Raw genomic sequence first — 57,671 nt, 5'->3', positions numbered from 1 at the left:
TCGTGTATCGCTGGCTTGTGCTTCCAGACTATTTTCCAATTTTTCCCGCACAGCCCGAACCAGATCGCCCTTTTTAACTGCCATAACTCACGTTATTTAGTAATCTTGCGTTCTTTCACATTGTATGTGCTGATTAGCCAATCTTAGCGCTGACACTTGGGGCAAAAATGCGCCGATCGCCCCGCTAGCTTCAACCGCTCGATTGGAGTATCACAAGTGCGGCAGGGTTCTCCCTTACGGTCATACACCCAAGCAACACCGCCATAGTTACCGTTAACGCCTTCCACATCTCGAAAATTGCTAAAGCTTGTTCCTCTCGCGTCAATGCTGTCCTGAAGAACGCGCACAATGGCCGCATAGAGGGCTGTCACTTGACGCGACTTGAGCGCAGAACAAAGAGTTTTAGGTTTGATCTTGCTCAGAAAGAGGGCCTCATCGGCGTAAATGTTGCCAATTCCAGCGACTAACATCTGATCGAGCAGCGCATTCTTGATGGGGCGGTGGCGATCGCGCAATCGTGTCGCCAAATACTCAGCCGAAAAGTCTGCCGATAGGGGTTCTGGACCCAATCGTTGCAGCCCTGTCATCACCACTTCAGGCTGGGTACCGGACGGCACCCACCACATTTGCCCAAAGGTTCGCTGATCTACAAACCGCAGTTCTTGCTGCCCAGCCAAAAACAGACGGACTCGACAGTGCTTTTGCAATGGCTCCTCCTGATGGAGCCACAACAGTTGTCCCGTCATCCGCAGATGCACCCCCAACCATCCCGCAGATTGAGCTTGCCCTGGGGGGGAGGAAATTTGATATAGCTCTGCCAGCAAATATTTGCCGCGCCGATGCCACTGAGCGATCGCCGTTCCCTGCAAGCCTGCTAAAAAGGCGATCGGTAGAGGGGGATGGGCGATCGTGCGTGACAACAGCACATCTCCACCCACAATTTCTTGGTTTAAAGTTCGCTGATTTAAACCTCGTCGAACCGTTTCAACTTCAGGTAATTCGGGCACAATTCAACCCAGCCTGCAACACACTCCAGTAAATTCATTCTATTAAAATCGAATGCTTTCGAGTGCATAAAAGCTTACACCTTGAAAACTTGAATGCCTTCAGACGAGTGCATAGTCCTACACTCTCGCCTGAAGGCATTCGAGGTTAATTCATTTCGCAATTTTTAACGAGATTCTGTACCCTGGTTGGGAGCACCTTCCTTGTCAGGCTGATCCGTTCCAGGAGCCTCTGCTGCTGCTCCTTTGGTGGACTGTCCTGCCCCTTGTCCTGTTCTCCGAGTTCTAGTATCAATAGTGGTTTGCTTACCACCAGAAGCTGCATCAGCAGATGGAGTCTTAGAAACCTTCTGCTTAGCTGCACCCTGTACTTCAACAACTTCATCCATGCTGAAGTTGTTGGTGTTGACCCCAGCATAATTAACTTTATTAAAGCGAACAATGACGGGATACTTAATGCCGCTCTGATCGATAGAGGCAACCGTACCCACATCTTTGTACCAGTAGGATTCTTTGCGAAGGATTCGGACTGTAGAACCACGTTGTACCATGAGCTTTTCCTTTCGGGTGATTATTTAACTCATACAGTAATTGTCTTTCAGAGTACTACTCTGGCAGGACTTTCAGGCTGTTTCAGTCTTTAAGTTTTATTGCTGTGCCTATAGTCCTACAAAGTTAGAGCAAGAAATGAATCAAAGCTTTTCATTACTTGTCCCTGCCCGATCAGTTTGAGTTCAACGGTTGCTCAACCCATCGCACCTGCACAAAGTGAACTGGACGACCCTGGCGATCGCCCAACGAGTTAACAGTCTCAATCGCCAGATTGAACGGAATCGCAGTCGTAACATATCGTTGAGCCAGATTACCAATCTCAGGAGCAAGCTGCGTGGCAGCTGTTGCGGCCAACCCCATTCCTAAAAATTGCTCCAGTGGATTGCGTGGCAGCACCAAGGGCACGCCAAGCACTAACCCAGCAGCCATCACCATCCCTACCGACAAATTCGTGCCACAGCGGGGATGTACGGCTAAATCCCACTCACCATTGACGAGGCGCAGCAATGCTGAGTGGGCAGCTCGCCGTAGCTGCATTGAGGTAACCGTACCGTAGACATAAAAACCCTGATCAGTAGACATACCACCCAAAGAGCTGTTGCTCCCTGCAATCAGAGTTGGGGGAGCAACAGTATCATCTGGTAAATTGCCGCTTAAAAGCCAGATGGTGGCGTGTTCCAAAGCGTGAACCTGACGCACCATCAAAATCTCTTTTAACCCTGGAATGAAACCTAGCTGATGAAGCAGGGCACTATCTTGAGTCGCCTCTGGCGAGAAATCAAAGGGTGAACGGCTAGCATTGGGGGAACTAGCGATCGCCATAACGAGCCTCCAGCGGCAGATTCAAATAGATTTCTCTTCACTCTAGCGAAGCCTCAACCTTACACTCAGTTTGTCACAATTATTCAACCCCTACAGCCACCACTTGAGGAGAAGCGATCGCTGATGCGGTCGGTTGCGCGGGTGCCCCACCTTCTCCTACCGCTCTAACCACCTCAATGCCGTTCTGTTCCAGTACAACAATGGGTTCAGATCCTGCGTTCACCTCGATCCGCTTAACTAAAATCTGACCGTTAGAAAGCCGTTGCCCAACCCGGACGTAGCGGCTACTTGGCTCATTAGGGGCACTGATGATCGCGTGAGTTGTATTGCCAATTTGCACAACGCCTGTCACCTTAACCAATCTGGCAAGGTCAGCTTGAGGGCGGGGTGGAGGAGCAGGACGCTGCGGTACTAAGCTTGGAATGGGGGCAAGACTGCCGGGACGGGATGATTGTCCACCTCCACCTCCACCTCCACCAGATGGGACGTTGGGCAACCGAGTGCCCGTTTGTCCTGGGGATGTAGTTGGAGCTTGAGCAACAACCGGAGGAGTTTGAATTACAGGACTGGTAGGCAGCAAAGCAAACGGGTCTGGACGATTCCTTTGAATTCCTTGAACCCGCTGGTCTGAGTCCGTAGAACCAATTAAATCTGGTGGAAGCGTACCTGTGGGTGAGGTCTGCCCATCAACTACGGGTGGCTCAGAAAAAGGCTGAGTCGCAGTAGCACCAGGCGCAGGCTCAACCGTTTCAACCGTAGTGCCAGGAGATGGCTCCACAGCCGTGTCGCTGCCACCTGAAAAGAGGGCACATCCTCCCAGCGAGAGGGCTAGCATCCCTATAGACGCGATAAACGAAATTTGACGCATTCCCAGTTCCCCCAGAAGATAGACAATCCAGTGCCGTTTCAGATGTCCTCTAGCAATCTCAGAAGACTAATCTCGAAAAACCATTGTGTTTACATAACATAGCTTATACGCATTTACAACGCACTTATAGTCGTATATCGAATTAGCTTTTGAACAGGAATAGGAAAAAACCGCATTGGTACAGCGTTTCCTAACCTCCAACCAAAACATTTTTGTGTGAAAGCTCTCATACACCAGGAGCTTTCACACAAAAGGCACGTCTTCAAATATACAGGTGAGGACACAAAAGCTTAGAAAGCTCAGGAAATACACAGATGCCAGTTGCTCAAAGATTCCAATACCTCTGCCCCACTGCTGCCTACTGCTATCTATTGAGGTAAGGAGAACGGATGGGTAGCAATTGGATTTTGGTCATCTACTGTGCCTGTAATGGTTTCAGTATTTCCTTGAACCAACAATGTCAAAGTATAGGAAATCGGACCTGAAGTCGTACCACAGCGAGTGTACAGGTTAACCTCAATCGTGTAGTCTCCCTCAGGAGCCTGTGAAGGAGGCCAAAAAATATTTTCAATTGGCGATGAAACCGTTTCCCCACAGCCAGCATTAGCATCCACGTCGAGTTGCCCTCCAGAAGCCACGCTAGGATTAAAGTAGGTGACTGTCTGTCCCGCTGGGTCAGTCACTGCCATATCCAAGTCATCGGTGGATGTCCATCTCAGAGTTACTTGAATATCGCCGGTACCTAGGGTTTGCTGTTCGGCAATTTGAACAGGGGCAGCAGAAGGACAGATGTCAGATAGGTCAACTAACCGTCCAACGTCGTTGACCATAAAACAGCCTTGACGCTCTTGAGCAAGAGTTGGGGTATGGCTATCGCCTAGCAATGGAAGCAACACAGCAGACAAGATGAGAGCAGGACGCAAAAATTTAAGCATAATGCAGGTAAGTTAGCGGGTTGAGGTGTCAATAGAGACAAATTGCCAGAAACGTACGTCAGAAATGCGCTGTCAGCAGCCTAGCAATCGTGTCTCTTGAGGATGTTCTACTAAGAATGCCCATCCTTCAGAATGCCCTAGCTCTTTAAGAAATTAACTGGAAATCAGTGATTTTACGCAGAATTCTAGATAATTTGATTTTTTTGAGTCAGAACTTCACATCACGCTCTCTTTCAGCAGAAGCTTCGAAAGAAATGCACATCGCGTTGATGCCAATTCAGTATCATTGGAAAATGCTCTGAAAACCCTACTTGGTTTTCGAAGGGGTTGCGGTTAGGGGACGCAAGTCAGGTTTAGGTCCCAAAACCGTAGCTCAATAGTATTGCTATATTTGAATGCCGCTAAATTTTGAATGCCGTTAAGTACTGTGTCTGATTCTGTTACTGATTCCTCCAATGGTCCCGAATTAAGCGAGAGGGGAGATATCCCCTTCGCTCATATTCCTGTTTTGAGTCAAGAGTTAATTGAGGGAGTGTTAACACAGACAGCAGGCGTTTACCTAGATGCAACGGTTGGCGGGGGTGGACATAGCAAACTAATTTTGGAAGCGGCTCCAGAAAGTTGTCTGGTAGCAATTGACCAGGATACGCAGGCACTAGCAGCAGCTCAAGCTCAGCTAGCTGACTTTAAAGAACGAGTGCAGTTTTGGCACGGCAACTTTGCTGACTACAGTCCAGGAGACGTACAGTTTGATGGCATCATTGCAGACTTAGGAGTTAGCTCGGCTCAGTTTGACATTCCAGAGCGAGGCTTTAGTTTTCGGCATGAAGCACTGCTAGATATGCGAATGAATCAGCAGCAATCGCTAACTGCGGCTGAAGTGATTAATCACTGGGATGAAGCAAAGTTAGCAGATATCTTTTACGTTTACGGCGAAGAACGCCTTTCTCGACGAATTGCCAGACGCATCGTTGAGCGGCGACCACTGAAAACTACAACTGAGCTAGCCGAAACGATTTTTTACTGTGTACCCAAGTCGTATCGATATGCCAGAATTCATCCAGCAACTCGTGTATTTCAGGCACTGCGAATTGCTGTAAATCAGGAATTGGCTGTTTTGGAAAAATTCTTGAAAATATCCCCTCTTTGGCTAAAACCCGGTGGTCGAATCGGCATCATCAGCTTTCACAGCCTGGAGGATCGCATCGTCAAACACTCCTTTAAGGAATCAGAGCTATTGCGAGTCCTAACTAAAAAGCCGATGGTGCCGCAGGAAGAAGAGATGAAGCGAAATGTGCGATCGCGTTCAGCCAAGTTGAGGCTAGCAGAGCGACTAGCAGAAGTATAAAGAAAGATGGAGGACAGGTTTTCCCGTCCTCCATCTTTCTCTTAACGTTTCACAACTACAGCCAAACTAAACCATTAACGGGTTCTTCTCTGGCGGAGCAATGCTAGACCAGCCATTACTAGACCTCCAACAGTACCCGGTTCAGGTACAGACTGAGGAGTTGAATCTGAAGCGGGCTCTACAGCAACCGGAGGAACAGGAGTAGGCTCGACCATAACTGGAGGTACAGGAAGCGCTGGAGTAGGCTCGACCACAACTGGAAGTACAGGAAGCGCTGGAGTAGGCTCGACCACAACTGGAGGTACTGGAGTAGGTGCTACTGCAACCGGGGGTGCTGGAGTAGGCTCGACCACAACTGGAGGCGCTGGAGTAGGCTCAACCACAATTGGAGGCGCTGGAGTAGGTGCTACTGCAACCGGAGGTACTGGAGTAGGTGCTACTACAACCGGGGGTGTGGGAGTGGGTGCTACTACAATCGGAGACGCTGGAGTGGGTGTTGGCGCTACTACTACCGGAGGGGGAGAAGATCCGTGACCTGTTCCACTGTCATCGTTAAAGCCATTGCCGTTGATACTTTGATAGCGGACACCAAAGTTGCTCAACGTGAAGGTATTGACGTTACCTGAAAAAGCAAGGATAGGCAGGAAACTATCGGATGAACCTGTGTACACACCGCCATTCTGACCACCCTGGCAAGTATTACCGTTGGTGAAACACACATCAAGATCACCAAATTGATTAGGAAATGCTCCTTCTCCATCGTTACTAAAAAGCCCAGAAACCCTTGTGCTACCAGCATTGTCAGAGTGACCAACTCCAAGTAAGGTCTGATTCACATCAAAGCCTAAAGCAGAACTTCTGGAGGAAATACCATTGCTGGAGGTATTACTAAGCAGAATTTTGAAAGCTGCTTCAGTGTTTTTTCCAACTGAAGAGAAACCTAAAAAAGTAAAGGTTGCTTTGGAAGAAAGCCCAGAAACAGATTTTTCGTTAATGCTTCCATCAAAGAAGATGTCAAACGAGCGATTTGCATCGTCGGCACTCACTGTAACGTTACCACCGTTAAGTACGAAAGCTGAAGCCGGAGAAGCAGCTAAGAGCGAGTACAGTCCTAAAGTTGATAAAACAGATAACCCAAGGACTTGCCGCGAAGAAGGTTTAGACATCGAAGTTTAGGCGTATCTAAAGTTACATCTTCATCATGCCCTCGGCAAAACTTTCACATCCTATTTTTGAGGACTTTCACACGATCTTCAACTAGTTTTTCAGCTCTGTAAACCCACATAAGCTGGGATTTTTCAGTAGTTTTACAGGTCTTCTCTTTCAACACAAAATAGGTTATTCCCAATTGCGATCTAAAATTTTAATCAGTACAAACAGCTAGGTTATCCACTCCCGAAAGGCGGATAAAGCTACAGTATTCCAGGATTTAGCTGCTCTGTAGCTAAATCCTGTGGTGACATGCTGCCTTGTTCACAACTCTCCTAAATAAATTCTTTGCTGATTCACTCAGTAGAATCCGCTCTTAAATTTGCTAGTGCTTAAGGGGCGATCGCCAAGACTCTGCTCACCCTGGTACGTACTATCACTTGATCTTTTGATAATGTTGAGTTTCTAAATATTGCTCGCGAAGGGTTGGGTTTGTGAGGTGATGACTAAGCATCCTGACAGAGCAGCCAGGTTAACGTCGAACCCAACCATTAATAGTGAAGCGGCTATCAGCAAATGCTTGAGAAGGGCAATGGACGGATAATACTTCGTGCAAACAGCGGCTCAAGAAAAAGACGATGCTATTGTTGCGGGGGTCTACAGTCTTAAAAGTTTCTGCTCCTACAAAAAAACTATTCTCAATCTTGCTGTCGTAGATTCGTAACTCGCCACCTCTAAAAGGTTTTGGCGTTTGATAGAAGTAGTAAACGTAGGTTAACTCTCGTGTTGCTGTATCTGTGCTGCCGTTGTCATTGTGAATTTTGTAGTAGTTACCGTCGTTGTGTGCAGTGAGCTGAGCCTCTATCTGAGAAACCGCAAAGAGGGGTAAACCTAGCTTGTGTAGCACATCTGGAATCACTTTCTGAATACGTTCTACTATTAGTTCGGAAAATTCTGGGAAATCATAAAGCGCCATAGATCGCCGGTAGTTGATGTCGTTTGTTGAAGTGCTAGTAGGAACGAAGGCTTTTTCCTTGTTCAAAACAAAATTTAGCAGTCGGCTAGTTTCTTCTGTACCTAAGAAGTTATCAATTTGAACGTATTCTGAAGGGATAATTCTGGGAGAGGTCGGCTTTTGAACTAGATTTGCCCAAGATTGCACAGGTGGTTCTGTCTGAGGTTGAGCAGTTTGGTTTTGCTGGACGAAAACAGGCGGTTCTGTCACCAACCCGACTAGCTGTTCACTGACAAAGCAAAGCGCTGAACGGCCTTGCTCAATCGGAATTTGAAAGAGTCCTGTGGAACTCTTTTCTTGTCCGTGAGCACGAGACACAAGGGCTGCGATGAGGCTGTGTAGCAAGGGGGCATCGGGTGAAAGGGCTACTGTGTATTCATGTCCTCCAGCCAGTAAGATTTTAACCCGGATCTCTTTCGGCAAGGGTGATTGTGATGTGGATTCCATGACTGTCTTCTGAATTGACCGATTCAGCTAAGGTCGTGACTTGATGAAAGCCAAGAATGTTTTGGATGAAAACACGGTTTTAGCGCTTTTCCATTTGAGTCTCTGGGTTATAACCTAAGAGGCTGAGGTTGCATAGTGAACAAGTTGGGCAAGATGCTGGCGCAAGGTTTCTAAACCGAGGCGATCGCCCGCCGAGATAAACACTGCCTGAGGAAATTCTTCCTGAGCCAGAGTGAGCGTGTCCCCATCTACTTGATCAATCTTGTTAAACGCCAACAGGATTGGACCGGGCGTTACAGGCATGTCAGATAAAATTGTCATAACTGAGCGAATTTGGCTCTGCCATGCTGGATGGGAAAGATCTACTACATGCAGCAAGGCATCCGCTTCGGTGACTTCCTCTAAAGTGGCGCGAAAAGCATCCATGAGTGAAGGGGGCAGTTCATGGATGAAACCAACGGTATCTGTCAGGACAATGGAGAGCGTTTCGTGAGTGATGGGGTCAGCAATCGCCAATCGCCGTGTCGTGGGGTCAAGCGTTGCAAAGAGCTGATCTGCTGTATAAACCTCAGCATTGGTCAGCACATTTAATAGAGTAGATTTTCCAGCATTGGTGTAGCCAACAATCGCAACCGAGGGCACTTCCTGGTGCTGACGCTGACCGCGCAAGCGAGAGCGATGTGCCTGTAGCTGGTTCACTTCTTGCTGTAAGCGGGTAATGCGCCGCTGAATAGCCCGTCGTTCTGTCTCTAATTTCGTTTCGCCTGGACCTCGGGTGCCAATGCCACCGCCAAGTCGAGACATTGCTCGTCCGCGTCCTGTTAGTCGCGGCATCATGTACTCTAGCTGCGCCAACTCGACCTGAAGTTTGCCTGCGCCAGACTGGGCGCGCTGGGCAAAGATATCTAGAATTACTTCGGTGCGATCGACAACCCGCACCCCGATCCGCACTTCCAGGTTTCTAACCTGGGCAGGAGACAGGTCACGGTCAAACACAATCAGGTTTGCGCCTACGGTTTGGGCAGTCAGGGCAATTTCTTGGACTTTACCTTCACCTACAACGGTTTGGGGATGAGGACGCGATCGCCGCTGTTGCACAATCTGCAAAACTTCACCACCAGCCGTTTCAACCAGCCTTGATATCTCTGCCAAGCCATCCTGAAAGCGCTGCGGAGTGAGCTCACTGGTCAGCACACCAACCAGCAACACTCGGTCTTGGTCAGGACTAACCTGCTGGGCAACATATTCTCGCCGAAACTCTTCTTCTAAACTTTCGGTTAATTCTAAAAAATCTTGCTGAGACAGCACCTCCAGGCTTAAAGGCGGAGAAACAGTCCAACTTACTTCGGGATGGGGCACCAAATGAGCTAAATATATTTCTTGAACGTACCCTGTTGCACCACCACCTCTTCGCTCAAAGCCACTACCAGAAAGTGTTAGAACAACCAGTGCATCTAGGCGTTGAAGCGCCATTGCAGTCAGAGTTGCATCACTAGGAACCTCAGACTTTAGCTGAGTAGCGATGCAACGAATTCCAGAAAGCCGCTCAGCTCCATAACGTGGCAGTTCCATCGGTGGAATTTGAGTTTTGCCGACCGTCCCTACCCCAACTCGAGTCACCTGACCTCTGCGGTTGACGTAGGTACAAATCGGCTGCTTGATATCATTGCTGATTGCAGCGAGACGTTGAGCAAACTCAGGCGTAGTGAAGCGATCGCCCGGTAGCCGCTGATGATAGAGCCGCTGAAGCTGCTTAAGCTGACTCGGCTTGAGACCTTGAAGATTACCGTAAATAGTTTCGATAGGCGTAACCGACCACTGATTGCTGAACCCAACGCATCTATTCTATCGACCTGAGTAAAGCTTGACGCATCATCAGGACAGAAACTAGGGGCAAAGTTTTCTTAAGGCTTGAGTTATTCTTTGCCAGAGCGATCGCCGCTCAACTCCAAGCGCCTTGGCGTAACAGGCATAGGCTTCCTGATAGCGTTCGAGACGGTGCAGCGCTGCCCCTCGAAAGATCCAGGCTTCTGAATGGGTAGGTTGAACTTCTAGCGCTCTATCACAGCTCGACAGAGCCTCCTGGTAGCGATCCAGATGAATCAGCACAACTCCGCGAAATACTAAAGCCGCACAGTCGTTTGGGTCAATTTTTAGGGCTTCATCAAAACTGTCAAGCGCTTCTGTATAGCGACCTAAACGAGCCAATGCATCACCTCGAGCAACCCAAACCGCACTGCTATCTGTTTGAGCTGCTAAGACTTTGTCGAAATTAGGAAGAGGGTAATCCATACCGATCCCAACGCTGTGGGCTTTGAAAAACCGAGCCTATGTCAATCTATAGCTGTCTATAACTCAGTATTGACCTTCTATCTTCACTTAAAATCAGTGATCTTACTCACCTCTTTACTTAAATCAATAAACTTTTTTATAGATAATTAGTAACTGATACAGGTATTTCTTTAGTCCAGAAAGCAGATTACAACAAAAGATTAAAAGTTTGTTTTCAGAGATTTAATAAAAACCAATTTAGTAGAATCGTCTTTACTAAAATTTCATCAACGCGTGAGCAATTATTTGCCAGCAAGGGTTCTCACCCCCTTTTACAAGAATTAATCTGTTCGCTATCGTCTCTTCTAGACAGTCATCATAGTGATGCAAAATTCTTTTTTGAGATGATTTAAATCACTAGAAAATCTAACTATTTGACCATCGCTCAGATAAGCTTTACTGTCCACTTTCAGACGTGCGGGTTCATTCAAATTAACAATCTGGTTCAGAAACCTCAAACGGCTCAACTTAGAAGTCTTCGACAAAGCTCCTTGGTTCTGCTTGGCTGTGATGCAGCAGGTAAGGCACCGGAAAGACCTTCAGAAGAAATGGCAGAGTACCGAATTCGCGATTATTCTCTGCTGAACGGGCATTCTTGCCTGTAAGGATCAGGTCTAGCAAAAGTTGCCCCTTGGCCATCCAGGGCATTCCAAAAGCTATTGAAAAATTACGCTGCTTTATAAGGAACTAGATTAATGTCACGGGATGCACTTGTTGTCGGAGTTAATACCTATCAGTATTTGTCTGGCTTACAAGCTCCAGCCCGGGATGCTGAGGCGATCGCCCAACAATTGCACACTCAAGGCGAGTTTCGTATTCATCGGCTGCCAGAAATCATTAGTTCAGGGCAGCCCCAAGTCGGGTTAAAAACTCCAGTCACCCTACGTGATCTAGAGACTGCCCTAGTCAATCTGTTTAAGCCAAAGGGTAGCAACGTCCCTCATACAGCACTATTTTACTTTTCTGGACACGGCATTCAGCGAGAAGCCGGGATTCAAGAGGGTTATCTGGCACCCAGCGATTCCAATCCTGATGTCGGGTTTTACGGCTTATCTTTGTTTTGGCTGCGACGACTGCTGCAAGAGAGTCCAGTACGCCAGCGAATCATTTTGCTAGATTGCTGCCACAGCGGCGAATTTCTCAACTTTTTGGAAGCCGATCCAGGAGCGCGTCCCGGTACAGACCGACTCTTCATGGCAGCATCCAGGGAATACGAATCTGCCTACGAGTCATTAGACAGTCCTTATAGTGTCTTTACCCAAGCCCTGTTGACAGGACTAGACCCTCAACGCAGCGAGACAGGGATTATCACGAATCATTCCCTGACCACCTGGGTAAACGATGCCCTCAAGGGAGAATTGCAGCAACCGCTGTTTGAGAATTCAGGCAGCGAAATTATTTTGACGCGGGGTGAGAGTTCAGCAACGGCAAAGAAGCCGCTGCAATCAACCGACATCTGCCCTTATCGAGGACTGGAATTTTTTGATGAAGCCCACGCTGAGTACTTTTTTGGGCGAGAGGATCTAACCGATCAGCTGCTTGATGAGTTGAGAAGAGGACGCTTTGTTGCTGTAGTCGGTGCGTCGGGCAGCGGTAAGTCTTCTCTAGTCAGGGCGGGACTGCTTTGGGAGTTGCGGCAAGGAAAAAAGTTTTCGGGGAGCGATCGCTGGCGAATTAAGCTGCTCACGCCAACTCACCGTCCGCTCAAGAGCTTGGCATCTGCTTTTGTAGATTTGAATGTCTCTGACTTGGAGCGAGCAGAGCAGCTTCGACGAGCAGAGGTCTTTTTGCAGGATGGCGGAGCCGGACTGGCACAGCTAGTGCAGGCAAGCTTGTTAACCGAGCAGGGGAATGGGGGCGATCGCCCCTCCTCCTTTGGGGCTGAAAAACGTCCACATCTGTTGCTTGTGATTGACCAGTTTGAGGAAGTCTTCACCCTGAGTCATGGAACCCAGGCAGAGCAGGAGCGCCACCAGTTTTTTCAATGCCTCACCCAAGCCCTACAAGTGGCGGGCGACTGCCTCAGCATCGTGATTGTGCTGCGGGCAGATTTTTTTGGCAAATGTTCTCTTTACGAGAAGTTGGCTCAGCAAATTGAGCAAAACATGGTGATTGTGACACCGCTGAGCTATGAGCAAATCAAGGCAACCATCATGCAGCCTGCTCAAAAAGTAGGGCTGACCTGTGAGCCAAATCTGGTCTACACCATGCTGCTAGATGTGATTGGTGCGCCCGGAGAACTGCCGCTGCTGCAATATACCTTACTGGAGCTATGGCAGCGACGGCAGATTGACGCGGACAGGGGCGCTGCCTACCTTACCCTGGATGCTTATACAGAATTAGGCGGTGTAAGAGGAACCCTGCAAAAACGCGCAACCGAAATTTTTTATGGACTATCGCTAGAAGAGCAGGGTGTTGCCAAGCGTATTTTTTTGGCGCTAACGCAACTGGGAGAAGGAACGGAGGACACCCGACGGCGCGTATTTAAAGCGGAATTGGTAAATTCCGCCTTTTCACGGGAATTGGTCGAGCAGACTCTAGAAAAGTTAGTTGCTGCAAAGCTCGTGGTGACAAACCAGAGTGAGAGCTGGCAGTCAGCTGAAGGGGACGACGCTGCGAATGATCCTGCTAATGAAAAAGCTCTGGCAACGGTCAGCTTTGCCCAAGCCTGGCTCTGTCAGGAAACGATTGATGTCGCCCATGAAGCCCTGATTCGGAACTGGACACTGCTGCGGAGTTGGCTGGACGAAAATCGGGAGGTGTTACGACGACAGCGACGGATTGAGCAGGTTGCCCAGGAGTGGAACAATGCAGGACAGCCCAAAGGAGTGGAATATTTGCTGCGCGGTGGCCGATTAATTGATGCTGAAGATTTTCTCAGCCACTACTCGGATGATTTGTCGTCTTTGGCACAGCGCTACATCATCGTTAGCCAAGAGGAGAGCTACCGAGCCAGAAAGGAACTGAGATCGCTGCAAATTGCGGTACCGTCAGTCTTGCTGGTTGCCTTATTGGTAACGTTTAACCAATACCGCACAGCGGTGCAGACGCAGGCAGAAAAGGATTATCAGCTTCAGGTTTCAACATCGCGAGAACGGGCGGCGATCGCCCAGTCAATTTTGCAAGAACCGGATAGCGACCCAATGACCGCTTTGCTGATTAGTCGCTTAGCTGCAGAACAGGGTGGACAAACCTACGAAGCTCAATCTAGTTTGCGGGCTGCCCTACAAGATTTGCGACTGCAACTAGAATTACATGGGCATCAGGCTGCGGTTCACCAGGTTGTTTTCAGTTCTGACCAAAACCATTTGGCGACCGCTAGTGCTGATGGCACGATTCGCCTCTGGCCAGTCCATTCTCACACCATTCAAACTGATAGCATCCAGCCGTTCAAGATTTTGTCTTGGTCTGACTCTTCTTCGCCAGATGCCGCTGCAACTCCAGCAACACCAAACTTGACCACTGTTGCGTTCAGCCCTGACAACAAACAGGTGGTGGCGATCGCCCAAAATTCACCCCAAATCAAAATTTGGTCAGTTGAATCTGGCGATTTGATCCAACAAATCGAAGCAACTCAAGCCGTCACTCAAGTAAGCTTTAGCCCTGATGGAAAGTGGATTGCCACAGCCAGCACTGATCGAAGTATCTCCATTTGGCAAGCCGAAACAGGTCAGCTTCAGGTTCGTCTCACTCAGTCAGGAGCAGTCAACAGCCTGGAATTTAGCTCCGATGGGCAACGTCTACTTTCGGCTGGGGCTGATGGCTTTGCTTATCTATGGCAACTGGCGGCTGCATCCCCAACCGCTCCCTTAACCGCAAGACTCATCAAATCCTTGCAGCATCCAGATGCAGTAAACAGCGCCAGCTTTAGCCCCAAGGGACGCTGGATCGCGACGGCCTGCGATGATGGCAAAGTCAGACTTTGGGAAATTGCTACTGGACAACTGCGCCACACTCTGACTCAAAACACCTCGGTTGATCGACCACCCAGCACCACTCAGTCAGCATCAACCCAACCCACACCAGGCATCAACCCGATTGCCCCCGTTGTAAAAGTGTTGTTTAGTCCGGATGAACAACTCCTGGCAACAACAAGCACCAGTCACCAGACCTGGCTTTGGGAAGTCGGCTCTGGACGGCTTCGGTCCAGACTCACCGGCCAAGGGGTAGCCCAAACGGATCAAGATGAAGGGATAGGGGCGATCGCATTTAGCCCTGACAGTCGCCAAATCATCACCACAAATCGAGCGCAGGTTAACCAAGAAGTTTCCTACAGTATCTACCTGTGGGACACTCAAACGGGGAGCCAAACAGGTACACTACGCGGGAATCATGCTGCCATTACTACAGCGCAATTTAGCCCGGACGGTGCTTATCTCGTTACAGCTAGTCAAGAGGGCACGGTGCGCTTGTGGTCAGCAGAGTTGGGTGGTGAGTTGCCGACGCTCCATATTCCTCATGCGCTAGTCCAGTGGGCAGCCTTTGTTCAACCAGGGGAACCTTTGAGCGCACGTGCATCCACGGCAGATAGCGTCCCCAGCATCAACCTGAATCCATCCTCCATGTTGATAGGAGGCAATTCTGACTCTAAGATTCAGCCAAATACCGCTTCAGCAGTCCCGACAGGCATTATGACAGTTACAGCGGATGGGGCACTGCGACGCTGGGAGGTCATTCCAAACTCGGTTGCTAATCCTACTCTGGCGGTAGATCTAGATCAGGGGCTACCTTCTGCTAGCACGGCTCAAATCGATACCTCTATTCAGCCACAAAACTTTTGGCAGCGGTTGACAGCTTCTGGATGGCGATCGCTGTTGGGTTCTCAGACTCATTCGCCAAAGGCAGAAGCGCCTGCTTCTGAAACGCCTGTTGCGGCAGTTGGGGCAAGAATGGGACAGCTACAACCCGCAGGTGCTGCAACGACAACTGGAAAAATTGTGCTCACCAGCGTTGCTTTTAGCCAAAATGGTCAAATGATTGCAACTGCAACCAGTGATGGATGGGTTGAAATTCGTCGAAACCAGTCGAGCCAAATCGCAGAACCATTACAACGGATTCAGAGCGTACAGGTTGCAGAAGTTCGTAATAACGCTACCTCTAGCCTGCGGCACTCGGACATTCCTGCAGTTTTTCATCAGTTAGTTTTTAGTGCGGACGGTCGACTGCTGTTGGGCTTGGGAGATGATTTTGCTGCCCGCCTCTGGGATGTGCAGTCAGGGCAGTTGTTGCAGACTTTGCATGGACATGAAGCAATGATTCAGCAGGCGCAGTTTAGTCCTGATGGACAGCAGATTATTACTGCCAGCCTGGATCGAACGGCACGAATCTGGCAGGTGGCTTCTGGGCAAACAGTCAAGGTGCTGTCTCATCAAGATGCAGTTAGCAGTGCCGCTTTTAGCCCGGATGGACAACAAGTGGTAACGACTAGTTGGGATAGCACGGCTAGAGTGACGGATGTAGAAACGGGAGCGCTCAAGGTAATTTTGTCAGGGCACCGAGGGTTGGTTTTAGATGCCCAGTTTAGTCCTGATGGGCGATCGCTCGTTACCGCCGGGGCAGATGGCACTGCCCGCATCTGGGATGCAGAAACGGGTGTAGAAAAGGCACAGCTTCACCCAACCTACACGGGAGCTGAGCCAAAGCTGATTCGTCGGGCTTTCTTTAGCCCAGATGGTCAGTACGTTGCCACATTAACCGAGCAAGGGCAGGTGAATTTATGGGCTGCGACCTGGGAGATGCTGCTGGAGCTTGCCCGCGATCGCAGTTTCCGTCAGCTAACCGATGAGGAATGCATTCGTTATTTACGCTTGGCTCCTGATAATTGCCCAACGCTTGAGATTAATCAGGACTAATGGTTATGTCGTTTTGATAAAAACGGGCGACAGATGAAAGGGCACCCCGCTAAGCGGGGTGCCCTTTCATCTGTCGCCGATTCTAAACGTTAGCGCCGTCTGCCACCGGGAGTGCGTCCATTTTCGTCATTGCTGCCGCCATGCGGACGAGAGTTGCCAGGGTCACATCCTTCGGAACCGTTGCCAATGCCCTGGTTGCAGTTGCGACGACGAGAGCGACCGCCGTCATCGTCATCGTCGTCATCATATTCGTAGTCGTCATCGTCGTCATCATCACCGTCGTTGTCGTCATCATCGTCGTCATCGTCGTACTCGTAGTCGTCGTAGTCATCGATGTCGATGATTGTTCCTTCCGTAAAGCCAACTTCTTGATAGACCAGGATTAATTGGCTGACTTCGTAGGTGGAGATGCTGCTAGTGCTGATGTTACTAATTTCAACGATTTCTCCAGGAGTGGCGAGTAAGGCAGGAGCCAGCCCAGAGATGAAGCAAGGAATGGTGCGACCAACCAGAGAGAAAATACCGCTTTCAAAGGAACTGCTGTAAACAGAGCTACTAGAAGTGGAAATGCTCTGGGTTTGGAACAGGCTGGTGTTAATGTTTCGGGTACTGCTGAGGAAAGTGACGCGGCTATCGCGATAGCTTGAACCACTCACCTGGGTGTAGTAGCTATAGGTATTGCGGTTCGCGTCAATGACACCGTTTTCATCACTATCAACACCGTAAACGGTGCGAACGGTGCCGTAGGAACTGCTTTGGCTAGGCAAAATCAGGTTTACAGCAGCGTTGTCATCCAGTAGCTCAAACTCGCTGTAGCCAATCAGGACGTTTTGTGGGGTAAAGAGGCGGACGACGACGCGATCGCCTGGATTGAGTCCACGAATAAATCTTGCCCGCTGGTTGATGCGATAGCGAAAATCGCCGACAAACCGCTCTTGCAAGAATGCATTAGGACGCTGAGCCTTAAGCGAAACGCGGACAATAACATTATCAAAAGTGGGCTGAGATTGAAGAACCGCCAGACTAAAGTGTCCTCGCAGCGGGTTCAGAGTATTATTGGGTTGTCCTGTGCCAGTTACCGTGACAGGAACAGAGGTTTGAGTGCTAGTTTGAGTCGTCTGGCTGCTCGTCACCTGAGTAGTGCTGGTCTGGCTACTGGCGATCTGGGTTGTAGTGGTTTGAGCGATCGCCCGATAACGTTGCACTTGCTCCCAGGTCACTTCTTGGTTTCGCTGCCCGCCACGCACGTCATAGCGCAGTTGAGCGACTGCCCGTAGCTCTACGTCATCTAGGTCATCATCGTCCAGTGCATCTTGCAAGTCGTCCAGCGAAATCACCTCTGGCTCTAGCGTTACTCGTCCTCCGTTGTTGTTAATTAGACGAGCACCTGTGCTGCTGTAGATCAGTCTCCAGCGACCATCTTGACGAGCAAAAATTTGGTAAACGGCGTTTGCGTAGCTGGTTTCAGGTTTTTCTAAAACATCCAGTTGCATCACCAGAGAGGTAACCTGCTGACGCGCATTGACCAGTCTTCCAAGCCTTAAGACGCTGTCCCATTCTTGCTGACGCTGACTGATTTGCAGCGGCGCAGGGTCTGCCAAAACTTGGGAATAGCTGCCCAAGATTAACGTTGAAGCCATTAAAGCGATCGCACCCTTTTTCCAGAAGGAAGCAGATTTCCTGCTGGTCATATTTTGTTTGTTCGTGTTCATGAAAGTTGAGGTGATTACGGTGAATGGACAAGAACTGATGACCGACGATCGGCTCAACAGCCCCGCCCCAATCAGTTCCCAGTTTTGCTAAGTTGACCTGTCAGGTAGCGCACAGGTTCCCTTTAGTATGGGTTTTTACAATTTGAACACGCAGTTTTTATCAAATCTACATAGGTAGGGTGTTGGGGCAGTTAGGGATTGGAGCAATCACCCAACACCCATGTCCGAAAACGGCTAGATTTTCCTGTGGGGCAGATCTATGCTGTGCCCATGAAACTCGATCATGAAACCTGCTACCGAGCTGTACAAGCCCGCGATCGCCGTTTTGATGGGCGGTTCTTTACCGCAGTTTTGACGACTAAAATCTATTGCCGACCGATCTGTCCGGCTCCAACACCGAAACGAGAAAACTGTATCTTCTTGCCTTGTGCTGCGGCTGCCCATGAGAAGGGGTTTCGTCCCTGTTTGCGCTGTCGCCCAGAAATTTCCCCTGGATTGTTTGCTCAGTTTGAAGGGGCTGCGGTTGTTTCACGGGCGCTGAACCTGATTGCAGAAGGCACTTTAGATGATGGTAAGGTAGCAGACTTGGCGGAACAGGTGGGAATGGGCGATCGCCATCTCAGGCGATTATTCACAGAACACTTAGGCGCACCCCCTCTGGCTGTGGCGCAAACCCGCCGGATTTTGTTTGCCAAGCAGTTGATTGACGAAACTTCCCTGTCCATGACCGATGTGGCAATGGCGGCAGGGTTTATGAGTATTCGACGGTTTAACGAAGTGATGCAAAAAACTTACCAGCGATCGCCCCGTGAGCTACGACGAATTCATGTCCCTGAAAATCCAGAGAATAGCCCTACCCCTGCCGAAATTACGCTGAAGCTACCTTTCAACCCGCCTTATCACTGGTCGGCGCTGGTGCGTTTCCTTATACCCAGAGTGATTCCTGGAGTTGAGGCAGTCGGTTCTAATTTTTATTGCCGCACGATTTGTCTAGATGGATTGCACGGAATTGTTGAAGTGCGTCCGGTTGAAGGACAAAATCATTTGCTGGCTAAGATCCGGTTTCCCAAACTGGTGGCGATCGCCCCAATTGTTGAACAGTTGCGCCGTGTCTTTGACCTGAACGCTAACGCCACCGAAATTGCAGCTCATCTAGAACGTGATCCACTGCTTCGAGATCGAGTTTTGGCATTGCCAGGACTGCGCGTTCCGGGTGCGTGGGATAGCTTTGAACTGGCGGTGCGGGCAATTCTGGGACAGCAAATTAGCGTTGCTGCTGCCACGAAACTGGCAGGGCGACTAGTGGAAACCCACGGTGAACCGTTGAACCTGGAAACTCCGACCGAAACGCCATTGCAACGGGTATTTCCTCGCCCAGAGGTGTTGGCGATCGCCGACCTGACTCAATTGGGGTTAACTCGTGCCCGTGCCAAAGCCATTTCATCTCTAGCAACAGCGGTTGTGGAAGGGCAAGTTTTAAGCAGTTTTTCCAGCCTGGAAAGCGCCGTTCAAACGCTCTGTGAGTTGCCGGGAATTGGAGAATGGACGGCTCACTATATTGCAATGCGGGCATTACGGGAACCAGATGCTTTCCCGGCAACGGATTTAGGGTTGCGGCGATCGCTCTCCCCAAACAATCCCCTTACAAAAACACAACTGCTAGAAATGGCGCAGTCTTGGCGACCCTGGCGGGCTTATGCTGCCATGTATCTGTGGTTGTCAGAAGGGTTAGAGGAGTAGAAACGGATGCATCTCACTTCAGGAGAAAACAGCATGGAACTCTTTATCGACAAGATCAATTCCCCATTGGGAACCATTTTGCTGGTTTCGGATGGAGAGAATTTGTGTGCATTAGATTTTGTGGATTACGAACACCGCATGACCCAACTGCTTCAGGTGCGGTACGGACACTTTCACCTGAAGGAAATGGCGAATCCAGCCGAAATCAGCAGCAAAATTCAGGCTTATTTAGAAGGAGACTACAGCAGTCTCAATCACATTCCAGTTAGCGCAGGCGGAACGGCCTTTCAGCAGCAGGTCTGGGCAGCACTGCGAACCATTCCGCTGGGAACAACTGTCACATATGGGGAACTCGCCGCAAAATTAGGCAAACCGACGGCTTACCGAGCTGTTGGCATGGCAAATTCGCTCAACCCAGTGGCGATCGTGGTGCCCTGCCATCGGGTGATTGGGGCAAAAGCAAACCTGACGGGCTACGCGGGTGGGCTTGAGCGCAAACGCTGGCTACTGAAGCATGAGGGCGTTGCTCTGGAATCGCGAAACTAAATTAAGGCGCTAAGCGAGCTTTTTTGAGGCGATTGCTTTCATACCAGTCGGCGATCGCCGGGGTCCAGTCCCGAAACGGCACCCAGATCAATTCACACAGTTTTTGCGCCTCAAGCTGAGCATCGGCTTTCCAGCGCAGATCTAATAGATGCAGGAGCGATCGCACATTTGCCGACAGCACCCAGTGCTGTCGCACATCAAAGGGAATTAGCCCCCGCGCATGTTCTTCTGAAAATCCCTGGTTGATTCGTTCTTGGTAGCGCTTGCAGGCTGCCAAACACCAGTCCAAATCTTGCTGTCGCTGTTCTGGGGTGTATTCGTAGCGCTTGCCCTGGCGATCGCTATAAGCCCCGATTGGACGCAGGTAAAACACATCCTCTACCTCTTGCTTCCCCTCAACCACATCCACGATTCGCTGTCCGGTATATCTCATGGATTGAACATCAAAGCTGATTCCAACGCGATGAGTCCGAATTTGCTGCATGGTGCTGTGGGGAAACCAGCCGCAGTTGAGCACGATTTGCGGATGCTCTAACGGGCCGTAGTGTCCTCGGTTGCCTGCTAGAAGCTGTTTGACGATGATTTCTCCGGCTTTTTCTTCGCTGGGCCAGCGATCGCGCTCATCACAGACAAACCCCTCCGCGTAGTCCTGGTGCATTGCAGCATAAATGACCTGCTGGGGGTTGGGAGTTTGCGAGATTACGGCAACGGTAAAGCGATCCATAGGACTTGGGAGAATTTAGAGATGAGCAGCAGAGAGTATCAAGCTCTCTAGAATAATCCTAGATTGTCTCAATTCGGGCATCCTTAAGTTTTTTATTCTCAAACGGAGGTAACTTTGCACGATTTCAGCCGCACGTGTGCGGCTGAAATCGTGCCATTAAACTCACCTTGATGCAAGATCCAAGTGGAAGCAACGGTATATTGCGATGGCGCTTGACTTAGCCCGATTTTTTAGAGCCTGTAACCCCAGCCGCACGCTGGTGGTTGGCAACCCTGAAGACCAGCTTTATTACATTGATTTTGCAGGTGTGCGGGGCGGCAAAATTATTGAAGCACTGGAGCGCACGATCGCCCTGCTTTCTCCCAACGACCCAACCTGCCAGCTTTTTACCGGGCACATTGGCTGCGGCAAGTCTACCGAACTGTTTCGGCTGAAGGCAGAACTGGAAGAGCAACGGTTTTATGTTGTTTATTTTGAGGCAGACCAGGACTTAGACGTAGCCGATGTGGATGTGACCGACATTTTGCTGGCGATCGCCCGCCAAGTCAGCCACAGCCTAGAAAATATGGGCATACGGCTCAAACCGGGTTACTTCTCTCGGCTTTTTTCTGAGATTGGAACGATGCTGCAAACGCCGATTGAGTTTTCTGAAGCAGAGTTTTCCGTCGGCATTGGCAAAGTGGTTGCCCGCACCAAAAACAGTCCACAGTTTCGCAGTCAGCTTCGGCAGTTTTTGGAAACCCGCACCAGCAGCATTCTGGAATCGATCAACCAAGAACTGCTGCAACGGGCCACCGTCGAGCTACAGCGGCGCGGCTATCGTGGACTGGTAGTGATCGTCGATAACCTGGATCGGGTTGAAAATCGGCTGGCAGCATCAGGGCGATCGCAGCCCGAATACCTCTTCATCGATCGGGGCAAGCAGCTTCAAGCTCTTGACTGCCATGTGGTTTATACGATTCCCCTGTCGCTGATCTTCTCCAGTGAAGGAGAAGCGTTGAAAAATCGACTGGGAGGTGGCGTTGCGCCGATGGTTTTGCCGATGGTGCCTGTTAATTATCGAGACGGGCACGAAAACCTGGAAGGCATGGCACTGTTGCGACAGTTGGTTTTAGCCAGAGCCTTTCCTGAAATGAATCCGGTGCAGCGGCTCAAACTGATTTCAGAGATTTTTGATCAGCCCGAAACGCTCGATCGGCTGTGTCGAATCAGCGGCGGTCATGTGCGAAACCTGTTAGGGCTGCTCTATAGCTGTCTGCAGCAGCAAGACCCGCCGTTTCCACGTAGCACTTTGGAAAGCGTAATTAGAACTTATCAAGATGACCTGGTGCTGCGGATGAATGCGTCTCAGCAAGAGTTGCTGCGGCAGGTTGCTCAACAAAAGACGATTGGCAACGCGCCGGAATATCAGGCTTTGCTGCGGAGCTTGTTTGTGTTTGAGTATCGTGGACCACAGGGGCGCTGGTTTGACTTGAATCCAGCTCTGTCCGAGCTAGAGGAATTATCCTGAAGGAAAGTAGCCGTAGGTTGGGTGTAGCACAGCGCAACCCAGCGCAACCTTCAACACTATTGGGTTTCGGGATTTCAACTCAATCTACTACCCCTGTTGGGTTACGCTTTGCTTCACCCAACCTACAAATTCTGTGGAGGCAGTTTTATAGATGGCTGAGGTGGTTCCATCGGACGAGGCGCTGATACTGAATGAGCGATCGCTCCAGGCGTTAATGCGATCGCTCACCCTCTCTCAGGGGCAGTTCTCTTTGATCTTGGTGCGCTGCAACTACAGTCGACTGCGTGACCAAATCCTCCAGCACATCAAAACTTCCTCGGCGCTAAACATCCAAACGCTTGAACTGCCAGAATTTACGCCGACCCTGTTCACTTGCATTCAGACGCATCTGCAAGCGTTAAATGATAACCCTCCCAGTGAGTTGCCTGTTGCCCTGATGGTAGTAGGGCTGGAGAAGGTACAGCAGCTTAATGCGGTGTTTGGCTCTGCCAACCTGATTCGAGACGAATTTCGTAAGAAATTGCCCTTCCCGCTGGTGCTGTGGGGCAACGATCATGTGCTGCGGCAATTGGCTCAATCTGCGCCTGACTTTAGAAGCTGGGCGGCTGCCCCGATTCGGTTTCAGTTTCCGATTGAGGAACTGGTGACGTCCCTGCGTCACCATGCCCACCAGATTTTTATCACGCTGCTGAGTACCGGGGCCGAAGGATTCTTGCCCAATGCAGCGCTAAATCTGCAAAGCGGATCACCCCTGCGAACCGAACTGGAATTTGCGATCGCCGACATTCTCAACAGCGGTCGCACCCTAGATCCTGAACTGCAAGCCAGTCTTGACTTCCTCGGCGGACGCGATGCCCACGCCAGAGCCGAGATGGAAACCGCCCGCACCTATTACGAAAACAGTCTCACCTTTTGGCGGGAAGGCAGCGCCACAATCACCGATATTGAAAGCGACGGAAACGGTGAGCAGTTGGGAACGGTGCCGCTGCGATCGCTGATTCCCCACACTCCGACTTCCTACATTCTCAAAGAAGCAATTCTGCTGTTTCACCTGGGGCTGTGGTGGCGCAGCTATGCGGTTTTGCAGCGGGCGACCTATGAAGCGTCGTGCCGTCGCGCTAAGGAATATTTCAGCCAGTGCCTAGACCTATTTCGGCAGGAAGGACGGCTAGAACTGGTAGCTAAGTTCATCACTGCCTTGCAGGAAACGCTGCAAAAGCTGCGCCATTGGGAGGAACTGGAAACCCTCACCAGCGAAGCAATGGAGCTACACGAAACCTATAGCGATCCGGTGCGTTTAGCGCGAGATCACGGGTTTTGGGCGGAATTGATGTTAGCCCGTTCAGATTGGGCTGAAGCCCATGAGTGTGCCGAAGCAGCGTTAGAAATTTTGGATGAAGCAACCCCAGAGGAGACGGAAGTTGCACCTACTCTCCTGCCTGCAACATCCTCAGCGGTAACTGAGACACAGTCACAACCAGCAAACACACCACCAGTGATAGAAGACAGCCTTGCCCTGGCAGAACGCTATCAACGGAGCTGGTATTTGCTGCTGTTGGGGCGATCGCAATCTCACCTGGGTGACATTAATGGGGCGATCGCCTCGCTCAAATCAGCCCAGACTGCCAGCGATCCGCAGCATGATCCCGTTCTTTATATTCATATTTTGCAGGAATTGCGAGATCTTTATTTTGTCAAAGGAAATTACCTGGAAGCCTTTCGGATCAAGCAAGCACAGCGGCGTGTAGAGCAACAATATGGCTTTCGTGCCTTCGCTGGAGCGGGTCAGCTAGAGCCTCAGCGATCGCCCATTCCCCTTGAAGTTGCCCCTTCCTCTCCAGAGGCGATCGTGGCTCAGGAGATTGCTGCCTCCAGTCGTCAACAAGATGTTGACCGTCTGGTTGCCCGCATCAGCACCCCAAAAGACAAACTCACCGTGATTCACGGACCTTCCGGTGTAGGCAAAAGCTCCATCGTCACTGCCGGACTGTTTCCCACCCTGCAACGTCGTACCATCGAAGCCCGTCGCGTCCTTCCTCTGCTGCTATCGGTCTACACAGGTTGGGAAGAAACTTTAGAACGATACCTGAGAGAGGGGTTGGAGGCGATCGGTTATAGCCGGGAAGCGCTCAGCAACGATTCAGAAGTGGTCGGCAACGGTTCAGAGGCGGTCGGCAACGATTCGGACAAGATCGGAAATGATTCGGAAGCAGTCGGGAACGATTCAGAAGTGGTTGGCAATGATTCAGCGGGGGTCAGGAACGATTCAGCAGCAGTCGGGAACGATTCGGACACAGGCGGAAATGATTCGGAAGCGGTCGGCAACGATTCGGACACGGTCAGCAACGAGCAAGATAGTCTCCTCTGGCTCCTGACTCAACTCCGCCAAAATCAGAATCGCAACCTTTTCACCGTGCTGATCTTTGATCAGTTCGAGGAATTCTTCTTTGTTCGCCCTGACCCGCTCCAGCGCAAATCTTTCTACCTGTTTTTGCGTGACTGCCTCAACATTCCCTATGTCAAGGTCATCCTGTCGCTGCGAGAAGACTACCTGCACTACCTGTTAGAAATCGATCGCGTCGCAGACCTGGAAGTGATTAACCATGACATTCTCAGTCGCGAGATCCGCTATCCTCTGGGCGACTTTTCACCTGCCGATGCCAGAGCCGTAATCGAGAATTTAACCGCGCGATCGCAATTCTACCTAGACCCAGACCTGGTGGATGCTCTGGTCAAAGACCTGACGGGTGCATTGGGCGGCATTCGCCCAATCGAGCTACAAATCGTTGGCGCACAGCTTCAAGAAGACCGAATAGATACGCTGGTTGAATATCAGCAGCTAGGCGAACATCCCAAGCAAACGCTGGTACAGCGCTACCTACAGGAAATCATTCGTGACTGTGGCAAGCCCAATGAAGCGATCGCCCAACTCGTCCTCTTTCTCCTCACCGACGAAAACGGCACTCGTCCCTTCAAAACTCGCCTGGAACTCTTAGAAGAACTGGAACTCACGGGTATCACTATTCCCCCTAAACAACTTGATCTAGTACTGGAAATCATGGTCGGCTCCGGGCTGGTGCTAAACGTGCCTGAGTTACCCGGCGATCGCTACCAGCTTGTCCACGATTACCTCGTCAGCTACATTCGTCAGCAGCAGGAACACGGACTCCTAGCCGAACTCGAAGCCGAACGAGAAAAACGCCGTCTCAGCGAAGAACAACTCAGGGAAGCCCTGCGCGACAAGGAACAGGCACTTTTGAAGGAGCAGCAAGAACGTCAGCGTGCCGAAATTGCCGAAATTGAGGCACTAGGAGCCGCTTCTCAAGCGCTGTTGCTCTCCTATGATGATTTGGCAGCTTTACTCGCTAGCGTTAAAGCTTGTCTCAAACTTCAGGAGATAGCAGCACCCATCGAGCTACAAACTAGAATGATGAGTCGGCTTTGGCAAACTGTTTATGGAGTGCGATCGCGCAATCAATTCAAACATGATGACTGGATCTGGAGCGTGAGTTTCAGTCCCGATGGCAAAACCCTTGCCTCTGCCAGTGCTGACCATACCGTCAAACTTTGGACGGTCACGGGTAAGGAACTGCAAACCTTGCACGGACATCAAGACATCGTCTTAAGTGTGAGTTTCAGTCCCGATGGCAAGACCATTGCCTCTGCCAGTGCTGACCACACCATCAAACTGTGGACAGTCACAGGTAAAGAACTGCAAACCCTGCACGGACATCAAGACATCGTTTTAAGTGTAAGTTTCAGTCCTGATGGCAAGACCCTTGCCTCTGCCAGTGCTGACCACACCGTCAAACTGTGGAACCTGGACGGAGCAGAATTACAAACCTTTCAGGGACACGAAAAGATGGTCGCAAGTGTCAGCTTTAGTCCCGACGGCAAAGTGATTGCCTCTGGCAGCGCTGACCATACGGTCAAACTGTGGAACCTGGATGGAGAACTGAAAACCCTTCAAGGACATCGCGGTAGAGTTTGGAGTGTGAGTTTTAGCCCTGATGGTAAGACCATTGCCTCTGCCAGTGCTGACCATACGGTCAAACTGTGGAGCCTTAACGGAGAAGAATTACAAACTATTCAGGGGCATCAACTGTGGGTCAGAAGTGTAAGTTTCAGCCCTGACGGACAGACTATCGCCACTGGCAGTGATGATCATACCGTCAAGTTATGGAGCCTGAATGGAGAGGAATTGCAAACCTTTGAAGGACACACCGACAGAGTTAGAAGTGTAAGTTTCAGCCCTGACGGTAAGGCGATCGCTTCTGGTAGTGCTGACTACACCGTAAAACTTTGGAGTCTGGAGCAAGAAAAACTACAGACTTTGAAGGGGCATCATGACAAAGTCAGAAGTGTTTGTTTCAGTCCTGATGGCACAAGGATTGCTTCTAGCAGCGTTGACCACACCATCAGGCTTTGGAACCGTGACGGCAGCCCACTGCAAACCTTGCAAGGACACGATGATTGGGTTTGGAGTGTATGTTTTAGCCCTGACGGTCAGACCATTGCCTCTGGTGGTGCCGACTACGCTGTGAAACTTTGGAGCCTTGATGGAACAGAGTTAAAAACTTTCCAGGGACATCTTGGCATGATCTTAAGTGTTTGTTTTAGCCCCGATGGTAAGACCATTGCTTCTGGTAGTGCTGACCACACCATAAAACTTTGGAGCCTTGATGGAGAGGTATTACATACTTTTCAAGGACATCAAGATAGAGTCAGAAGCGTTTGTTTTAGCCCCGATGGTAAGACCATTGCTTCTGGTAGTGCTGACCACACCATAAAACTTTGGAGCCTTGATGGAGAGGTATTACATACTTTTCAAGGACACCAGGACTGGGTTAGGAGCGTGAGTTTCAGCCCTGATGGTAAGACCATTGCTTCCGGTAGCGCTGACCGCACCGTGAAGCTTTGGAGCCTTGACGGTAAAGTGTTGCAAACTCTTCGAGGACATCAACTGTGGGTGAGAAGCGTCAGTTTCAGTCCTGATGGGAAAACGATCGCCTCTGGCAGTGCAGATTACACGGTGAAGCTTTGGAATCTTGAAGGCAAAGAGCTACAAACTTTTCAAGCACATCGCGGCGGAGTCAACAGTGTCAGCTTTAGCCCCGATGGCAAAACCATTATTTCTGGCAGCGATGACCACACCATCATTCTGTGGAACTGGAACTTACACGAATTGCTAAAGCAGGGATGTGCATGGCTTCAAGACTACTTAGCTCACAGTCCTGAAGTGAGTGAGGAAGATCGACATGGTTGCGATCGCTCACTTTAACTTTAGAGTTGAGTGAACTTTAATTGGGCGATCGCAACACAGTTGCGCGTCCAGCTATTTTAGTTCTATGTTATTTAGGTTTCTATGATGAGTACACAGCTAGCTGATACTTTGGGAAGACTGCAAGCCAGAATCTATTGGCTACATGATGCAGAAGAGTTTGATGAGTTAACTAATACGGCGAGTAAGATCTATCAGCTTTTAGGCTATTCTGAATCCTTGAGTAATCAAGTTGGTCGCTTTATCTCTGAGGCTTATCGAATCTCTGATGATGCTCAGATTGCAAGATTTGCTGGTGATCCAGAAAAGGAATTAAAGTACTACTCTGAGGTTCAACTTCAATTAGCCGAAGCAGTAAAACTACTAAATTTGCCCATTGAAACAGCAGAGTATCAAGTTCAATGGTGGATGCTTTCTAGACATAAAAAGATTATTGCAGCATTGAGCTATATCCTGAAGCAACATAAATATAGTAAGTTGTCGGTCTTAGGTGAAGCCAAACTAGCTTATTACTCATTTCAAATAGGTCTAGGTCACCACCAGAGAAACTTAGCCAGATGTGAGAAGTATGCGATCCATTATTGGAGCTTGCTTCTACAGTCAGAAGAACCTATTTATCCCTACATTGGTTGATAGCTGACCCCGGCTCGGATCCAAGAAGCACCTCTTCGAGGAACTCTCGAAACTGCTAGATGTGGGTAACACGCACGATGAAGTCAGGCTGAGTTTCGGTTATGGTTCGGTGCGTGCCGTCCCTTCTCGATCGCGCTCATATTGGCGTGCGACGTCGAACGGGGGCAGCCAATTCTCCCGACGACAAATCCAGAGCTCATAGGTGGGTGTCACCTGGTTCGGCGTATCCAAAGTACCGGCAGGGATTTCGATTTCGTCGCCCGAGCAACTGAAGACCGAGGAGCCGCAAACTGGGCAGAAATAGCGTCCGCGATAGTCGGCCGTCGTGCCAGTGATGCTGACCGCATCGGCAGGAAACACCGCAAAAGTATGGAATATTGCCCCGTGGTGCTTACGGCAGTCTAGACAATGGCAAATGCCCACCCGAAACGGTTCGGCAGCAACTTCCAGACGGACCGCTCCACAGAGACATCCTCCGTGATACTGCACGTTCCTCATCCGTCCTCCATCGCGCGTTGCCTTCTAACATTTTATCAGCGACTGACCTCGACGAGAGCCAATCTTCAGTGCCGAATAATCTGGAACTAAGCACAAGCGACTTTCAACCGTCCACTGCTGTGAAGTGTTAGCTTGCAGTGTATGCCCATATTTCAAATCGTGCTTGAGATGATAACTCCGCATCCAATGAACCATAATGATCATGGCAAAATACTTCGAACTCTTTTAGTGCAAGATGAAAGGCTTCATCTGGAACAAGCCAGCACAACCCATATGCCCGTAGCCTGTAGAAGCTGAGTAATTCCTGAACCTGGTTGCTTACCGTCCATTCCTTAGCTATCAAATAATTACACTGATATCCTTGATTACGTAAATACTCCTCTATGTTAATTTCGTTAATTACTTTGCGTGACTGTTGTGAGGGTTGTGGCTCTTGATACTTGGATAAGATAGTTCTGAAATGCTGCTCAAACTCCAGCCGCGCAGGTGGAGTAATCCATTGAGCATTAAGATAGAAACCTTTTGGGTTTAGAACACGATCGATCTCATCTAAAAACATTCTCAAATTGGCAACAGAGTGAAGCATGTGAACAGTTAGCACAACGTCAAAGCAGCTGTCGGAGAAAGGTAGTTGTGAAGCATCTCCATGAATCAGTTTCAGATTCCGGGGAATTTTAGGCAGCTTGTGACGGAATTGGTTAAGCATTTCCTGAGAGACATCAATGCCAGTCACAGAATAGCCGCGTTTTACTAACGGAAGAACGTTTAGCCCAGTTCCTATACCAGGTTCTAAGAAAGTGGTTTCAGGAGTTGCCCTGACTAGGGTAAGAATAAAATCTGCAACTTCCTCAGCGATTGGCTCTGTCAGCCAGCGAGTTCGATCATAAATATCGGCAATTTTACTGTAGTAAACATTTTTTCTCACTTTTCTGGACCTTATGCTTCTCAACCTAATACCCGAAGTTTTGGTGAGAGAGCGATCGCCCCTTCCTCAAGCGATCGCCCCTCTCTCTTACCTTCTCCGATCGCGAGTCAAGATACTCATCACTTCACCAGAACTCGGTGCAGGTAACAAGGGACTCCAGGCACTCACTTCGGCAAAGCCACGGTGATAGAGGTCGTGAATCGTTTCTATCACACCATCACGAGAACCGATAATGAGGATTCGTAGGCGATCGCGCTCAGGATTTTGAAGTGCAGAAATTTCTCTCTCAGCGTTGGGTACGTTGGGAGATTCCAGGAAACATTGAGACATAAGTTGTAACTCCTTAGGGTTTTTGAGGAAACCCCAAAAACCTAGCCACCCCGCACTAATTCACACGTTGCAATGAGTGAGAGGACAAAAAGTGAGTTTACTTTCACTTTCATGTCCTGATGGATCAGCAACGTTTTGACATGACAAGTCGGGGTGGCTAAGGGAGTGTTAAAATTCACCGTTAGCCGCCAGACTGGTACACACAGCTTGGGGGTCAGTCGCTCAAGGCTGTTCGCAGCAACCTTGGGCGGCGCTAGATTTTTGGGCGTAGTAGGGCTGCTTTTGAGTAAAAATGACAACCTTAACGTGAGAGCATATCTGGGATAGTGACTCTCCGTCAAGGTGGCAAACTACGGATTTTTTGAGACGGATTTTTTGAGAAGCGCTTGAGGCGATGATTAAAGATTATTTACCAAACTTTACTTTTCATTAACAATCTTGATCATAAGAGTAATGAGCATTTATACTCAGGTATAGCTGTTTACAGAAATTTCTGCTCTGACTCAGGCGTTTCTAAGCCTTTTGAGGAGCACAGGAGTTATTTTGCTTCTTGAAAATTTGTGTCTTACTAGGCAAAATTTCTCAGGAACCAAACCTCAAAGACCCACGCAGAGCGCTATAGGATCAGGAGATTGGACATTAGCGAGACGGCATTCTCTGTAGTTCTCCGTCCATTGAGATCTATCCTGTGTGTAATGCGGCGTCGCGATCGCCATCAGTTCTACTCTAATAATTCTCCTGTTCGCCAAAAACCGTCTGTGATGATGGTTTTGTCTCTAGAAGTGTTCGCCTTAAATAACTGCCCACTTAAAGAAAATCAGCCATGACTATTGCTAAAGCCAGAACCAGCTTCCCGATTGATTTGGATGCCTACCAACCCATCGCCCTTGACCCGACTAATCCAACCCTGACCAGCGAACAGCGGGATGCATTGAGAGCAAATATTGAGCTTTGCCGGGATGCGATCGTATTCTTCACCGCAACTGGAGCAGCAAGAGGCGTAGGCGGACACACAGGCGGACCTTACGACACGGTGCCGGAAGTGGTGATTTTGGATGCATTCTTCCGGGGAGCGCCAGACAAGTTTGTGCCAGTTTTCTTTGATGAGGCAGGACACCGCGTCGCCACTCAATATTTGATGGCAGTCATTCATGGGGAACTGGACGTGGAGCGGCTAACTCAATATCGTGCCGCTCATTCAGAACTTCCTGGACACCCAGAGCTGGGGTTGACTCCCGGTGTCAAATTTAGCGGTGGACGGCTAGGACATGTTTGGCCCTATGTGAATGGGGTGGCGATCGCCAATCCTGGTAAAATCGTTTTCTGCCTTGGCTCTGACGGTTCCCAGCAGGAAGGCAACGACGCAGAAGCCGCCCGTCTCGCAGTCGCCCAAGGTCTGAACGTGAAGCTGCTGATTGACGATAACGATGTCACCATTGCCGGACATCCTTCTGAATATTTGAAGGGCTTTAGCGTTGGCAGAGTGCTAGAAGCTCATGGCTTAGACGTAAATGAAGGCGACCCCGAAGACATTGACGACCTGTATCGCCGCATGTGTGCTGCTGTCACCACCGATGGCCCGGTTGCCCTGATCAACAAGCGCAAAATGTGCGTCGGCATTGAAGGGCTGGAAGGTTCCACCCATGGACATGATGTGATTCCGGTGAAGTTGGCGATCGCCTACCTGGAGTCTCGCGGACAAACCGAAGCCGCCGAGTACCTCAAGAACATTGAGAAGCCCAAAAATCCTTACACTTACCTGGGGTCTGGCGACAAGCAAGGCTCAAACCGCAACGTCTTTGGCGAAGCGGTCGTCTCCGTCCTCAGCCGCATGAGCGAAGCAGAGCGTAAAGAAAAAGTGCTGTGCATCGACAGTGACCTGGAAGGCTCCTGCGGACTCAAAGCAATCCACGACGCATATCCCGAAATCTTCATCAGTTCCGGCATCATGGAGCGAGGCAACTTCGCTGCTGCGGCTGGCTTTGGCATGGAGCAAGGCAAACAGGGCATCTTCGCCACCTTCAGCGCCTTCCTGGAAATGTGCATCTCCGAAATCACAATGGCGCGGCTCAACTACGCCAACGTGCTCTGTCACTTCTCACACTCCGGTGTAGACGATATGGCAGACAACACCTGTCACTTTGGCATCAATAACTTGTTTGCCGACAACGGGTTAGATGACGGTCACGAAACACGCCTCTACTTCCCTGCCGATGCCGCTCAGATGACCGCTTGCGTGGAAGCCGTGTTTAACGATCCGGGTCTGCGGTTTATCTTTTCCACCCGCTCCAAAACACCAAACATTTTGGATGCAAATGGCAATGACCTTTATGGTGAAGGTTACACCTTTGTCCCCGGCAAAGATGAAGTCGTGCGCGAAGGCACAGCAGGCTACATCGTCACCTTTGGTGAGTCGCTCTATCGCGCCCTAGATGCAGTCGAGAAACTGAAGCAAGAAGGAATTGACGTAGGTTTGATCAACAAACCCACATTAAACGTGGTTGACGAAGAGATGATCGTCAAAGTTGGCGCATCCCCATTTGTATTAGTGACTGAAGCCTTTAACCGTCGCACCGGACTGGGCAGCCGCTTTGGTTCCTGGTTGCTAGAGCGTGGACTGACTCCCAAGTTTGCTCACGTGGGTACTCACAAGGAAGGCTGTGGTGGTCTGTGGGAACAGTTCCCCCACCAAGGCATTGACCCCGATGGACTTATCAGCAAGGTGAAGGAATTGGTTGGTTAATTGACATTGGTGAAGTGAGTTGAAAAGAGGGTGGGCATTGCTCACTCTCTTTTTTGCTTTTCATAAGCGGGAGCTTATCCATGATCTCAACTCAATCTACAAAGCTTTATTTTTGGCATTGTCTAAATTCCTAGCCAATCACCTCTATTTCCAATCCTTGCTAGCAGAAGTGAAAAGAAGGTTTTTTGAGGTAGATATTGATAAAGCAAATTTAAGTTATGCTATCTGTCAGATTTCTATTTTTGAGTAATATCTAAATGTCTTTTTCTTTCCAGGCAGCTTTTGAAGCTCGAAGCGATTTGAAGAAGTATCAAGAAGACGCTCTTGCTCTCTTTGCACTTCAACTTCGATTTCAAATTGAGGATATTGATATAGTAGCGACAAGTTCTCTCACAGGAAAACTTACTGGAGGAGATGATAAAAAGTGTGATTTAATTTACGTCGATAAGGATAGAGGCTATATCATCGTTATACAGACATATGTTTCCCTAAAAGATAAACTAGCTGCAAAATCTAACAAAGCTTCGGACCTTAATACAGCAGCAGCATGGTTGCTCAATTCACCTATCAATGATTTACCGGAAGGACTTCAGCCTTCTGCTGAAGAAGTTCGCTCCACTTTAGGGAGTGGAAACGTAAAATTTCTACAATTTTGGTATGTGCATAATTTACCAGAGTCAGCTAATGTCAAAGCTGAACTTCACATGGTAGAGCAAACAATAAATAACTCGTTAAGAACTAGATTTCCAAATATAGAAGTTGAAAATGTAAGTGCTATTGAAGTTGGACAGGAAACAATCGATGAATGGTACCGTGCTTTAGAAGCCCCAATTTTGATCACCGAAAAATTTAGAATTCCCATATCAGGAGGCTACACCATATCAAACAGCGATTGGGAGTCTTTTGTCACAGCGGTTCCTATCGCCTGGTTTCGCAACATTGTCAGGAACTACCGGGAAAATCTTTTTTCTGCTAATGTACGCGGATACTTGGGTAGCAAGGCAAGTAGCAATAACATTAATAATGGTATCAAAGAGACTGCCAAGAATGATCCCAGCCACTTCTGGGTTTACAACAATGGTATAACAGCACTAGTATCTAATTTCCAGGAGAGGGAAGTTGAAAATTCTGAATACGGAGAAATTAACAAAGCAAAAGAATTAGAAATCACAGGAATTTCTATTGTAAATGGGGCGCAAACAACGGGGGCAGTAGGAAGTTTAGTTGAACTGATCGACGACATCGCAATGGTTCAAGTCAGATTTGTCAAATGCAGTAATATCAAAACTATAAGAAAGATCATTGAGTATAACAATAGACAAAATACCGTTGAGGTTTCTGATTTCCGAAGTAATGATCCTATTCAGCGCCGACTCCGTCAGGAATTTGAAGAGATCCCTGATTCAATGTATTACGGGGGGAGAAGAGGTGGGCATGAAGATGTTATTCGTCGTCAACCTAATTTATTACCTTCTGACACTGTTGCCCAAGCTCTTGCAGCGTTTCATCAGGAGCCTGTCATAGCATATAATAATAAGTCTGACATTTGGGCAGTGGATACTATTTACTCCAATTATTTTTCGGAACAAACTTCTGCTGGGCACATTGTATTTGTATATTCTCTTCTTCGTAGTATTGAAGCTAAAAAACGCCGACTTGTAGATAAGAATAAAACAAACTCTCTTTCTGAAGCTGAGCATAAACAATTAGACTTCTTTCAAAGACGGGGCCCTCATATCCTATTGACTTCAGCAATCGCTAAATGCCTTGACACTTTTCTAGGAAAACCTGTTCCTAATCCTTTCAGAGTTTCTTTTGGCTTACATACATCACCTCAAAAAGCTGAGGAAATTTGGGAGCCAGTTGTTGAAATAACCATACCATTTTGTAAACAGCTACTTCCCGCCGTTAAGAAGAGTTTAAACAATGCTGATGAGGCAAAGGAAGCAATAGATAATTTTAAGAATATGGTTGAGTCAGCAAAAGAATACCACACTTCCCGTTTTGAGGAATTTGCAAAAGAAGTTCAAATTGACTTGTGAAAGTGATGCTAGATACTGGCGCACTTCCGCAAGAGCAATAATTAGCAGAATTCTTCGTAAGGGTAGTTACAACAGAGTTGCTTGAGCGATCGCCTAACCTAAACCTCACCTACGAATAAACAGGATGCGATCGCTGCTCGTCTCTAAGCTGAGATAGAGGATAAGCAAACCTGGAAAGAGGGGCGATCGCACCCAAATAATGCAAGTTAGCAACGATAGTTGATTAGTAGCTAACTATGCCCTATGAAGTTCTATTCAAAACGACTGTTTCACATCCTAGCGATCGCCACGCTGTTTTCAATCAACTCAGACTCTCTAGGTCGCATTTATGCTGCCGAAGAACCTCAATATAATGAGCTGAGCGAAATTTGCAGTCAGATCGAATGCGCCAATGCTGAGCGAAAGCAACAAGATTCCGCTGATAGCGATTCTGCTGAAGCTGACGAGCTTAATCGAGCAGTCGACCTTGACCGCTCAGGCAACAAGCAAGAAGCACTAGCAATCTTACAAGAACTTATCCAGCGTGATTCCAATAATGCTCTAGCCTACTTACTAGCAGGCGCAATCCTGCTTGAACTAGAGCGCTTCGATGAAGCTATTCCTTATTTGAGCAGAGCCGTTGAAATTAATCCCAATGAGGCTTCAGCATATGAGCTGCTAGGCTCAGCATTTACTGTTCAATCTTTTATCAGCAGTAGTTCCCTGCAAAGGATGTTAGCCAACGAGCAAGCCATCTTAGCGTTTAGAAGAGCCAGAGAAATCTATGAAATATCTGGCAACGCAGAATCAGTAGAGGTTATGACCCGATCCCTCCTAACTTTACAGGACTGGGATACAGCTCACGAAGAATACAGGATAGCAGTGGAACTTTTTGAATCCGGTAAGAGAGATGAAGCGCTAGATAGGTTGCTCTCTCTCAGAGTAGAAGCGCCAAACTACCTTCCGAATTTAGCAGAATGTTCACAGCCTCCTGCTAACGTAGCGAGTGTTGAAGTTGCTGCGATCGCACAAACAGATAACAATATAATTCCACCCTGTCGCATTTTTGAGGGAGAATCGCTGGAGTTTAGTCCGACGGGGGATAAATTTGTCCTATTGCGCGATGTGCAAGGGTGTTCACCACTACCCTCTTCACCGTCAGTGTGCTCAACACCAGAAAACCCTCGCAACTATTTGTATGACATATCTGGCAACCAATTAGCAGTGCTGCAAGGATTTTTCTTGGGGTTTAACGAAACTGGCAATCGCATTGTAACCAGTGTGCCTCTAGCCAACGCAGCAGGAAGGTATGAACTACAAGTCTATGACGCATCGGGTCAGCTACTAGAAAGCTTTCAAGAAGCGATTAGACAATGGAGTGCGGAAGGCGATCGCGTCTTGACTCTTTCCTTAGAGGACGATCGCAGCTACTTGTATGACCTAACAACAGGCAACCAGTTGGGAAGTTTTGAGGGAGCACTATCTCGCATGAATGCCAGTAGCGATCATATCGTCACCTACTCACCTCAAACAAATCTAAGTTATTTGTATAACCTTTCAAATAACCAGGCGATAGAATTACGAGGTGAGAATCCGAGATTTAATGGCAGAGGCGATCGCATCATCACTTCATCCAGCCACGACGGTCGTAGCTATCTGTACGATCTCTCTGGCAACGAACTAGCTGCTTTGGAAGGTACTGTTCCAGTAATAGCCTATAGTCCTCTTATAAGATTAAGCTTTAGAAGCACTCTTACTAGTCCTGATGCCTTTGCATTTGAACGGATTGTGACTCATCTGGGTGATGGGCGTAGTAACCTGTATGATTCGTCAGGCAATCGATTAGCAGTCTTACAGGGAGAGTTACATTTCGTTAATGGAAACGGCAATCGAATTATTACAGCTACACAAAACGGCTTACGTCTGTATGACTTTTCAGGTCGTGAATTGGCCGTTTTACAGGGAGAGGAACTATCTGACTATAACGCGACAAGCGATCGCATCCTAACCATCTCCCGTGAAAGGGATCGTATCTATCTGTACACCCTCTCAGGCGAACAGGTAGACGTGTTTTCCGGTAACGCAGCCTTGATGGATGAAACAGGTAATCGCATCGCCATCAATTTATCGGGCGGAGCAAACTTCTCCTATGTGTATGACATTACTCAAAATCGACTATCAGTCTTGTCAGGAGCATATCCAACATTAAGCTTAACGGGTAATCACGCTACCACGCGCTCACGTGGCGACAACCATGTTTATCTATATGATCTTTCAGATATCCGTTAATTATTTGTTCATCGATTATCATTGAGGAATCACTGAAAGTCTCTGCGTGTTGCATACCAGCACAAACATCCTGCCTAGTAGAGCCAGTATGACTCAGCCATTGCCTCACTTCATTCACCGTGTTGTCGATCGCCTGCAATCAATAGAGGGAATCGTGGCGATCGCCCTCGGTGGTTCAAGAGCAAGAGGCAGTCACACCCAGAAGTCAGATGTGGATCTAGGGATTTATTACCAACCGGAGAACCCACCTGATCTGATTGCTCTCAATCAACTCGCTTCTCAACTTGATGATAACCATCGCGAAAACCTAATTACTCCAATTGGTGAATGGGGAAAATGGATTAATGGGGGTGGTTGGCTAAAAATAGAAGGTATCTCTGTAGATTTTCTCTATCGTGATCTGGCTCAGGTTAATCGTGTGATTGAGGATTGCCATGCTGGGCAAATCACGATTGATTATCAACCGGGGCATCCTCATGGCTTTGTATCCTCAATTTATATGGGCGAAGTTGCGATCGGTTTGCCACTTCACGATCCAGATGGCATTTTAGCTGCTCTAAAGGCTAAGACAATTCCTTATCCAACTGGACTTAAACAAGCAACCGTTAATAAGTTTGCCTGGGAAATTAGTTTTTCACTGTTTGTTGCACAGAAGGCGATCGCGCGCAATGATGTTGCTTATGCAGCAGGTTGTTGTTTCCGTAGCGTAGCCTGTATGAATCAGGTCTTATTTGCCCTCAACGAAGAGTACTTATTGAACGAGAAAGGTGCAGTAGCAGTTGCCAACAGCTTTGCACTGTGTCCGCAAAACTATCAGCAACGGGTTGAGTCAGCGTTTACTCTTTTAACCGTTGATGCAGACTCAATAGTGAAGGTAATCGCCATCCTTGATCAACTTGAGCGAGATTTGAGTCAATGGTATGGCGATCGCCGCTTGATCATGTAAAGTCTGAGGGCTAGCTAGAACTGTTAGTGACTAACCTTCTCCCGATACTGCTTAGGCGTGATACCGATGTATTTGGAGAATAATGTGGTCATGTGACTCTGACTGCTAAAGCCACAGTCAAAAGCAATCTGGGCGATCGGTTGTTCTGTCTTAGCTAACAACGTTTTGGCGCGGTTGAGACGGCAGGTGATGATCCAGGCGTGAGGAGATTGCCCAACCTTTGCCTTAAACCATCGCACAAACTGAGATGGAGGCATTTCTACGACCTCAGCGAGGGCACTGAGCGATAAATCTTCGCACAAATGAGCTTCAACAAATTCAAGCAAGTGATCAAATGCCCGTGCTGAGAGTTTACTCACCTGGTGTGTGTCTTCAGGCTTGGACAGCAAAGCAAGAATGACGTGAGTCGCAAATTGCGCGGCTAGCGCCTCGAAATAAAGACGACCACCTGATGGATTGGTTTGGATAAACGTTTGGGTTGCTCGTCCAATCGCCGTGATGTGCTGATTGTGGAGATGTGAGAGCCGCCGTAGCGTTGGGGGTTGGTGTGGCGCAATATCACTCACATAGGTTTCAAACAATTCCTCTGACAAAGCGAAGATTAGATAGGCTCCTCCTCGGCTCGATTCTGAAAACGTTTCACAATGGGCTGGGGTAAAAGCAAAGGTATTAGCAGGCGCATGATAGGGACTAATCCGATCGCTGGCAAACGAATGGTAGCCGGATTGGGTTTCTAGCGCGATTCCTAAAACATGCCAGTTGGGCTGATATCGAACCTGGTAAGGCTGCCTGGGACATAGCTCAACAAATAGGCGATCGCTTTCAAATCGCCGTCCCCAAATTGGAGGCAAAACAGGTAAAGAAGCCGGATAGTTAGAGGGAGAAATTGCCATCAATCAGGCACCTGTGCTGCAAGATTTTGAAATATAGAATTTGAAAGATTTGCTGCTTCAATCCATTTATCTTAATTCTCATATCCTCAATTGAAAAACCATTGATTTTTTAAGGAGAAGACAAGATATGACACACTTTCCCCGGCAATTGCGATCGCTACCTAAGTTTGAGGGACCGTTCGACGCCTTTAAGCTAGAAGCTAAAAATTGCGATGTGTTGTTTGCCTCCTATCCAGCAGGAACAAACATCCCACCTCACACTCACGACACTGACAACGTCGGCGTGATTACCCAGGGAGAATTAATTTTAATCGTGGATGGTCAGGAAACACATTACCAAGCAGGAGACTGGTATCACGTATCGGCACAAACCGTCCACGCCGCTCGGTTTGATCAGACGACTTCTGAAATTGAATTTTGGTTTTACCCCAAATAGCACATCACTTTTGCTCCGCAATTCTGCAACAAACTGTCTAGCCGTTTCATAGCCAATTCCCGTTGTTCCACCTGTGATTACAGCAGTTTTGTTGAATAAGCGTCTTCCAGTCCACGTAAATGTCCACGCAATGCGGCTGCAGCCTCTACATCACTGGTGCCAAAATCCGCAATGTTTGTACCAATCATGCATCCTTTGCTTTCAGGCAGTGAGGAATTTGCTGTAGGTTTTACAGAACTTTTCCAAGTTTGCGAGCGGTGAACCTGGAGCCAATAGCTGACTTCAAATGGACTTGCTCTCCGTCTGAGCATCATGGTCTAGCGCTTTGAGAAAGAGCGATCGCATATTGCTCAACGTATCGTAGAGGCTTTTTTCGATGCCCATCTGACTCAGTAGTTCAGACAGGCTAGCGGCTCCATATCCTCGCGCCCAAAATACTTTTGTTGCTTGAGATAAGGCACCTTCAAGATCAAATTGCTTGCTTGGTTCTCGACTCATGCCTGTAGTACAGGATGGGTAGACCAGTCGGCCAATATTTGTTCCAGAGACACTAACTATGGAAATTTTAATTGACTGATTAATTCCTGTTATCAATCGCTTTAGCAGTTCCATTAATCCGACGACTGCTAAAACTTACATTTCTACAAGATACTTTATATTTCTACGAAATAGGACATTAACCTACGTTATTAGAAACTAGGAGTGACTGAAATACCTCAATTTCGTTTTGTTTAGACTAAACAAGTGCAATTAAACGGCACTTTGAAGGAACGGAAATTCATCCCCTCTCATAAGAGGTAAAGAGGGATATCGACGAATACTGATGGTTTTCATAAAGCAGTCTATGGAAACAGAGAAAAATATAAATAAACACCAATGGTTTTCATAGAACTGTTTATAAAAATAGGGAAAAAACATAAGTAAATTTCGATAGACTTCATAAAACTACTTAAAGGTATTGGGATTTAACAGTGTTTAATCAAGAGATTTTATAAGAAACATTTAATAATTATTTCCAAATTATCAGTTTCAGTCGACTGTTTCTATTAAAAAGGCGATAAGCTATCTGCTAAGGGAATTTTGTTCATTGATTTGAAGTTTAGATTACATATCTGGCGCTCTGTCTGAGGGGAACGGACGCAGGAGCCAGGTGTGAATCGTCATAGTGGAATACTTTAGCTAAGTTTTTCCAGATCAAGAATTCAGCCGTTTTAGCAGCTTTAGGCGCTGTGGAGGAGCTTTATGACCAATTTTTCTAACTATTCTCGACGCAAATTTTTATTCACCGCTGGAGTAAGCGCAGCTAGCTCCATATTGCTTAAAGGATGTTTGGGAAATCCCCCTTCTGCAACCATTAATAGTGCAACAGCACAGCAAACTCCTGTAGCGGCGATCGACCCAGCTCAGGCTCCTGAAACCACACGCATTACCTTGGGTTACATTCCTATTGTGGAATCTGCACCGATTGTGATTGCCCAACAAAAGGGCTTCTTTGCCAAGTACGGGATGACCGAAGTGACCGTATCTAAGCAATCAAACTGGGCGTCTGCGCGTGACAACGTGGTTATTGGTTCTGGGAATGGTGGAATTGACGGTGGGCAGTGGCAAATGCCCATGCCTCACTTAATTTCTGAAGGACTGATTACTAATGGTCAGAAATTGCCAATGTATGTTCTGGCGCAACTCAATACGCAGGGAAATGGAATTGCCATCTCTGGAATCCATACGGGTAAAGGAATAGGGCTAGATATTTCAAATGCAGCAGAATACGTTAAAGGCTTTCAAGCCACTCAAGGCAGAAAGTTTAAGGCGGCACACACGTTTCCTAATGTGAATCAGGATTTCTGGATTCGTTATTGGTTCTCCGCTGGTGGAGTTGACCCAGATACTGATATTGATTTGCTGGCGGTACCTTCGGCTGAAACGGTACAGGGAATGCGGACTGGATCAATGGACGCTTTCAGCACAGGCGACCCCTGGCCTTACCGAATTGTGTCAGATGATATCGGCTTCATGGCAACTCTGACCGCTGAGATGTGGCCATTCCATCCAGAAGAATATTTGGCAATTCGAGCTGATTGGGTAGATGCCAACCCTAAAGCAACAAAAGCCATTCTGAAAGGCATTATGGAGGCTCAGCAATGGTGTGATGATCCTGCAAACCGGGCAGAACTCATTCAGATTGTTTCAGGACGTAACTTCTTTGACGTGCCAGCCAATGTGTTAACTCCTCCATATGAAGGAAAGTACGAGATGGCTGATGGCAAAGCGGCTATTGATGACTTTAAGAAGAGTCCGTTGTATTGGTCGGATGACATCGGTAGCGTTTCCTATCCTTACAAGAGTCATGATTTGTGGTTCTTGACTGAAACGATGCGCTGGAATTTCCATAATGGGGCGATCGCCGACTTCGACACAGCCCGTCAAATTATTGATCGCGTCAATCGCGAAGACCTTTGGAAGGAAGCGGCTCAAGAAGCAGGCTTCTCTGGCATTCCGACCAGCACGTCGAGAGGGGTTGAAACCTTCTTTGATGGCACAAAGTTTGATCCAGAAAACCCAGAAGCATATCTCAACAGCTTACAGATTAAGCGGATTTAACTACCAAGGGCGCAAGAGATAACGCCTACCACTCAGTCACTTCCTACTCGCGCTCAAGCTTGGACTATTTCGCATAAACACTCAAGGAGAAAAAATGGTTGCTAATCCAGGAACTCGCCCTTCAGGCTCTAATTTTGCAGATTCTGCTCGGGCTTTTTGGAAGAAACAGGGCCAGAACATCATGCTCCCTCTTATTGGAGTACTCGTTTTTCTGCTCGTCTGGCAGTTACTTTCTTCAACCGGAATCACTAGACTACCTGGACCACTCAGCCTGGTGACTGAACAGCGCACACGGGAGTTACTGCTCTATCCCTTTTACGATTTGGGTGGACTGGATAAGGGACTGTTTTGGCAAACCATGTACAGCCTGGGCAGAGTTGCTAAAGGCTATACGGCAGCAGCAGTTGTGGGCATTGGTCTAGGAATTTTAGTTGGAACCAATCAAACCATCAACAAAGCAGTTGATCCGATCTTCCAATTTTTGCGAATGATTGCGCCTCTGGCATGGGTTCCCATTAGTTTGATTGCCTTACAGAACGTGCAACAAGCCGCGATCTTCGTAATTTTCATTACTGCGATTTGGCCCATCCTAATCAACACCACAGTAGGGGTACAGCAGATTCCGCAAGACTATAAGAATGTGGCTAGAGTGCTACAGATCTCTCCACGCAAATACTTCTTTAAAGTCCTGATTCCTTCTGCTTTACCTTACATCTTCACCGGTTTACGGATTGCGATTGGTTTGGCCTGGTTGGCAATTATCGCGGCTGAAATTGTGATGTCTGGTGTAATCGGAATCGGTTTCTTCATCTGGAACGCTTACCAGAACAACTATGTCAGCGAAGTGATTTTAGCGGTGTTTTATATCGGTGCGGTAGGTTTGCTTTTGGATAGAGCAATGGCATATCTCCAACGGCTAATCCTTCCCGAAGAACAACGATGAAACCTAGGCTAGGGAGGGCATAGCATTCGGCAGATGCTCTCTGAAATAAACCAAATTCTTGCCCGAATGCTGCGCCCCTACACCCTTCTGAATCGCATTAAACCTCACCCTTCATTCTTCATCCTTTATCCCTAAACCTATGTCTACCTTTGTTGCTGTTGACCAAATTGAGAAAGTATTTCCCCTGAGTGGCGGGGGCAGTTATGTTGCCCTCAAAGGAATCGACCTCCACATCAAAAAAGGGGAGTTTATTTCCCTGATTGGTCACTCGGGTTGCGGTAAATCTACATTGCTCAATATGATTGCTGGATTAGACTTACCAACCGAGGGCATTGTGACTCTGGAGGGAAAGCTGGTAAAGCGCCCAGGGCCGGACCGGATGGTGGTGTTTCAAAATTACTCACTGTTGCCCTGGATGTCAGTACGCGAAAACATCGCGCTAGCGGTCGATGAAGTCTTGGCAGCCTTACCCAAACAAGAACGTCGGCAGATCGTAGAACAGCACATTCAAATGGTTGGGCTGCAACATGCCGCAGATAAGCCGCCGGGTCAACTTTCTGGTGGAATGAAGCAGAGGGTGGCGATCGCCCGTGCTCTTGCGACCCGTCCTAAACTCCTGCTATTAGACGAACCCTTTGGTGCATTAGACGCTCTAACGCGAGGCAATCTGCAAGAGCAGTTGATGAAAATCTGTGAGGAGAACGAAGTGACTGCCGTAATGGTGACTCACGATGTGGATGAGGCTGTTCTCCTCTCTGACCGAATTGTGATGCTCACGAATGGCCCTGCCTCTAAGATTGGTGGAATTTTAGAGGTAGATATTCCTCGTCCCCGCAAACGAATGGACGTAGTGAGTCATCCCAGCTACTACAGCCTGCGGTCTGAGCTAATCTATTTTCTCAACCAGCAGAAGCGAATTAAGAAACTGCGGGCTAAGAAGACAACGGCGATCGCCCGTCACGGGCTAGAAAAAGTGAATCTTGAACTGGGTTTCGTACCACTCACGGCCTGTGCCCCGATCGCAGTTGCTAAAGAGAAGGGCTTCTTTGCCAAGCATGGTTTAGATGAGGTCAGCCTGGTACGTGAAACAAGTTGGCGTGGCGTTGTCGATGGGATTGCAGGTGGATATCTAGATGCAGCTCAAATGCCAGCAGGAATGCCAGTTTGGCTAACAGCAGGCGGGCATCAAGACCAGCCATTACCTATGGTGAGTGCACTCACGATGACTCGCAATGGTAACGCCGTGACACTCGCAAGGAAGTTCTATGAACAGGGTGTGTATAGCGCGACCGACTTTAAGCGCTTGATTCTCGAAACACCTGGTCAGCGCCATACATTGGGAATGGTACATCCTTCTTCGATGCACAATCTGCTGCTGCGTTACTGGCTTGCTACCAGTGGAATTGACCCTGATCACGATGTTTCACTCACCACGATTCCGCCAGCTCAAATGGTTGCTGACCTAAAAGCTGGAACTATTGATGGATACTGCGTGGGTGAGCCTTGGAATCTTCGTGCTGCGGTTGAGGGTACTGGCTTCACCGTTGCAACAGATTTAGAAATCTGGCTTGGTCATCCTGGAAAGGTATTGGGCGTGCGAGAGGATTGGGCGATCGCTTATCCTAATACTCACATTGCCCTGATCAAGGCCTTGCTGGAAGCCTGCCAATACTGTGCGAATGAAGCAAATCACCAGGAAATCCAGCAGATTCTCTCTGCCAAGGCTTATGTCGGAACATCGATTGACTACATTAAACTGGGTGATCCTAATACTCAAACTTGCAGCCTGGAACAACCCATGCGCGAATATGCTCACCACCTGTTTTATGGGGAAGGAGTCAATCGTCCTAGCCGCACCGAGCATCTGTGGATGATGACGCAAATGGCCCGCTGGGGAGATATTCCTTTCCCGCGCAACTGGTTGGAAATTTTGGAGCGAGTTTGCCGGGTCGGTGCGTTTAGCACAGCGGCACGAGAGTTAGGAATGTTGGATATCAAATATCATCGCGGCCCAATTGAGCTATTTGACGGCGCTAAGTTTGATGCCGAAGATCCAATCGGTTACCTGAACGCTCTTTCGATCAAACGGGACTTTAGCGTGGCAGAAGTCATGCTTGATTCTCGCAGGACTGCCGCTTGAGAGGATGCCTGAGAAGTAGCTCATGCCTTGTGTCAGGGCGAAGCATTCGGCAAGCAATCGTCTGGAAATCACGAAACATTGTTGCCCGAATGCTTCGCCTCAAGCAAATCTCCCAACGGTAAATCTTAATTAACTCCCTGTAGACAGGCAAACAAAATCTCTACAGGGGTTTGCTCCAGACGAACCACCACTACCAGTAATGCAAATGCTAAAACAAGTTGAAGCCAAGTCCGTAGCGATCTCTCAGCAGCCTCAAGGCAGGTCTTTTTTGGAGATTGCTAACGTCTCAAAAGTTTATCCCACTCCAAAGGGGTTCTATCCGGTTCTACAAGATGTCAACCTCTCTATTAAGCAAGGTGAGTTTATCTGTTTAATCGGACACTCTGGCTGCGGCAAAACCACGTTGCTCAATATGGTTTCCGGATTCAATCAGCCCAGTCAAGGAAGTGTGCAGATACGCGGAAAGTCAATCACAAAGCCGGGACCAGACCGAATGGTGGTGTTTCAAGGATACGCACTTCTACCCTGGCTGACTGCATTTGAGAATGTTTACCTGGCAGTGGATTCAGTCCATCCCAAGAAGCTAGAAGCCGAGAAACGGGCAATTGTGCGGGAACATTTGGCAATGGTTGGCTTAGCAGATGCCGCAGACAAAAAGCCCCCCCAACTCTCCGGTGGAATGAAACAGCGGGTGGCGATCGCCCGTGCCCTAGCAATCCGTCCTGAAGTATTGATTTTGGATGAACCCTTTGGCGCACTCGACGCGATTACCAAAGAGGAACTTCAAGAGGAACTGTTGAAGATCTGGAATGACCACCGCTGCACCGTGTTGATGATTACCCACGACATTGATGAAGCGCTGTTCTTAGCCGATCGCCTAGTGATGATGACCAACGGTCCCGCAGCTACGATTGGTGAAGTGATGGAGATTCCCTTTCCTCGTCCGCGCGATCGCACCCAAATTATGGAAGACCCGGAATATTATGACCTCCGCAACCACGCGCTAGACTTCCTCTACAACCGATTTGCCCATGACGACACTGAGTAACTAACCACTTCAGAAAATGCGCTCGTTAAGCTCCCCTTTAGAGATTTTCTAGAGGGGACATCTATTTGTAGTGATTCTGAGGAATTTGAGGATGTTTGACCATGACAGTGACTTTGCCAAACGAGTTTTAGAGATGGAAAGCCGTCACTAAGCTGAAACAATGTTGATTAAACGCTGCCGCTCACCTCTCACTTCGCTGCTGGATAACAAAGGGCGATTGTGAGTAATACTGCTGCTGCCAATGCCGCAATGGTTCTAACATGATTCCAGATTGTCCAGTTAGTGAGGTAACTTGCCCACAGGTCAGCCCCTTCAGGACTATCAGGTCTGGCGATCGCCAATGCATCATTCAACGGCACATTAAATGCAATGGTTACCAAAACAGTGCCGATTAGGTAAAGTAAGCTGCCGACCAGCAAAAACACAGTTCCCGGCGGATGCCATCTCAACGAGGAGATAGCTAGAAACAGGCAAGATATCGCCGTGCCAAAGAAGGCAAGAAAAAACCAGGGATTAATTACCGTAATATTAATCGACTGCATGGCAGCAATACCTTGAGCGGGCTGAAGTTGAGCCAGCGCTTTCATCACAAAAGTGGAGAAGGCAAAAAAGACACCCGCTATGAGCCCACAACCCAACGCTGAAAATAGCTTGACTGCAAAAGACCAGTGATAAACAGTTACCATATCTAGCACCTCATCCCTTGATTAACTAAGCAACTTAGATACGACCCTTGAACGATACTTCTTCAGCTTAGGAAAACCTGCAAACATTCAGCTATCTGGTTTCTGTTCTACTTGTAAAATCTTGCGGTCAACTTTGTGCCGCAAATGCCTACAGCAGGTTCAGTAAATCCTAAAACAGCTTTTGGTCAGCGATCGCGAGTTACACTCGGCACACCTACGATGTCGGATAAAGAGTTAGCAAATAGTTCCAAGAACTATCCTCTCGTCTAGCTTTTAGCCAAGATTAATACCTAAGTTATTGAGCAACATCCCAGCAAACTCTTGCAGCAAACCAAGAAAAATAGGCAGCAGAGGAGCCGGAACAGTGAGCAAGAACTGCCGAAAGGTTTGAACGTCGAAGGGCCATACAGGAAACTCATCAGTAAACTTATAGAAATCGCGTAATCCTTGAATTTTCTCGGTTCCCTGCTTCAAGATTTCTGCGTCTCCAGCTAAGCTTTCGTGAATTCGGGAATAATCAGCGTGAAACTGTCGAGCAATTTTGTGGAGAAGTTCTTCCTTAGCCTTCTTCATACCCCTATGGGCAGCCAACAGCGGACTATAAAAACAGGCTGTTGATAAAACGATGTGTATTGGAATAATCAAATGAACAAACCAATAAACTTTTCCAACACCCTGAGTCACAAACTGATATTCGATTAGACCAACCATGATGCCTAAAACAGCAGCAAGATAAGCAGTTTTTAAGGAATAGTTGCTGAGCGAGTGAAGCCCACCACAGCGGTCAGGATGCAAAGGATTAATGTTAAGGTCTTTTTCTTCAAAAATGCGATGAAGAATTCTGATATTGGTAATGAGAGTAAGTACCAACATACTACCGACGTACACACCCACAAAAGTGGCGATCGTGACGGCTAAGTTTGGTAGTACCCCAGCACCATACCAGTTATTCTTCAAGCTGGGTTGGCTAATAAAAACGAAAACACTGTAAGCAACTGCACAACCCAGAGCTATGTACTTATGCAGCTTTTGATAATAGGGATTCAAAACAATTGCATCAATCTCCGCTTGTTGAGTCGTCACAACATCAGACTCTTCGAGATCTTCGATGACATCACTGATTGCCTCAAAGCTCCATAAGTAATACCCTAAAACGACTGGATTAATAAGTAGTGTCCAGAACCAGGGAAACCAGTCTTGTAATAGTCCGACTTGTTCTCCTTGAGTCCACAGCGTATTGCTGATCCAGGCAACCAATAGGTAAAAGATAGAAACGATTGGAATTGACAACAGTCCAAAGACAACGGGAATAAGATTGCATTTTTTGATTAGCAAAGTTGCAACTGGATCAAAGCGGTAGAAGCTTCGCCTTTGCGGAGATTTTTGGCTTGTCATTTATCGGTCCTGAAGTTCCTAGTTAGGAGATTGATGTAGCTATTTTTGACCCATGAAACAAATAACTATCAGCTAATACCGTTTCTATAGCAGCCTTGAGGAGAATTGGTATAAAAACCATTATTTCCCTCTCTAAATAGGAGAGTTAATGGAATCAATGTTGGCTGCGTTTCTATTGATACTTCCACTAGGGCGTCACTTAAGCATTTTGACTTGCTTGAAGGCTGGGATAGCATTTTGCACCTGCTCGCTCTAAGGTTGACTAGAACTAAGATAACTACAGCTATGACAAGTTGGCACCTTAGATTAATAATTTTTTGATACATCTCTCCTACTGTAGTAATAACGTTTCTTTAAAGATCTGTCCCACCCGAATACCCGCTCCGCTTAACGAGCGTTACCGTCACCATACTTCACCGTCATTTGGGCTTGAAAGCTCCGACGAACCATCCCACTCATCTTGGAGGGAGCCAAACGTAGATCGTCAATTTGAGAAGCAGTAAGTGATTCTGAAATCTCCTAGTGAGAACCAAATTGCTGTTGGAGGAAGTCAACGAGTAGCCGAACCTTGGTAGAAAGGTGACGATTGACGGGATAAATCACGTAAATTGAGAGTTCAGTCGGGTGGTAGTCTGGCAGCACAACCTGAAGTTTGCCCTGCTGGAGTTCTGGCTCTACGATAAATCGAGGCAGAAGTGTAATGCCTAGCCCTCGAACTGCGGCATCTCTCAGCACTTCACCATTGTTAGAGCATAATGTGCCTTTGACGGAGAAAGTATGTTCTCCATCGGGTCCGATGAGTGTCCATTGATTTTCGAAAGCAAGCTGTCCGTAATGCAAACAGGAGTGATGCCGCAGTTCATTAGGATGGGTTGGAATGTTGTGAGCTTCAAGGTAGGTGGGCGAGGCACAGAGTACCCGTTGAGCTGGAGCAAGGGTGTGAACGATTAGGCTGGCACTCGCTTGGGGTTTGGCAATTCGCACGGTGATATCAAAGCCTTCTTCGATTGGGTCAACAAAGCGATCGCTCAACGTCAACTCCACCTGAAGATCGGGATACTGCACCAAAAAGTTAGCCAGAGCAGGAGACAGATGCATTATGCCAAACGACATCGGTGCATTGATGCGCAGTCTTCCTTTGGGTTCCTTTTGAAGCTGAGTGAGCGATCGCTCTGCCTCTTCTAGACTGGCCAAAATCTCTACACACCGTTCATAAAAGGCTAGACCCGTTTCGGTTGGAGTCACGACTCGCGTACTGCGGTGCAGCAACTGCACCCCCAGATCATTTTCTAGAGCAATTACCAGTTTATTGACCGCCGATCGTGACAGTCCCATGTCTCGTGCAGCCGCCGCAAACCCGCCTGAAACCACGACCTGAGTAAAAGCGCGAATCCCATCAAACTTGTCCATAGCGTAGAGATTGTAGATTTTTTAGATACAATATGTCTTTAATTTAGTATATTGTCTTTTCAGAAGATTCAATCCATAATAAAAGTATTCCAAAAGCAATTCAACCGCTGAATCAGGAGGAATCCAGATGATTACCATTCGACCGGCTCAAGAACGTGGCGCTGCAAACTTTGGTTGGCTCGATAGTCGTCACACTTTCTCCTTTGGCAACTACTACGACCCCAGCTACATGGGTTTTGCTGATTTGCGCGTGATTAATGAAGACAAAGTAACTCCTGGAAAGGGTTTTGGCACTCACGGACACCGTGATATGGAAATCATTTCCTATGTGCTTGAAGGTGCATTAGAACATAAAGACAGCATTGGCACTGGCTCAGTGATTCGTCCTGGAGACGTGCAACGGATGTCTGCTGGCAGTGGAATTCAGCACAGTGAGTTTAATGCTTCCAACACTGACCCGGTGCATTTCCTGCAAATCTGGCTTCTGCCCGAGAAAAAAGGAATTGAACCAGGCTATGAGCAAAAAACCTTCTCTGATGCAGAAAAGCGCGGCACACTGCGGCTAGTTGGTTCTCGTGATGGTCGAGATGGCTCAATTACGATTCACCAAAACGTCGATCTATATGCCAGTGTTTTGAGCGAAGGAGATACTGCAAACCACACGCTGGCAGACGGACGGGTTGCCTGGGTGCAAGTGGCACGGGGTGCCGTTCAGCTCAACGGTCAAACCCTCACCGCAGGGGATGGAGCGGCTATCTCGGAGGAATCTGAGATCACGCTTCAAGGAGCCGCTGAAGATGCAGAAGTGCTGTTGTTCGATATGGCAGCATAGTGGCGATCGCTAACTAGATGTCCCCTTAGGGATTAAGAGCTGCGACTTCTTTAAGAAGTCGCAGCTCTCAGCATTTCACCATGACTACATTACTAATGGGTAATTCAAGGTTTGATACAGTGAACAATAGGTGATGATCGGGAGGACTGGCAAATGGTTCAACAACCCCCAACACAATCCGACTCGATGCAAAAACATTTGCCGCCGCTGCAGAGTGGCGATCGCCTACAAAAGAGTCCTTTGCTAATTAGGAATTGAATCAGAGAATTTTGGCTAGCAGGGCGTAGCACTCGGCAGATAAACCTTGGGATAAACCGAGGATTTTACCGAATGCTACGCCCTTAGGGGCGGTATCTGCTACTTTTCAAACATTCTCCTGTTAGAAGCGGAACACGGTTCTCAGAACACCAATGATCGCATCATCATTATCAGCGTCGTGGTTAGGCGCAGTTAGCCAAATTACGCCAGGGGTAATTTCAATGTTGTCTGACAGCCGATACTTGTAATACGCCTCTAAGTGTAGTGAAGTGTCGGGGTCAGTTTCTCCACCGTTGACTGAGTCGTCGATCTCCGTGAGTCGAGGTTCCATCCCCACCAGGATGCCTCCCAGATTGCCTTCACCACCCAGGTCAGGGAAGGCGACGCTAGCTGCCCACGTCCATACATTTCCATCCCCTCTACCGATGTAGCGGTGGTTAGAATAGCCAACCCATCCACCGACAGCAAGACCAGGAGTCAGGGTGAACGTACCAGAAACGCCGTAGGAATTGACAGAAACAGGGCGATCGAACGTTTCGTTTGCCAGGTTACTGCCTGTGGCAGGGCCAAAAAACTCATCGGAAGGGGTGTAGCTGTTGATGTAGCTCAAGCCAATCCGTAAGCGTTGATCAAATCCATAAAAGATTGCCTGAGCGAGTGCGCCGTACTTACCGTTAAACAAACCACTGCCGGGGTCAGGGTTGCCTGCATCGGGCACGAGATAGCCCAAGTTAATTTCAATATCGTCGGTCAAGAAGTGCCTGATACCGAAACCTGCCCCTGAGGAATAGTTGTAAATCGGGTTACGCAAGGCAAACAGGGAAACAGCACTGCCGTCGAGGTAGGGGGTGAGTTGGGCAGATGCGTCTAAGTCAACAAATCCGTTGCCTGTGGCGGCAAGGTAAATGTTGGTGCGATCGCCCAGCGGGAAGCGATAACGCAATAGCCCTAGTTGGAACTCATTGTCACTGTCGCCGTCAAATTCGACTCGTCCTTCATTGGTTTGCAGCACACCCTCATTAGTGCCACCTAGAGGAGTGATGTTATTTGCCTGGAAACGAGTAGTCAACAGGTCTTCACCCGTAAAGCTAGTTTCCAAGTTTAGCCGCACCCGATAACCAAAGGTAGGATTGCGATCGATTGGTTCATCATTAGCGTTGTTGCCATCTATGACGCTAACTAGTCCAAAAATCACCTCACCATTTAATACTGTAGTGGTAGAAAATTGGTTGGCTTCCAGTTCAGCTGTTCGTGCTTCCAGCACATCGACTCGACCGCGAAGGGTTGCTAATTCAGCCGCAAACTCTTCTTGCAAGCGTTGCAACGTTGCCAAATCTTCTCGCGTGACAGCTTCTGCCAAGCCAGCCGCAATCAACTCATTGACTCGGTCGAGGGCAGCATTAAGTCCAGCCGCAAATTCATATCGAGTCAGGGCACGATTGCCCCGAAACGTGCCATCGGGATAGCCTGCAATGACGCCGTATCGCTCAACTAAAGACTGCAACGCTTGAAACGCCCAATCGGTGGGTTGCACATCAGAAAGTTGAGAGACGGAAGTTAGCTGCCCCATCCCCTGAGAGTTTTCAGGTGGATTAGCAAGTACTTCAACTTGAGTATCACTTGGAGCCACCGTTGACTGGGCAACTGACTGAGCGACTGGCTGATCAACTGGCTGATCAACCGACGGAGCTACAATCGACTCATTTGATACTGGTTCAGTTAATGCTGGGAGCGATGCAGCTGTAGAGTGTTCAGCAAAAGCCTCAGAACTAGCTTGAGAGCTATTTTGCAAATTTGCTTGAGGATTAGTTTGTAAATCGGGTTGAGAATCAGTCTCTAAACTAAATAGACTTTGAGAAATTGAATTGCTGTTTGGATTAACGGCGGTACTGTTAACAGATGCTATTGGCTCAGCAGCTTGTTCAATAGCTGAATTATGATTCTCACTAACACTTTCAAAATCAGCTATTTCAAACTCGGTTTTAGGTGCGATCGCTGCATTCGTTGCTCCATTCTCATCTACCACTACCGAATCGGCCTTCACAGGAGAAGACCCGATCAAACTGCCTGCTGCTACGAGAGAACTAACGAGTAGGAAGGATTGAGAGAGCCGTAGAAGGTTATACATTTTTTCCACCACACTAAAAGCTGCCCCTCAACGCAACTGTTGAAGAGTCAGAAGGTAATTTGCCTACAAGAGACGTTGATCAAACTCACTCAAGTTGAAGATCTCAACTGATGAACCTGGAATTTAAGGTTTGGACCCCTACCTTCCAGATGACTTCCCTTGAGCCAAGATTTGAGGGTGCTTGGTTCAAGACAAGTTTGAGCATCAGCACTGTCTTTTATGCCCAGATCTATCCTTCACCAGCAATCAACCAGTGAGGTAAGCAACGAGATCGGAAGCGATAAAACGGATACAGTCTATCTCAACCTCAATTGAGATGGAAACGGTGCAGGAATAAAGCCTCTAGTTAGAGACTAAGCCCTGCATTCTCTTGTTCACAGTTTAGGTGTGAACGTCATAGCTGGATTAAAGGAAGGATCTTTAACTTTGAGTATTTCGTATCGCTTTTAACTCACTGTTGGACCTAGAATACTGCCTCCCCTTATGGTTAACTTCTACCTTAAGAGTTAGACAATCTCACGCCAGCGATACAGTTCATTAAGGAACATTGTGATCAAGTGTGAAGTTTCCCAGAGCGATCGCTACGGATCTTCTGGGCAATAGGGTTTACACTGACAGCATGATCCCAAATTCATTCATCTAGCATCTACTGTTTGTGTTTGTCCGTGTGTCTATTTGGAGGTTGGAGCCTCTTCATAAAACAGGAGTTCTACATCATAAGCTAGGAATACATCTCACTTTCACTATTGCCATTAGGGTTGACTCTATTCAACTAAGTCTAACTAGCTCACTTAATTAGCTAGCTGAAAACTGTGATTGCTATCGGGACTTATCATCAAAGGATTTTTATGGGTTTCCACCTGATGATTCAACCACCGACGGAGGCATTACAGGATGGCACGAGCCACCCAATAGAGACAAGGACGATACCAAAAGGGCAATGAGAAGGTCTGAGCCAAAGTACAACTCGCCGGTAGAAATCACGCTTAAAGTGATTGGGGGTAAATGGAAGTGTGTCATCCTATGGTGGTTGAGGCAGGAAACAAAGCATTTTAGCGAGTTGAAACAGCTAATGCCCGGCATCACTCACAAGGTGATGACGCAACAGTTGCGAGAACTGGAGGCGATGGCTTGATTCGTCGCAAAGCCTATCGTGAAACTGCGCCTCGCATTGAATATTCGCTCACGCCTTATGGTGAGACAATTCGCCCCATCATGGAACTGATGTGTAACTGGGGCAAAGCACACCGGCCCGAATATCGATCTAGCTTCATGCCGTTTGGCAGTTTGTGCGTCCTGGTGGTTTCACCACTGGCAGAAGCCGATCGCCTTCTAGAATCTTTGGAGGACCACGGATTTTGGGCAATTGTAGTTACTCCCAAAGTGGCGATCGTCAAACTTGATCAGCTTCAGCCAAATGTTGTGATCATCGATACTAGTTTTGTCGAAACAGACGGACCTGCTTTGATGAATCAAATTAAAGCAGTCGAGAACGCTCAGAGTAGAGAAATCTTGACGATCGCTCTAACTGCCTCCAAGCTTGAAGATGACTTTTTGCAAAACGTTCAGCTTTGCCTCACAAAGCCCGTTCAGCCCGCAGAAGTAGTCGCAGCGATCGCCAACTTAACTCATTAATTCACAAATTAATTCACGAGAGTGTAACTAAAGCAGATCTTGAATGCCTCAAACCAATAAAACCCGAACCTTTGGCAGAGACGCTGCCCAGCACAAATTAGTTATAAAGATATCCAAAGGACTAGAGCTACTCTGACTTTGGGGTAGGTTGTTTGACAAGTTTGTACAGGCGTGTGCTTCTGGTAGGGTTATAAGCAACATGAGTGTTGATACATCGTCTGAACAGGGATTGACCAGAAACGTGAGTGACCTAACGTCAGGAAGTCGCCCAAGCGAGAGCATCGAAACCACACAGTTGATGCACGCAACGACTGACGAGCCGGCTTCTCAACCTTTGACAAACGCAGTCTGGACTGAAACCGCGATCGCTCAGTCTACCTCTGAATCTACTCGATCAGAATTTAAAGCTACGGATGCTGCCTGGTTGTTGCTGCCGCTTTGGTTTGCCATCGTTTGGGTTGTACTGTTTTTTGCCTTCTCGGAAGGCTTTCGATTTACCCAGAGCAGACTTAAGAAGCTTCAACCTGCTAGCCAAATTCCCTGTAAAAACTGTCGCTTTTACACTAGCAGCGCCTACCTTAAGTGTGCAGTGAATCCGCTAGACGCAGCTACGGAACGGGCGATCGCCTGCTCTGACTTTGACTCTAAGCAAACAGAAGATTCAAGCCATTCCCCCCCTCGGAACAACGATGTAAAACTCCGGTAGGCTGCGAGCAGCGGGCAAGCGGCTAACAAATGGCAACAATGCTTCTAATGAGTGAGGACAATGAGTCTTCAAACGACGACAATCTAGTTTAAATAGTCTTTTAAGACTTGATACCTGGTTGTTGTCCTATGGTTGCTCTGTTGAATGAGGTAGCTGTCACCGCTGACAGAATTCTGGTTGTAGATGATCTTCCAGATAATTCATTTCTACTCAAGGTTCTTTTAGAGGAGGAAGGGTATCGGGTCGAAGTCGCAGATAGCGGCTATGCAGCTCTAGCTAAAATTGCAGAAGAACCGCCAGATTTAGTGTTACTCGATGTCATGATGCCAGACATGAGCGGTTTTGAGGTAACTCGACAAATCCGTCAAAATCGCCAGCTTCCGTTTATTCCCATCTTACTGATTACAGCGTATGACCAACCCAAGGCAGCAGAAGGGTTTGAGGTGGGTGCCGATGGCTTTTTACGTAAACCAATCGAGTATGAAGAATTACTAGATCGGGTACATTCAATCCTTCCTCCTCGCCAAACTCCAAACTGAGGTCAAACTCAAAGAAGCGGCATCGCTCCCTATTTGAGGCAGGAATGAAGCGATACCGCAATGACTATTAGCTATGCCAAACTATTGCCCATACCAGCTTTGCTTCCATTGATTCATCTGATCAATTTCAGGCTGCTGACTGTCAATAATCTCCTGAGCTAGCTGCTGAATTTCGGGGCGATCGCTCTTTTCTAGCGCCTCTTCAGCCATTGTCACTGCCCCTTCGTGATGAGGAACCATTGCGTCAATAAAACGCAAGTCAAACTCTTCATCAGCAGATCCTAAATCGATATTCATCGCCATGCTTGCCTTCATCTCTTCAGTCATTGGCATCATGTGATCTGCTTCAGCGTGATACATCATTGGTTCATCTGCTGCATCCGGATACCAGGCTTGTCGCCATTCCTGCATTTGTTGAATTTCTTGCTCTTGAGCGGCGATAATCGCCTGGGATAATTGCTTAATTTCATCCCGACTGGATTGCTCCAACGCGGTTTGTGCCATTTCGACAGCCCCCTGATGATGCAAAATCATCGCGTCAATAAACCGCAGGTCAAAGCTTTCATCGGCAGGGCCTAAATCCATATTCATGGCATGTGCACCGTGGTTCATCCCTTCCATTGCGGTACTGGATTCTTGGCTGACCTCAGGTTGGGTCGAAGATTCGGAAGGAGAACAGGCAGCAAGTCCAAATGACAGAACGGTTAACGAACCGCTAAGGGTTAGTGCTAGTAGAGTGCTTCTGAGTTTCATAGTTTTCTGCTTCATACTCCTAACTCTTTACAGACAAGAACACATCTTTTGGCTCTAAGACTATCCATCAGATCTAGTTCAGGTCTGATTCTTGTTTTAGAGCCTCCAGTTGACTGGAAAGTCAAGCAATTTTTAAGTTCCAGTCAAAAAAAGAAAGATCAATCCAATTGGAAGTTGAGCTCGTAGATAAAGACAGTGGTTTCTCTGAGTAGCCGACCCGTTAACTTTCTAACTGTGAGGAAATTTCTCATGAAGCAATTGTGGATGATTGGTCTTTTGGGTGCAGGTTTAGCGATCGCCCCCCAAGTTGCACAAGCAGCAACCTTCTCCTATTCCGTTCCGCTAGAAGCTGAGCAAGAAGTCGCGCCTAACATTAGCACCAGTTCAGCTCAGGGTACTGCAACAGGAACACTAGTTGGAGACGTAACAAGTTGGGTATTTAACTACACGGTCGAATACGCTGGATTGGAAGGGCCGCTTGCAGACGGACATATTCACCTTGGCGAGCGCGGCACCAATGGTCCTGTGGTTCACTTTCTGGACAGCATCGACAGTTTTAGAGGCACCACATCAGGTACCATCGTCGGAGACTATACTTCCAACGATGTACTTGCCGCAGGTGTAGTGACTCCCGACGTAGTTTTCAACAGTTTCTTAGCGGGTGGCTACTATTTCAACGTTCATTCCGCAGCCTTCCCTGGCGGTGAAATTCGCGGTCAAATCGAATCCTTTGAAGCAGCTGAATCTGTTCCAGAACCCGCTATGATTTTGGGAATACTAACCGTTGGCACACTTGGACTCATTTCTCGCTCAAAGAAGCACCGGGATGAATTGAAAGTTAACTAATACCGTTTCTACAAAAACAAGCTACAGATGGAAGGGCACCCCGCGACGCGGGGTGCCCTTCCATCTGTAGCCTTAATTAAAGGGACCTTACCCCTCTTTCATCACTCTAGGCGGAGGAAAATCGATGAGGCACAGGATGAGGAAGCCATCCTGAGAACTGGTTAATGCACTGGATTAATCTCACAAAGCCAGAGTGTAAAC

General features: G+C 48.2%; 45 protein-coding genes and 1 pseudogene (1 of these 46 running past the window's edge). 22 read left to right on the top strand and 24 right to left on the bottom strand.

The annotated features are described in order from the left end of the window. The 6 genes from H6G00_RS02905 to H6G00_RS02880 all read right to left on the bottom strand — a co-directional run. Positions 1–84 carry the beginning of an NAD(P)H-quinone oxidoreductase subunit O gene (locus tag H6G00_RS02905; RefSeq protein WP_190641276.1) on the bottom strand. It extends 132 nt beyond the left edge of the window, so the window shows 84 of its 216 coding nt (coding positions 1–84); the start codon lies at positions 82–84; its stop codon lies beyond the left edge, outside the window. 59 nt (positions 85–143) lie between these two features. After that, positions 144–1,007, bottom strand: a complete 864-nt coding sequence (locus tag H6G00_RS02900) for a DNA-formamidopyrimidine glycosylase (protein ID WP_190795556.1) — start codon at positions 1,005–1,007, stop codon at positions 144–146. 164 nt (positions 1,008–1,171) lie between these two features. Next, positions 1,172–1,555 carry a photosystem I reaction center subunit IV gene (locus H6G00_RS36495; RefSeq protein WP_190641274.1) on the bottom strand — a complete coding sequence of 128 codons (384 nt, stop codon included), beginning with the start codon at positions 1,553–1,555 and terminating at the stop codon, positions 1,172–1,174. A 172-nt stretch (positions 1,556–1,727) separates the two neighbouring features. After that, on the bottom strand, positions 1,728–2,378 hold the full coding sequence (locus tag H6G00_RS02890; RefSeq protein ID WP_190641273.1) for a DUF6391 domain-containing protein: 651 nt from the start codon (positions 2,376–2,378) through the stop codon (positions 1,728–1,730). A 79-nt stretch (positions 2,379–2,457) separates the two neighbouring features. Then, positions 2,458–3,246 (bottom strand): hypothetical protein, encoded by a 789-nt coding sequence (locus H6G00_RS02885; RefSeq protein ID WP_190641272.1) that lies wholly within the window; start codon positions 3,244–3,246, stop codon positions 2,458–2,460. 368 nt (positions 3,247–3,614) lie between these two features. Further along, a complete protein-coding gene (locus H6G00_RS02880) occupies positions 3,615–4,181 on the bottom strand; it encodes a hypothetical protein (RefSeq protein ID WP_190687982.1) in 567 nt (188 codons plus the stop codon). Between the two features lie 427 nt (positions 4,182–4,608). On the opposite strand from H6G00_RS02880, the gene rsmH reads away from it, so the two are divergent. Then, positions 4,609–5,529: a 16S rRNA (cytosine(1402)-N(4))-methyltransferase RsmH gene (gene rsmH, locus H6G00_RS02875; protein ID WP_347278139.1), complete on the top strand. Its 921-nt coding sequence runs from the start codon at positions 4,609–4,611 to the stop codon at positions 5,527–5,529. Positions 5,530–5,603: 74 nt separating this feature from the next. Here the strand turns inward: rsmH and H6G00_RS34565 are convergent, their stop codons facing one another. The 6 genes from H6G00_RS34565 to H6G00_RS02850 form a co-directional block, all read right to left on the bottom strand. After that, positions 5,604–6,524: a cistern family PEP-CTERM protein gene (locus tag H6G00_RS34565; RefSeq protein ID WP_347278141.1), complete on the bottom strand. Its 921-nt coding sequence runs from the start codon at positions 6,522–6,524 to the stop codon at positions 5,604–5,606. Between the two features lie 686 nt (positions 6,525–7,210). Further along, complete coding sequence (locus H6G00_RS02865; RefSeq protein WP_190795554.1) at positions 7,211–8,140, bottom strand: 2OG-Fe(II) oxygenase; 930 nt, start codon at positions 8,138–8,140, stop codon at positions 7,211–7,213. Positions 8,141–8,254: 114 nt separating this feature from the next. Next, the gene (hflX, locus tag H6G00_RS02860; RefSeq protein WP_347278138.1) at positions 8,255–9,760 is read right to left on the bottom strand and encodes a GTPase HflX; all 1,506 of its coding nucleotides are present in this window, start codon (positions 9,758–9,760) and stop codon (positions 8,255–8,257) included. Then, a complete protein-coding gene (locus H6G00_RS35120; protein WP_242042096.1) occupies positions 9,757–9,975 on the bottom strand; it encodes a hypothetical protein in 219 nt (72 codons plus the stop codon). The genes hflX and H6G00_RS35120 overlap by 4 nt, the downstream gene beginning before the upstream one ends. 52 nt (positions 9,976–10,027) lie before the next feature. Beyond that, positions 10,028–10,432 (bottom strand): tetratricopeptide repeat protein, encoded by a 405-nt coding sequence (locus H6G00_RS02855; RefSeq protein ID WP_190795553.1) that lies wholly within the window; start codon positions 10,430–10,432, stop codon positions 10,028–10,030. Positions 10,433–10,939: 507 nt separating this feature from the next. Beyond that, a complete protein-coding gene (locus H6G00_RS02850; RefSeq protein WP_190795552.1) occupies positions 10,940–11,119 on the bottom strand; it encodes a hypothetical protein in 180 nt (59 codons plus the stop codon). Positions 11,120–11,166: 47 nt separating this feature from the next. Between H6G00_RS02850 and H6G00_RS02845 the strand changes: the two genes are divergently transcribed. Further along, positions 11,167–16,323: an LpqB family beta-propeller domain-containing protein gene (locus tag H6G00_RS02845; RefSeq protein WP_190795551.1), complete on the top strand. Its 5,157-nt coding sequence runs from the start codon at positions 11,167–11,169 to the stop codon at positions 16,321–16,323. A gap of 89 nt (positions 16,324–16,412) precedes the next feature. On the opposite strand, the gene H6G00_RS02840 is transcribed toward H6G00_RS02845, so the two are convergent. Beyond that, positions 16,413–18,035: a hypothetical protein gene (locus tag H6G00_RS02840; RefSeq protein WP_190795560.1), complete on the bottom strand. Its 1,623-nt coding sequence runs from the start codon at positions 18,033–18,035 to the stop codon at positions 16,413–16,415. Between the two features lie 270 nt (positions 18,036–18,305). Between H6G00_RS02840 and H6G00_RS02835 the strand changes: the two genes are divergently transcribed. Further along, entirely contained in the window at positions 18,306–19,775 is a 1,470-nt protein-coding gene (locus tag H6G00_RS02835; protein ID WP_190795550.1) for a DNA-3-methyladenine glycosylase 2, read from the top strand. Between the two features lie 33 nt (positions 19,776–19,808). Next, complete coding sequence (locus tag H6G00_RS36010) at positions 19,809–20,321, top strand: methylated-DNA--[protein]-cysteine S-methyltransferase (RefSeq protein WP_190795549.1); 513 nt, start codon at positions 19,809–19,811, stop codon at positions 20,319–20,321. Position 20,322: 1 nt separating this feature from the next. On the opposite strand, the gene thyX is transcribed toward H6G00_RS36010, so the two are convergent. Further along, positions 20,323–21,045, bottom strand: a complete 723-nt coding sequence (gene thyX, locus H6G00_RS02825; RefSeq protein WP_190795548.1) for an FAD-dependent thymidylate synthase — start codon at positions 21,043–21,045, stop codon at positions 20,323–20,325. A gap of 205 nt (positions 21,046–21,250) precedes the next feature. Between thyX and H6G00_RS02820 the strand changes: the two genes are divergently transcribed. The 3 genes from H6G00_RS02820 to H6G00_RS02810 all read left to right on the top strand — a co-directional run bounded on the left by H6G00_RS02820 (position 21,251) and on the right by H6G00_RS02810 (position 28,469). Continuing rightward, on the top strand, positions 21,251–22,555 hold the full coding sequence (locus H6G00_RS02820) for a P-loop NTPase fold protein (protein WP_190795547.1): 1,305 nt from the start codon (positions 21,251–21,253) through the stop codon (positions 22,553–22,555). 151 nt (positions 22,556–22,706) lie between these two features. Continuing rightward, positions 22,707–27,836, top strand: a complete 5,130-nt coding sequence (locus H6G00_RS02815; protein WP_190795546.1) for a hypothetical protein — start codon at positions 22,707–22,709, stop codon at positions 27,834–27,836. 87 nt (positions 27,837–27,923) lie between these two features. Then, positions 27,924–28,469 (top strand): hypothetical protein, encoded by a 546-nt coding sequence (locus tag H6G00_RS02810; protein WP_190795545.1) that lies wholly within the window; start codon positions 27,924–27,926, stop codon positions 28,467–28,469. Between the two features lie 99 nt (positions 28,470–28,568). Here H6G00_RS02810 and H6G00_RS02805 read toward each other — a convergent pair whose 3' ends face one another. Next, positions 28,569–28,958 (bottom strand): GFA family protein, encoded by a 390-nt coding sequence (locus H6G00_RS02805; protein WP_347278140.1) that lies wholly within the window; start codon positions 28,956–28,958, stop codon positions 28,569–28,571. Between H6G00_RS02805 and H6G00_RS35105 the strand changes: the two genes are divergently transcribed. Further along, positions 28,847–29,098 (top strand): hypothetical protein, encoded by a 252-nt coding sequence (locus H6G00_RS35105; protein ID WP_242042101.1) that lies wholly within the window; start codon positions 28,847–28,849, stop codon positions 29,096–29,098. The genes H6G00_RS02805 and H6G00_RS35105 overlap by 112 nt on opposite strands. On the opposite strand, the gene H6G00_RS02800 is transcribed toward H6G00_RS35105, so the two are convergent. Both H6G00_RS02800 and H6G00_RS02795 read right to left on the bottom strand, forming a co-directional pair. Beyond that, positions 29,095–29,892, bottom strand: coding sequence for a methyltransferase domain-containing protein (locus H6G00_RS02800; protein ID WP_190795543.1), 798 nt, complete (start codon positions 29,890–29,892; stop codon positions 29,095–29,097). The two genes, H6G00_RS35105 and H6G00_RS02800, sit on opposite strands and share 4 nt — an antisense overlap. Before the next feature lie 87 nt (positions 29,893–29,979). Beyond that, positions 29,980–30,222 carry a hypothetical protein gene (locus H6G00_RS02795; RefSeq protein ID WP_190795542.1) on the bottom strand — a complete coding sequence of 81 codons (243 nt, stop codon included), beginning with the start codon at positions 30,220–30,222 and terminating at the stop codon, positions 29,980–29,982. Positions 30,223–31,045: 823 nt separating this feature from the next. On the opposite strand from H6G00_RS02795, the gene H6G00_RS02790 reads away from it, so the two are divergent. The 4 genes from H6G00_RS02790 (at position 31,046) to H6G00_RS02775 (ending at position 38,221) form a co-directional block, all read left to right on the top strand. Then, a complete protein-coding gene (locus H6G00_RS02790; protein ID WP_190795541.1) occupies positions 31,046–32,965 on the top strand; it encodes a transketolase C-terminal domain-containing protein in 1,920 nt (639 codons plus the stop codon). Positions 32,966–33,222: 257 nt separating this feature from the next. Continuing rightward, complete coding sequence (locus H6G00_RS02785; protein WP_190795540.1) at positions 33,223–35,007, top strand: AIPR family protein; 1,785 nt, start codon at positions 33,223–33,225, stop codon at positions 35,005–35,007. A gap of 243 nt (positions 35,008–35,250) precedes the next feature. After that, a complete protein-coding gene (locus H6G00_RS02780; RefSeq protein ID WP_190795539.1) occupies positions 35,251–37,275 on the top strand; it encodes a tetratricopeptide repeat protein in 2,025 nt (674 codons plus the stop codon). An 88-nt stretch (positions 37,276–37,363) separates the two neighbouring features. Next, entirely contained in the window at positions 37,364–38,221 is an 858-nt protein-coding gene (locus H6G00_RS02775; protein ID WP_190795538.1) for a nucleotidyltransferase domain-containing protein, read from the top strand. A 23-nt stretch (positions 38,222–38,244) separates the two neighbouring features. Here the strand turns inward: H6G00_RS02775 and H6G00_RS02770 are convergent, their stop codons facing one another. Continuing rightward, the gene (locus H6G00_RS02770) at positions 38,245–39,114 is read right to left on the bottom strand and encodes an AraC family transcriptional regulator (RefSeq protein WP_190795537.1); all 870 of its coding nucleotides are present in this window, start codon (positions 39,112–39,114) and stop codon (positions 38,245–38,247) included. A gap of 127 nt (positions 39,115–39,241) precedes the next feature. Between H6G00_RS02770 and H6G00_RS02765 the strand changes: the two genes are divergently transcribed. After that, complete coding sequence (locus H6G00_RS02765; RefSeq protein ID WP_190795536.1) at positions 39,242–39,550, top strand: cupin domain-containing protein; 309 nt, start codon at positions 39,242–39,244, stop codon at positions 39,548–39,550. 282 nt (positions 39,551–39,832) lie between these two features. Here the strand turns inward: H6G00_RS02765 and H6G00_RS02760 are convergent, their stop codons facing one another. Further along, positions 39,833–40,048, bottom strand: coding sequence for a hypothetical protein (locus H6G00_RS02760; RefSeq protein ID WP_190795535.1), 216 nt, complete (start codon positions 40,046–40,048; stop codon positions 39,833–39,835). A 744-nt stretch (positions 40,049–40,792) separates the two neighbouring features. Here H6G00_RS02760 and H6G00_RS02755 point away from each other — a divergent pair. The 4 genes from H6G00_RS02755 to H6G00_RS02740 all read left to right on the top strand — a co-directional run bounded on the left by H6G00_RS02755 (position 40,793) and on the right by H6G00_RS02740 (position 46,282). Further along, positions 40,793–42,151, top strand: coding sequence for a CmpA/NrtA family ABC transporter substrate-binding protein (locus H6G00_RS02755; RefSeq protein ID WP_190795534.1), 1,359 nt, complete (start codon positions 40,793–40,795; stop codon positions 42,149–42,151). Positions 42,152–42,245: 94 nt separating this feature from the next. Then, positions 42,246–43,094: a nitrate ABC transporter permease gene (gene ntrB, locus H6G00_RS02750; protein WP_190795533.1), complete on the top strand. Its 849-nt coding sequence runs from the start codon at positions 42,246–42,248 to the stop codon at positions 43,092–43,094. A 139-nt stretch (positions 43,095–43,233) separates the two neighbouring features. After that, a complete protein-coding gene (locus tag H6G00_RS02745) occupies positions 43,234–45,234 on the top strand; it encodes a nitrate ABC transporter ATP-binding protein (RefSeq protein ID WP_190795532.1) in 2,001 nt (666 codons plus the stop codon). A gap of 205 nt (positions 45,235–45,439) precedes the next feature. Next, entirely contained in the window at positions 45,440–46,282 is an 843-nt protein-coding gene (locus tag H6G00_RS02740) for a nitrate ABC transporter ATP-binding protein (RefSeq protein WP_242042094.1), read from the top strand. 188 nt (positions 46,283–46,470) lie between these two features. Here the strand turns inward: H6G00_RS02740 and H6G00_RS02735 are convergent, their stop codons facing one another. From H6G00_RS02735 to H6G00_RS02725, 3 genes are all read right to left on the bottom strand, one after another. Then, positions 46,471–46,968: an anthrone oxygenase family protein gene (locus tag H6G00_RS02735; RefSeq protein WP_190795530.1), complete on the bottom strand. Its 498-nt coding sequence runs from the start codon at positions 46,966–46,968 to the stop codon at positions 46,471–46,473. A gap of 273 nt (positions 46,969–47,241) precedes the next feature. Next, positions 47,242–48,363, bottom strand: a complete 1,122-nt coding sequence (locus H6G00_RS02730) for a hypothetical protein (RefSeq protein WP_190795529.1) — start codon at positions 48,361–48,363, stop codon at positions 47,242–47,244. Positions 48,364–48,882: 519 nt separating this feature from the next. After that, on the bottom strand, positions 48,883–49,773 hold the full coding sequence (locus H6G00_RS02725; protein ID WP_190795528.1) for a LysR family transcriptional regulator: 891 nt from the start codon (positions 49,771–49,773) through the stop codon (positions 48,883–48,885). Between the two features lie 127 nt (positions 49,774–49,900). Here H6G00_RS02725 and H6G00_RS02720 point away from each other — a divergent pair, with 127 nt between their 5' ends. Beyond that, positions 49,901–50,605, top strand: a complete 705-nt coding sequence (locus H6G00_RS02720) for a pirin family protein (RefSeq protein WP_190641242.1) — start codon at positions 49,901–49,903, stop codon at positions 50,603–50,605. Between the two features lie 379 nt (positions 50,606–50,984). On the opposite strand, the gene H6G00_RS02715 is transcribed toward H6G00_RS02720, so the two are convergent. After that, entirely contained in the window at positions 50,985–52,991 is a 2,007-nt protein-coding gene (locus H6G00_RS02715) for an iron uptake porin (RefSeq protein ID WP_242042093.1), read from the bottom strand. 940 nt (positions 52,992–53,931) lie between these two features. Here H6G00_RS02715 and H6G00_RS36490 point away from each other — a divergent pair. The 3 genes and pseudogenes from H6G00_RS36490 to H6G00_RS02700 all read left to right on the top strand — a co-directional run. Next, a pseudogene (locus H6G00_RS36490) lies at positions 53,932–54,239 on the top strand (helix-turn-helix domain-containing protein); the annotation flags it as partial. A 586-nt stretch (positions 54,240–54,825) separates the two neighbouring features. Continuing rightward, on the top strand, positions 54,826–55,332 hold the full coding sequence (locus H6G00_RS02705; protein WP_190682442.1) for a hypothetical protein: 507 nt from the start codon (positions 54,826–54,828) through the stop codon (positions 55,330–55,332). A gap of 128 nt (positions 55,333–55,460) precedes the next feature. Further along, positions 55,461–55,871 carry a response regulator gene (locus tag H6G00_RS02700; protein ID WP_190641239.1) on the top strand — a complete coding sequence of 137 codons (411 nt, stop codon included), beginning with the start codon at positions 55,461–55,463 and terminating at the stop codon, positions 55,869–55,871. An 81-nt stretch (positions 55,872–55,952) separates the two neighbouring features. Here the strand turns inward: H6G00_RS02700 and H6G00_RS02695 are convergent, their stop codons facing one another. Beyond that, positions 55,953–56,624 (bottom strand): DUF305 domain-containing protein, encoded by a 672-nt coding sequence (locus H6G00_RS02695; RefSeq protein WP_242042092.1) that lies wholly within the window; start codon positions 56,622–56,624, stop codon positions 55,953–55,955. Between the two features lie 249 nt (positions 56,625–56,873). Here H6G00_RS02695 and H6G00_RS02690 point away from each other — a divergent pair, with 249 nt between their 5' ends. Further along, positions 56,874–57,470, top strand: coding sequence for a CHRD domain-containing protein (locus tag H6G00_RS02690; protein WP_190795526.1), 597 nt, complete (start codon positions 56,874–56,876; stop codon positions 57,468–57,470). The last annotated feature ends 201 nt before the right edge of the window (positions 57,471–57,671 follow it).

Source organism: Leptolyngbya sp. FACHB-541 (assembly GCF_014695875.1).
Classification (GTDB): Bacteria; Cyanobacteriota; Cyanobacteriia; order Elainellales; family Elainellaceae; genus JAAUTN01.
Note: the sequence above shows the minus strand (reverse complement) of the source record. Positions and strands in the feature narration are given on the sequence as shown.

What these genes read in the sequence shown, in the direction of transcription:
- H6G00_RS36495 (WP_190641274.1), bottom strand. Translation starts at nt 1,555, where the DNA reads ATGGTACAACGTGGTTCTACAGTCCGAATCCTTCGCAAAGAATCCTAC.
- H6G00_RS02890 (WP_190641273.1), bottom strand. Translation starts at nt 2,378, where the DNA reads ATGGCGATCGCTAGTTCCCCCAATGCTAGCCGTTCACCCTTTGATTTC.
- H6G00_RS02885 (WP_190641272.1), bottom strand. Translation starts at nt 3,246, where the DNA reads ATGCGTCAAATTTCGTTTATCGCGTCTATAGGGATGCTAGCCCTCTCG.
- H6G00_RS02880 (WP_190687982.1), bottom strand. Translation starts at nt 4,181, where the DNA reads ATGCTTAAATTTTTGCGTCCTGCTCTCATCTTGTCTGCTGTGTTGCTT.
- H6G00_RS02865 (WP_190795554.1), bottom strand. Translation starts at nt 8,140, where the DNA reads ATGGAATCCACATCACAATCACCCTTGCCGAAAGAGATCCGGGTTAAA.
- H6G00_RS02855 (WP_190795553.1), bottom strand. Translation starts at nt 10,432, where the DNA reads ATGGATTACCCTCTTCCTAATTTCGACAAAGTCTTAGCAGCTCAAACA.
- H6G00_RS02850 (WP_190795552.1), bottom strand. Translation starts at nt 11,119, where the DNA reads ATGCCCTGGATGGCCAAGGGGCAACTTTTGCTAGACCTGATCCTTACA.
- H6G00_RS02845 (WP_190795551.1), top strand. Translation starts at nt 11,167, where the DNA reads ATGTCACGGGATGCACTTGTTGTCGGAGTTAATACCTATCAGTATTTG.
- H6G00_RS02840 (WP_190795560.1), bottom strand. Translation starts at nt 18,035, where the DNA reads ATGAACACGAACAAACAAAATATGACCAGCAGGAAATCTGCTTCCTTC.
- H6G00_RS02835 (WP_190795550.1), top strand. Translation starts at nt 18,306, where the DNA reads ATGAAACTCGATCATGAAACCTGCTACCGAGCTGTACAAGCCCGCGAT.
- H6G00_RS36010 (WP_190795549.1), top strand. Translation starts at nt 19,809, where the DNA reads ATGGAACTCTTTATCGACAAGATCAATTCCCCATTGGGAACCATTTTG.
- thyX (WP_190795548.1), bottom strand. Translation starts at nt 21,045, where the DNA reads ATGGATCGCTTTACCGTTGCCGTAATCTCGCAAACTCCCAACCCCCAG.
- H6G00_RS02820 (WP_190795547.1), top strand. Translation starts at nt 21,251, where the DNA reads ATGGCGCTTGACTTAGCCCGATTTTTTAGAGCCTGTAACCCCAGCCGC.
- H6G00_RS02815 (WP_190795546.1), top strand. Translation starts at nt 22,707, where the DNA reads ATGGCTGAGGTGGTTCCATCGGACGAGGCGCTGATACTGAATGAGCGA.
- H6G00_RS02810 (WP_190795545.1), top strand. Translation starts at nt 27,924, where the DNA reads ATGAGTACACAGCTAGCTGATACTTTGGGAAGACTGCAAGCCAGAATC.
- H6G00_RS02795 (WP_190795542.1), bottom strand. Translation starts at nt 30,222, where the DNA reads ATGTCTCAATGTTTCCTGGAATCTCCCAACGTACCCAACGCTGAGAGA.
- H6G00_RS02790 (WP_190795541.1), top strand. Translation starts at nt 31,046, where the DNA reads ATGACTATTGCTAAAGCCAGAACCAGCTTCCCGATTGATTTGGATGCC.
- H6G00_RS02785 (WP_190795540.1), top strand. Translation starts at nt 33,223, where the DNA reads ATGTCTTTTTCTTTCCAGGCAGCTTTTGAAGCTCGAAGCGATTTGAAG.
- H6G00_RS02780 (WP_190795539.1), top strand. Translation starts at nt 35,251, where the DNA reads ATGAAGTTCTATTCAAAACGACTGTTTCACATCCTAGCGATCGCCACG.
- H6G00_RS02775 (WP_190795538.1), top strand. Translation starts at nt 37,364, where the DNA reads ATGACTCAGCCATTGCCTCACTTCATTCACCGTGTTGTCGATCGCCTG.
- H6G00_RS02770 (WP_190795537.1), bottom strand. Translation starts at nt 39,114, where the DNA reads ATGGCAATTTCTCCCTCTAACTATCCGGCTTCTTTACCTGTTTTGCCT.
- H6G00_RS02765 (WP_190795536.1), top strand. Translation starts at nt 39,242, where the DNA reads ATGACACACTTTCCCCGGCAATTGCGATCGCTACCTAAGTTTGAGGGA.
- H6G00_RS02760 (WP_190795535.1), bottom strand. Translation starts at nt 40,048, where the DNA reads ATGAGTCGAGAACCAAGCAAGCAATTTGATCTTGAAGGTGCCTTATCT.
- H6G00_RS02755 (WP_190795534.1), top strand. Translation starts at nt 40,793, where the DNA reads ATGACCAATTTTTCTAACTATTCTCGACGCAAATTTTTATTCACCGCT.
- ntrB (WP_190795533.1), top strand. Translation starts at nt 42,246, where the DNA reads ATGGTTGCTAATCCAGGAACTCGCCCTTCAGGCTCTAATTTTGCAGAT.
- H6G00_RS02745 (WP_190795532.1), top strand. Translation starts at nt 43,234, where the DNA reads ATGTCTACCTTTGTTGCTGTTGACCAAATTGAGAAAGTATTTCCCCTG.
- H6G00_RS02740 (WP_242042094.1), top strand. Translation starts at nt 45,440, where the DNA reads ATGCTAAAACAAGTTGAAGCCAAGTCCGTAGCGATCTCTCAGCAGCCT.
- H6G00_RS02735 (WP_190795530.1), bottom strand. Translation starts at nt 46,968, where the DNA reads ATGGTAACTGTTTATCACTGGTCTTTTGCAGTCAAGCTATTTTCAGCG.
- H6G00_RS02730 (WP_190795529.1), bottom strand. Translation starts at nt 48,363, where the DNA reads ATGACAAGCCAAAAATCTCCGCAAAGGCGAAGCTTCTACCGCTTTGAT.
- H6G00_RS02725 (WP_190795528.1), bottom strand. Translation starts at nt 49,773, where the DNA reads ATGGACAAGTTTGATGGGATTCGCGCTTTTACTCAGGTCGTGGTTTCA.
- H6G00_RS02720 (WP_190641242.1), top strand. Translation starts at nt 49,901, where the DNA reads ATGATTACCATTCGACCGGCTCAAGAACGTGGCGCTGCAAACTTTGGT.
- H6G00_RS02715 (WP_242042093.1), bottom strand. Translation starts at nt 52,991, where the DNA reads ATGTATAACCTTCTACGGCTCTCTCAATCCTTCCTACTCGTTAGTTCT.
- H6G00_RS02705 (WP_190682442.1), top strand. Translation starts at nt 54,826, where the DNA reads ATGAGTGTTGATACATCGTCTGAACAGGGATTGACCAGAAACGTGAGT.
- H6G00_RS02700 (WP_190641239.1), top strand. Translation starts at nt 55,461, where the DNA reads ATGGTTGCTCTGTTGAATGAGGTAGCTGTCACCGCTGACAGAATTCTG.
- H6G00_RS02695 (WP_242042092.1), bottom strand. Translation starts at nt 56,624, where the DNA reads ATGAAACTCAGAAGCACTCTACTAGCACTAACCCTTAGCGGTTCGTTA.
- H6G00_RS02690 (WP_190795526.1), top strand. Translation starts at nt 56,874, where the DNA reads ATGAAGCAATTGTGGATGATTGGTCTTTTGGGTGCAGGTTTAGCGATC.